Here is a 57671-nt window from a genome sequence, read left to right on the forward strand (position 1 = left end):
AACAGATAACCTTCAACATCCATACCTGCATCGCGCATTTGCGCCAGTTTGTAGCGCAACGTACGCGGACTGATACCCAGACGCTCTGCGGCTTCTTTTCGACGACCACGCTCGGCCCGCAGCGTGTCGATAATCATCTGGAATTCCCGACGACGCAGGTCATCACCCAAGGCCCCCGCTGAATCAGTGCCGGACATGTCCAGCGCGGCGCCCGTTGCTGCCGTCGCCGTCACGGGTGCCGAGCTCGCAACCGGCGCCGCATTCGAAACCAGCGAAGCTCCGGTCACTGGCCCCATCAGGCAAAAGTCTTCAGCCTGAATCACCCCGCCCTGCTGCAAGATCAGTGCACGCTGCACCGCATTGTCCAGCTCCCGCACATTGCCGGGCCAGGCGTAATCGATCAAACACTGTTGCGCCTGGGCAGACAGCCTGACCGCTGCGTGTTTCATTTTATTGACGTGTTTTGCCAGCAACCGCTCAGCCAGCGGCAGAATGTCGGCGGTCCGTTGACGCAACGGCTGCCAGGCAAGGGGAAACACCGAAAGCCGGTAGAACAGATCCTCCCGGAAACGCCCCGCCGCCACTTCGCCAGCCAGATCGCGGTTGGTGGTTGCCAGCACACGAATATCCAGATTGATCGGCTTCTTGCCACCGACCCGCTCTACTTCACGCTCCTGCAACACGCGCAATAATTTGGCCTGCAGGCCCATGGGCATTTCAGAAATTTCATCGAGCAGAATCGTACCGCCATCAGCCTGCTCGAACTTGCCTGCCTGTGCAGCAATTGCACCGGTAAACGAGCCCTTCTCATGACCGAATAAGGTCGCTTCAAGCATGTTGTCAGGGATGGCGGCACAGTTAATGGCAATAAACGGCTTATCGGCACGAGGTGAATGCTGATGGATGTAACGCGCCAGCACTTCCTTGCCGGTCCCGGACTCGCCGGAAATCAACACGGTTGAGTCGCTTTTCGCCACGCGGCTGGCCAGATTCAGCAACTGCGCACTGGCCGGCTCTACCGCCACAGGTCCGTCATGATCGATCGGCCCAAGGCGCCCCAGAGCATGCCGGGCAACCAGCGCCAGCAATGCTTTGGGCTCGAAAGGCTTGACCAGATAATCGGCGGCACCTTGACGCATGGCATCGACAGCACGATCAACCGCGCCGTGGGCGGTCATCAACAGCACCGGTAATTGCGGGTGACGATCACGCAACAGACCCAACAACTGATGTCCATCCATGCCCGGCATGTTGACATCACTGATGACCAGGCTGAAGGGCTCACTCGCAGCGGCGGCCAACGCCTCTTCCGCGCAGGTGACGGCATGGTAGTCATGACCGGCCAACTCAAGGGTATCGCCCAGCGCTTCACGCAGCGCCCGATCATCCTCGACCAGCAATACCTTGATCGACATCAGCTGATTTCCTGTTGGGTAGAGCAAGGGATCAACGGCAAGGTGACAATCGCACAGGTGCCACGGCCTGGCCGGGACCGGTAATGCACGCTGCCGCGATGGGCGCGGGTCACCGCGGTCACCACCGCAAGCCCCAGCCCGGTGCCGGTAGCCTTGGTGGTGAAGAATGGCTCGCCGATGCGTGCCAGCGCCGCTGCACTGATACCGCCGCCGTTATCGCTGACGCACAGGCGCAGGGAGTCGCCCCTGGCGTACGCGTGAATTTTAAGACGCGTCCGACCGGCACTGGCCTGGACCGCATTTTCAATCAGATTGAGCAACGCCCCGACCAACGTATCGCGATTGCACAGCAACTGGCCGTCAAAATCGTCGCACTGCCAGCGTACCGCCAGATCCTGAGTATGAGTGAGAGCCGCAGCCTGGAGGGCTTCGAACAACACATGAGGCGCGATCCGGTCGGTCAACGGCAATTCGCCCCGGGCGAAGACCAGCATGTCGCGCACCTGATGCTCAAGTTCGTGCAGCCGTTCTTTGAGCCGCCCTGCGAAACGTCGCTGGGTTTCCACTGGCAACTGCTGCTCGGTCAAATGGCTGGCGTAAATCAGCGCAGCGGACAGCGGCGTGCGGATCTGATGAGCCAGGGACGCAACCATGCGCCCCAACGATGACAGACGCTCATGCCGCGCCAGTTGATCCTGCAATCGCCGGGTTTCCGTTAAATCGTTGAGCAACACCAGTTGCCCCGGCTCTGCGTCCAGGGAACGGGTCGAGATGGAAAGACGTCGACCGTCCTTGAGTGAGATTTCATGGCCGTCGTCCTCGCGGGGCGCGAAACAACGGCTGATCACGTGCCGCCACAGCTCGCCAATCAACGGTTGACCGAGCAGGTCTACAGCTGCCGGGTTCGCCTCGCGCACAATGCCCATGGCATCAATAACGATGACGCCACCGGGCAGCAGATCGAGAAGATTTTGCAGACGGTTGGCGATGCGTTCTTTTTCCGCCAGTTCTTCCATGCGCTGGGCACTGACCACCGCCAGCTCGCCCTTGAGTTCAGAGACCCGCGTTTCAAGCAAGCTGTAGGAGTCTGTCAACTGCGCCGACATCTGATTGAACAGTTGAAACGCCTGCTCAAGCCCCTGACGGCTTTCCAGCTCCAGGGACGGCGGCACTTGAGGCAATGCACCAGAAGGGATTTGGGCGGCTTGAGGCATAAGTAATCTCTCGCATGGCGAACCGTCATTAAACGGTATGTTGCTAGAGACTTAGCAATCCCCGTGCCGAAAAAAAACCCCTGAAAATTCAGGGGTCTGGCTTTTTGGCAAATCAATAAGCGTCAATCATCTGCCTGTTCGTCACCTTCGCGACGACTCATGCCGTATTTGCGCATCTTTTCCACCAGGGTGGTACGGCGAATCCTCAACCGCTCGGCAGCCCGGGCAACAATGCCACTGGCATCGTCCAGAGCCTGTTGAATCAGGCCTTGCTCCAGACCACCCAGGTAGTCCTTCAAATCCAGGCCTTCAGGCGGCAGCATGGCGCCGGCCGAGAAGTTCGGCGTGTGGCCGTTGATTGCCACCCGCTCTTCCAGATCGATGCGCAGGCTGTCGACCATTTGCTCGTCTTCGTCATCGACGTAGCGGAATTTCTTCGGCAACTCGGCAACGCCTATGACGCCGTATGGGTGCATGATCGCCATGCGTTCCACCAGATTGGCCAACTCGCGGACGTTGCCCGGCCAGCCATGCCGACACAGCGACATGATGGCGGCCGAGTTGAAGCGGATTGAACCGCGCTTCTCGTGCTCCATGCGCGAGATCAGCTCGTTCATCAGCAACGGGATGTCTTCAACCCGCTCGCGCAACGGTGCCATTTCAATCGGGAACACATTCAAGCGGTAATAGAGATCTTCGCGGAAGCTGCCGATCTCGATCATCGACTCGAGATTTTTATGGGTAGCGGCAATGATGCGCACGTCGACACTTTGGGTCTTGTTGCTGCCGACCCGCTCGAACGTCCGCTCTTGCAGAACCCGCAGCAGTTTGACCTGCATCGGCAACGGCATATCGCCAATTTCATCAAGAAACAATGTACCGCCGTTGGCCAGCTCAAAGCGCCCGGCACGGCTGGTGATGGCACCGGTAAAGGCGCCCTTCTCATGACCGAACAATTCGCTTTCCAGCAACTCGGCCGGAATCGCGCCGCAGTTGACCGGCACAAACGGCGCATCGCGACGCTTGGAGTGATAGTGCAGGTTACGCGCAACGACTTCCTTGCCGGTGCCCGACTCACCCAGGATCAGAACACTGGCGTCGGTATCGGCGACCTGCTGCATCATCTGCCGCACATGCTGAATCGCTCGACTGGTCCCGACCAGACTGCGAAACAGATTCGGCTCACGATGGCGCCCGCGCTCACGAGCCTGATCGTACATTTCACGATAGACCTGGGCGCGGTGCAGGGAATCCAGCAGCTTGCTGTAGCTGGGCGGCATTTCGAGCGTAGAGAGCACGCGGCGACGAAGATCTTCCGGCAGCTCTGACGCAGAATTTATTTCGCCCATCATCAACACAGGAAGGAACTCATCCCATGCAGCGACGGTCTTAAGCAGTCCTTGGAGACTTCCGGGGGCGTTTACGCTGCCGACCAGCACGCAGAGCACTTCGCGGGTGGATGCCAGAGAGCCGACAATCTGCTGCCAATCCTGGCTTGAGCAGGACAAATTTTCTTCGCCGAGAAAATTCAGAATCACCGCTAAATCGCGGCGGCGCTGGCTATCGTCATCGATCAGTAGAATCTTGATTTCACGCCACATGCAATAGCAACTTCCCTAGTCAACTCAATGCCCGCTCAGGGGTGGGCAGCTTGCCTCCCCAGCCAATACGAATGCCAGGAAGCCAGAAAATAGTAAACATCGCTAGTTAAGTCAAAAAACCGTAAACAGTCAAATTTATGGCGTATTTTACTTTTTGACCAACCGGTCACGAATCGAACAGATGGTAAACCTTTGCAGCGTTCTTGGCTTGGGTGATTTGCGTCATTTCGTCGACAATCGCCTGACGCGCGCCTGTAGCACCCTCGATTAACTGGCGGTAAACCGTCATCAGTTCTTCGAGATTGCCACGCAGTTCCGGATCGTTGAGTACTTCCTGGCTGATAACGTCCTCAATGCACGCACGGCAGTCCAGATCCAGCTTGCCGATAGCCTCCCAGTCACGCTCGGCCAAAGCGCCTACCAGCGCCTCACGAGTCTCTTCGATACGCTTGAGTGCAACACTCATGTGAATCTCCTCGGCACAACAGCTTCTTATTGGTTTTGTTGATCCGCGATGGCGTCCCAGCCTTCTTTGACCGTGATCAGCAAGCCTGCGACTTCGTCGAGCATCTGTGGATCATTCTTAACGTTAGCCTCGGTCAGCCGCTTCATCATGAAGTGATAGAGGTTGTCCTGATTTCTCAGAGCGTCAGAAGGATCCTTTTCAAGATCCAGCCCTTCACGCAGGCCGCCGATAATGCCGATCGCCTTGCCAATGAAAATACCTTTGTTAGGCAGATCCTTGCGTGCCATTGCACCTTTGGCTTGAGCTATGCGATCAAGGCCGCCCTGCATCAACATCTGCACGAGACGATGAGGGCTGGCTTCAGAGGTTTGCGCCTGAGAGCCAATCTTCTGGTACTGACGCAACGCTAACATAGGATTCATAGATTACCTCGTAACAACTCCGGGACTCACATAACCAAGCTATCGACGCCCAGCCAAAAAACTTTAACCTGAAGCAGAAAACCCGACACGGGGTCGGGTTTCTGGAAGGCATCTTTTTTAAGAAGCATTCTTCTGAGCATTCATCGCTTCAAATATCGACGTAATGCTCGAAGCAGTTGCCTTGAGCTGGCCCACAACCAGATCCATCGCGTTGTATTTCTTGGTCAGCGCGGCAGTCAGCGTTTCAATTCGACGATCCAGCGCCTCCTGCTGCTCAGCCAACTGCGCGTTGGTTTTGTTCAGCTGAGTGGTCTTCTGCGCCAGGATGCCGCCGGTCTCGCTGAATGGCGTGATCGACTTTGTAACCCGAGCCAGCAAACCGGTGTCACCGCTGAACAACGCCTGAATTTGCCCGCCAAGTTTCTTGTCGTCCATCGCGGCGGTGAATTTGACATTATCCAGTAAAAGCGTGCCGTTACCCTGGGTGGTAATACCCAACTGCGCCAGCGAGCCAAGACCAGAGCTACTAGTCGACGTCGCGATCTCACTGCGAATCGCGGCGAGCATGTTGCGAGGAGCGGAGTCACCGGTGAGCTCTGCTGGCGTAAAAACCCCCTTGGCGTCTGTCGACCCCTTGGTCAGGGTCGTTACCAGGTTGACCAACGTGTTGTAGGAGCTGACAAAGGTCTGCAAGGACGTCCTTAAACCATCCGTGTTGGTTGCCACGGTGATGGTTGAGGACTTGAACGTTGACGCGTTGACACCGTCCCCGCCGGAGACCAGATCGAGAGTCAGGCCGGAAACAGCGCCCTCAACCTTGTTTTTGGCGCTGGTAAGCTCAAGACCATCAATGGTGAACTTTGCATCTTGAGCAAATCCGGCAATAGCACCCGCGCCAGGCACGCCACCCACTGCCGTACTGGCCATGGTCTTGGTGCCATCGATATCCAGCATGGTCCCAACACTGGCATCGCCGACAACCTTCAGGTCTTTACCAGCACCTGTCGTGGTAGACGTAAAAACCAGTCGCGCGCCATTCGCGTCATTGATGATGTTCGCGCTGATACCCTTGCCCTGAAGCGAGGTGTTGATCGCGTTACGGGTTTCCTCCAGCGTGCCACCTGTGAGGGCGACATCGTAATCAATGCCATTTTGAGTGATTTTCAGGTTACCACTCGGAATGGCACTTGCCGGATCGATTGAGGCAGTTGCAACCTTTGAACCTGTAGCCAATTGCTTGACAACCAGACTGTACGTACCGTTTACAGCAGTATTGGTGGCAGTTGCCTTGGCGGTTGTCTCGGCCGAAGAGTTAGCTGCAAACCCCAGAAAAGCGGGAGTTGTGGTGCTATTGAGGGACTTCATCGCGTCTTGAAATGCTGTCAAGGCGGATTGAAGCTTAGCCACAGCCGACAGAGATGCAGTCGTCTTGCTAGTTTGCTTGGAAATCTGGTTCTGCTTGGCCGCTTTGTCTGAATCGACCAGAACCTTAACAATGTCGCCAATGTTCAGACCTGAGCCCAGACCAGTACCTGCGGTGATTGGACTTGCCATATGCTTCTCCCATCATGAATGCTACCGGCTTTCTGACTTTTTAACGCTTCAGAAAACTCTAACAAGTTTCGTGCCACTGCTCAGGCTGTAACCCTGAACAACAAGCTACTGGCATCGCTAAGGCTTTCAGCCAGCTTCAAGACTTCTTCGTTGGGAATCTGTCGAATTACCACCCCTGAGTCACTGGCAATAACTTTGACTACCAGCTTGCCAGAGGATTCATCAGTAGAGAATTCAAGATTACGCTTAACTGACTGGAAGAACTTTTGAATATCCTCCGCGGCAGCTTTTACCTTGTCTTCACTCTGAGATTTATCCTGCTGTGAGTTTTTACTTTCACCCGAAGCGCTGACGCTTGGGACGGAAGGATTCTCTACCGGCTTATCCACGACCACCGAGGCGGGCGCCGGTTGAGCGGCAGGATAAGAAAGATTCAGCTTTACACTCATATCCATGACCATCACCTCCGAAAGTAAAAAAGCGAGAGAGTACGCAACGCACTCCCCCGCCAAAACTCATTCCGAAATTACTGAAGCAGCTTCAGCACAGCGGATGGCAGTTGGTTGGCCTGAGCCAGAATTGCGGTGGAAGCTTGTTGCAGAGTCTGCTGCTTGGTCAGCTGTGCAGTTTCAGCAGCGAAGTCGGTATCTTGTACGCGACCCAGTGCAGCACTGGCGTTTTCGTTGATGTTCTGCAGGTTGGAGATGGTGCTGGTCAGACGGTTTTGTGCAGCACCGAGGTCAGCACGCGTGGAGTTGATGGTCGCCAGAGCCGAGTCGATTGCAACCAGAGCAGCAGAGAACGAGGCTTCTGAAGCAGAGCTGGTGCCGCCGGAGATGCTGATTGCCGAACCGACACCCAGGCTGTTGGCGGTGAAGCTGCCGGTCAGGGACAGGGTGATCTGGTTAGTACTACCGCTGTTGGAACCAACCTGGAAGACCATGCTGCTTGCGCTGCCGTCGATCAGGTTCTTGCCGTTCAGGTTAGTACTTTGAGCGATACGAGTCAGCTCGTCACTCATCTGCGAGAATTCTTTGTTCAGCGCGTCACGGTCGGTGCTGCTGTTGCTGTCGTTACGGGACTGAACAGCCAGTTCACGCATACGCTGCAGGATGTTGGTCGATTCTTGCAGTGCGCCTTCAGCAGTCTGAGCGATCGAGATACCGTCGTTGGCGTTTTTGATTGCCATGGTCTGACCGCGAATTTGCGAGGTCATACGGGTAGCGATCTGCAGGCCAGCGGCGTCGTCCTTGGCGCTGTTGATTTTCAGGCCGGAAGACAAACGAGTCATCGACACGGAAAGAGCGTCGGAAGCCCTGCCCAGGTTCTTCTGAGTATTCAAGGATGCGACGTTAGTGTTTACTGTTAAAGCCATGATGAATTCCTCGTTGGTTGAGTACTGCGGGCTTCCGGCCCCTGCTAGCGCCGGGTGTGCCTAGAGAACCTTCGTAATAGTTATCGTCGCAATAGCAACTTGCTTGAGCGTTTTTTTGAAAAAAATTACTAGCAGACGGCCATCCCCTGCAAATCAAGGGTTTATCCAACAACCAACGGAGAAATGACGCCAGAAAAACCTCTGGCCGGCAGGCGGCCGAGGCAGCAATCAAAGGCAGAAGCCTTATATAAATCATCCAGAGGCGCCGTGGAGTTGCTCCGCAGGCGACTTTTTCGTAACCACCAATCCAGCATCACCCTACCCAACGACGCCGCGATTGTGACAAACGCAGTGCGCAGCGGCAAAACGACCAACCGCGCAGCATCCAAGTGCAGCTACCTGGCTCAGCCTTTATAGATGATTGCCGAGCCCCACGACAGCCCAACGCCGAAACCGCTAAGCGCTACCCGAGTCCATGCCGAATCCAGCACATGCCTCTCAAGCAAGAGGGGAATACTGGACGACACGGTATTACCCGTTTCGACCATATCCTTGAGGAATTTTTCAGGCTTGTCTTCAAAGCGACGCGCAACCGCGTCGACGATCGCCGCACTGCCTTGATGAATGCAGAAAGCGTCGATGTCATCAGGCTGCAAACCCGAATCGGCCAGCAACTCATGCAAATGCGCGGGCACTTTCAACAATGCAAAATTGAACACCTGGCGACCGTTCATGAAAAACACGCCATCACTGACCTTCAGATGCGCCGCACCGGAACCATCAGTACCGAATTTGGCTTTCCCCAGCTGCCAGACGGCATCTTCGCCCATCCAGGTCGCCGTGGCAGCATCGCCGAACAGCATGGTCGTGTTGCGATCTTCGGGATTAACGATCTTTGAGTACGGGTCCGCGGTTACCAGCAGGCCATTCTTCAGACCGGCAGCTTCCATGAAGCCTTTGATCGCGTAGATACCGTAGACATATCCAGAGCAACCCAGGGAAATATCGAACGCGGCAACATTGGTTGACAGACCAAGCTTGTCCTGGACGATAGCAGCGGTGTGCGGCAGGCCTTCTTCATCGCCGTTCTGAGTTACAACGATCAAGACATCAATGCTTTCACGGCTCAGCTGCGGGTTATTCGCCAACAGCGTATTGACTGCCTTCACACAAAGATCCGACGTCTCCTCCCCGGCGTCTTTGCGCGGCAGGAAGGTGGAGCCGATCTTGCCGAGGATAAATTCTTCATCCTTGTCGAACTTGGCACCTTGAGCGTAGTTATCAACACCCGCTGTGGGCACGTAACTCGCTATGCTTTTTATGCCAATCATCATGGCTTCCCGATTAGTAAACAGGTCAATATTCGTCCCACAAAAATTCAAGGAGCTACTGAAAGAGGTGATTTGCGAGACATTTTCAGGGCGATGGGCGCGTTAAGCAAGTCGGGCGCATGGCATTCCCTGCAACACACTACAGTGAAGATGCACTTTATGACTCACAGGTCACCAGATCTGCAGGTTTTGTATTTTTTTCGCCTTAACGAAAAAGCAGGCCATTTGGCCTGCTGATAGCTCCCCGATAAAGAGGAGCAGCAAGTGACGGGATCGGAGGCTAGATGCCCGGCGCAGTGCTACGAATTGATTGCGCCCAGCGTAAAACCCGGACCGTCGAGAGCAAGATTTGAGTTGTAAGCCTCATCGTGACCGAACGGACCAGGCCATTTGTCCTTCAATGCGTCAAGGGTCGACGTGCCAGCGCGAACTTCACCGGGGTGAATGACCTGCACATGTGGCGTCCATACCGTAAGTGAACCTGACTGAGCAACCTTGAGACACAGGTCGACATCACCCAGTTCTTCGGAGAACGGCCCTTCGTCCAGCCCGCCGACTGCATCGTAAAGCTCTTTACCAATCATTAGACACGCCGAGGACACAGCAGAATAATTCTGCTCTACCACCAGGCGCTGCATGTAACCGTGAGAGGTTTTAGGCTGGCCGACAAAGGCGGAACCGACACCTCCATTTAAACCCAGAATCAGCCCCGCCTGGTTAGCGGTGCCCTCAGAATCAATCAATTTGACGCCCACCACACCCACTTCAGGGCGCTGCGCCTGATTAAGCAGTGATTCGATCCAGCCAACGTTAACGATTTGACTTTCGGCATCCAGCAGAATCAGGTATTCACCCTTGGCTTGCTGACTGAGCGTGTTGAGCAAAGTGCCGGCACTCAGACGCTGATCGCTTTTGAACACTCTTACGCGATTTGAAGTCTGCTCCTGCTGATCAAGCCATGCCGTCAGCTCTGCGTCCTGGCTGTTGTTGTCACAGATCAACACTTCATAACGCTGATAGCGGGTACGCTGCAGGATGCTCCGCAGGCAATGCTGCAGCTGGGGAAGGTTGTCGCGGCTTTCGATCAGGATCGACACAACAGGCCGTTCTGCATGTCGATAATCGATTTTGTAGGTGCCTGGCAGCGCGGAGCTGACCTCAGCCCGATATCCACGGTTGGCCAGATGACGAGTCAGTGCCTTATGCTCGTCCTCGTTCACTACCAATTGTGGAGCTTCGCAAATCAGCAGCGGTTCGCTCAAATGCGCCAAACCACTCATCCCACCTTGTTCGATCAGGCGTAGCAGCAGGTCAAACTCGAGCGCCCCGACGACATCACGGGAATACCCCCCCAACCCGACCATGGAGTCCCGACGAACCAGCCAGTGACGAGCCATAAGCGCAGGCGTGCTCTGCAGCAGGTCAAGGTTGAAACTCGGTCGGAAAGCGTGAGCCAGAGTACCGTCGGCTGCCCGGTGAATTTCGTCCATGGCGACTGCACGGCATTGCGGAGCATCAGCCAACTCTATTGACGCCTGGAGCAGGCCAGACCTTGTCAGAACATCCCCAGCCTTTATGAGGGTGACCCAGTCACAGCTGGACTGCCTGACACTCTGATTGATCTTGTCGACGTAGTTACCTTCGGTCACCTTGACGAAATGCAGGGTATTTTCCGGCGTTGTCACTGCTGCAGGCTCGGCAGTTGTGAAGATGATCACCTTGAAGCTGCGGCTGAATCCATTGATCAAACTGTCAAAAGTATTCTGCAACTTGAACACATCAGCTTCAAGATCGAGCAGTAGAATCCCGATCTGCGAGCCCGCCGGCTTGCGCGCCAGCTTCGTCGTCATCTTTTTCAATGCATCCGGTTCAGGGTCGCGAGCATCAAGCCAGTTGAGCAAGCGGCCTGAAGGCATATCATCCAGCAGCTTGCCGTTATCAAAACCACCCGCCAGCTTCAGGCGCTCACTCCATTGCTCGAGGCTCTGACGCTCCTCGGCCTCTGTGCCAGAGATGCTAAGCTCTTGAATAAGACTCTTCACAATTCCGGCGTTGAACGAGTAAAGCTCATAGGCTTGCCAGAGTCTGCTTTTTAGCGTCTCAGCGTCGGGGTTGTTCTGCGCCCGCGAGAGTTCAACCTGTTTAAGCAGCGAGCTTTCCAGCGACGCCAGATGACTACGTCCGGCCGGGATCAAGTGGATTAGAAACTCGATATCGGCCAGCAAGCTAAAAAATGCCGAATTGTAGAATGGCAACTCCACGAACTGGCGCGGCTCGAACAGCGGCTCCGGCCGATTCACGCCGATGTTCCATTTGGAACTGAACAATTTCTCGCTGGCCAGAAAGCTTTGTGTCTCCAGAGTTTCGGCCAGGGCGGCGAACCCTTGCAGCACTTGATTCGATGAAAGGACACTACCAGGCATGGAACTCAGAGTCAGGGCGAATTCTTCACGCTCAGCTTTGGACTTGGGATCGGTGTATTTCAATGCAGCGCGGATGCTCTGGTCCCGCAACAGCTCCTGGCCAGCGTCGCGAGCCGCGTGCAAAGCATAAGGAACCGGCAAAATACGTACATTGCCAGCAGCCGCCAGGTAATGCATATAGCCGATTTCATGCCAGCGGGCAGTGGTATCGGCGGGAACTTGGGCACACCAGGCTTGCATGCAAGAAGTTCGGGTCACGGCATTATCGAGCGCGGCCCCCTGCGCCATGAACATCGCCACTCGCTCATTTGGACTTTGTTCGAGATAGTCCTCACACACCTTTCGGTCACGACGGAAATAATTAACATGATTGACGTCGGCGCTGTACGTCAGGCTGTAGCCTTGGCAAGCGACGTATTGGTCATGTCTATCAAGGAACTCCACAGCCTCAAGCAAAGCGCCTTCAATCAGGAAGCTGTCGACGCAAGTCATGACCACCAGAGGTGTCGCTACATGCGTGAGAGCCGCACAGTTTATGAAGCTTGCACCGGACTGTTCAGCCGCTGGCATGTGCAGGTAGCGTACGTTCGATCCCGACTCAGCGACTTGTGCGTCGAATTCAGTGGACGTATCGACGACCGTGACCGCAAACGGAAAATCAGCATAATACTTTATGGCGCGACGCAACGAATCCGGCTGTTCGTGGGCGATTAAAACGACGGTCAAACGCTCGTCAAACGGATTACCAGCCTTCTTCCCGACATTGCTCTGCATAATTCTTCCTATTGTGACCCAATGGCATGATCTGCTTCGTGAGCAGCCTGCGACGTATTTTCGGCGATTAGTCCAGCAGCCAGCCATTAACCCAGTATTGCAAATTTTCCCCGCGCAACATGAAGTCGCGCAGCACGGCCTCACGCAACTCATCACCCATACGATAACTGGCATCGGGATCGGACAAGTGCATTCGAATCGCCTGCAACCACTCCTGGGTACTGTTGGAATAGACGCGAGTACAAGGCAGATGCCCCCGGTATGCCTCTGTATCGGAACAGATCACCGGGTAACCGCAAGCGCCATACTCCAATAATCGCAGGTTACTCTTGCAGTCATTGAAGATGTGGAACTCCAGCGGCGCCAGCGCAAGGTCCAGATTCAGGCTTGCCAGCTTCGCCGGGTATGTCTCCAGGCTGATACCCGGGTGAAATTCATGAATGTAGGGTTTGAGTGAATCGGGACACATACCAAACAGCACCCACTCGACTTCGTCGGCCAGTTCGCGCACGACTTCGGCGATAACATCCAGGTCCCCCCGGTGACTGGTCCCCCCACCCCAGCCCACTCGCGGCTTGCTCGACGTACGACGTTTGCTGTGCAGGTTGCTCCACAGATGGGTTGCCAACATATTGGGCACGACTCGGATATCGCTGTGCATGCCTTTTAGTGCTTGAGCCAGGGGATAGGTAGACACGACAACCCGATCACACAAACCAATGCCAAGCCGCAAGTTCGCCTCGATATCCCGTGGCATTGTGCGGACATGATCATTCTTGGCTGGAACTTTGACGACGTAGTCATCCAGTTCAAAAATACGCATTGCCTGGGAATGGGCCTTTACAGTTCTAACGCTGGGAATCTTGACATCGGAATAGCAACCCTGGAAAACCACGACATCCGGTGATTGTCGCTGCAGCTCTACGATCGAAGGCGCGTCAAAGGCCGAGCGCCCCACTACACGGCCTGCTGCCTGCAACTCAAGGAACGGCTGGGTAACGCGGTAATGTCCCACGGCGCCAGTGTTTATCGCCAATGCCAGGATAGAAGGCTCACGCCGGCCACAAAACGGATCCCAACCAGAAATTCGCCCTGGATCCAGATTGAAACTCCGATCGCTGTCCAGTTTGAGGTTCTGATTGTAGGCAGGATCCTTGGCGATGACTGGCAGCCAGCGCTCATAAAAGCGTTGCTGCTCGCCTTCAACCCGGTCGGGAAAATTAACGGTGGCGGAACTCGCCAGTGGCTCGAGCCAGACAACGGTAGCATCAGGCGCCCATACCACCACATAACCGCTCTGACCGATCCTTAGACACAAATCGATGTCTTGAAGACCCTGACTGAAAGCGCCCGCATCCATCCCTTGCGCAGCGTCAAATATATTCTTGCGAACCATCATGCAATTACCGCTGACTGCACTCCAGTTTTGCGCTAATTGCAGCCTGTGCATGTAGCCCTGCTCATTGACGGGAGCATTCGAAAAAGGCTTACCGGCAAGCCCTTCCATACCCAGGACCATACCTGCATGGAGGATATGACCTCCCGCACTCAGTATTCTGCCCCCTACAACTCCGACCTCCGGACGTTGGGCATGATTGAGCAGGCTATTTAGCCAGGCCGGATCATGAATGATGATGTTCGGGCTGAGGAAGACCAGATAGTCGCCGCGGGCATGGCGGGCCGCATAGTTAAAAGTCGCAGCCTCATTGAGGCTGCCTTCGTATGCGAGCACTTGCAGCTTGTCACTTCCCAAAGCCCCCATCGCGGCAAGCCAATCTCTGGCTTCGCTGCTTTCGCTGGCCTTATCCACGATCAGAACTTCGTAATTCAAATACTCCGTCTTGCTCAACAGACTATCGACACAACGCTCGAGCGCTCTGAGCTGATCTTTGGTAGAAATTATGATTGAGACCAGTGGCTGCTCCGCGTGCAGGTACTGCACCTCGTTAAGCAGTTGCATTTGACTGTGATGAATCAAATGTTCAATGCCAATACGCTGCAGATGCGCTGAAAGCACTGGTTCGCTTTGCTCGATCACATCTGGCAAAGACAGCCAGTCGGCATAGGAAAAACTGGACTCAACCAGTATTTCCGCAATGTGTTCCACCCCTTGAGGCCCCTTACTCTCCACCAGACGCCAAAGTGCATCATGAGGGGAAAGCTCCCGGTATTCTGGGTTGAAGCCGTCTATTTCCAGCACCGACTGACGGTCAAACGCCAAAGCACGGCCAACGTAAGGATAACCACGCAACAAGTCGAGATTGAAATCGGGTTTGAAAACCGATTCCACCGACTCATCTTCATCCAGAGCGCCCTCATCGCTGTATACACAAACCAGCTGCGGCATGTGAACGATACGCTCGGCCAGAATCATCAACGCCGGTGACCTGAGCCGATCACCCGCACGCAGCAGATAAAACCAGTCTGCATTTTCCAGCGTCGGTAGGACGTCATTGAGCTGTCGCGCCCAGTTGGGCTCAAGTGGAAACTGCACAACGTCGATGCTTGCGCCATTGACGGCATTGCTCAGCAGCACGACAGCTTCGACGGCGTAGTCCTGGCTGGCAATGCTTTGCAGTGTCAGATCGAGCAGGTAAGCGTCGTTCTGGACATCAATGACCACCGTCACAATACGCGGGCGTCGGGTCCATGAGGCAGCCCGACGTTTATTGAGTTGTTTCTGCTGGGGGCTGAACTGCCTGCATGCGAGCCATTGAGCATACAGCTGAAGAAAACTTTCGCTTTCGGTGCCGACGCGGCTGTTCAACACACCCTGACGGTCGGCCATCACCGCGTAAAGGTGGAACTCCTCCCACTCAACCTCTTGGTCCTCTACGTTCACACCACGCTTTTTATGACGGACCCAACCAGCCAGAGGGGCGCTCTCGCAGATACGGGCGGCCAGCATCGACCGGATCCATCCCCATTCCTGGCTGGTTTTTGCATAGATACCGGGCTGATTGGTAAAACGCCCGGGATGCATGCGTTCAGTACTTTCTATGCTAATGAGTTCAATCAGATTGCCCCGGCGGAGCAAGCAGATAAATAAAGCAAAATCCAGCAGTGCGACAAACCCTTGGCCGTCCTGAGCCAGCGATGGCAAATACTCCAGAACATCGCTGCGGCGCATCAGAGCGCCACTGAAGCCACCGAGCAAATTACGCGGAGCCTTCTCGAACATCGCCAGTAAATCCGTACCTTTGTAGGCAGCGCTATATGGCGAAAAGCCAACGTTCGCCATGCGCAGGGGGAGTACATAGTCATTCATATCGACTATATGCCGCTTGGCAATTACCAGAGTTGCATCATCGTATTCCTGCAGCGTAATAGTCTGCTGGTTGATGCAGCTCGGCGCAATCCAGTCATCGTCACAGAGAAACTTGATGAACTCGCCCTGCGCCTCTTCCAGGCAGCGCAGGAAGTTGCGCTGCAGCCCTAGACGCTGAACATTGGCCACATAACGGCAATTAACCGGGGACGGTAGCAGTTCGTCGTAGATCGATTTGATCTCACCTGTTGCGCAGTCGTCGCAAACGATAATTTCGAGATTTTCATAGGTCTGATCGAGAGCGCTCTGCAACGCTACACGGAAGAAGAGCGGGTTTAAGGCAGGGATGACAATGCTGACAAGGGGAGATGAATTCACAGTGCGGACTCACGAGCGGAGAAGAACCAGCCAGTCGACTGGTTCTCCGCTCCGCTGAAAAAAAAACGGTCAATGCGCGTACGCTAGCGTTTTTACAGCTGGCTGAACAGATTCAACTTGGATAGCTGCGTAAAGACGGTCTGCGACGCCTGCAGCATAGTTTGCTGCAGCGTCAGACGCGTGGTGGCTTCAACCAGATCCGAGTTGACGATCTTGCCCGACTCCAATTCGTTGTTGCCCATAAGCAACTCGTTGGTAGTGCCTTGAGCGTCTGCAGCGACTAGATTCGCGCCACCAATGGATCGCGCCGTCGAAGCGGTCTCGATGTTATTGGTGATGTTGCCCAGAGCAGCGGTCAAGGCCGCATTGATCCCCTGCGCAACAGTCACATCCCCGTTGCTGGGGGTAGACATCGCTTTGATTGCTGCTGACAAGGTATTGAGTACGTTCTGAGTCTGATGATTGCCAGCTTGAACCGTATAAACGTCGCCGTCGGCAGGGGGGTTGCCGGCCATAGTGAACTCGACACCTGCAGCTTTCACTACCGCACCGGAGATAGTGCCGGTGCCGACCCTGGTGTCGCCCGTGTTATAGGGAGCATTGTAAAGCTCATAGCCATCGGTGGACGAATAACGCAGGGTCACTGCCGGGTTGGTCGGGTCATTAAATGTATCGCCGTCGGCTGGGGTACCTGGCACAGTGAATTTATTCGCGCCCGCACTTACCAAAGTGCTAGTCGCCACTGCTGCGCCTGTGGCAACTGGAGTATTACCTACAGCGTACGGTGAAGCATAAAGCTCATAACCATTGGTGCCGGAGTATCGAAGCGTCGCACCGCTATTGGGAAAGGTATTGTTGAAAGCGGTTTTATCAGCTGCGCTCGAGCCAATCTCCGACTTGCTGATGGTGGTCGATGAGACGTTACCCGGGCTACGCGAGGTAGTGATGCTATCCAGCGTGGACGCTACTGTGTAGGTGCGCGTCGGAACCGTCAGCGCCGCAGTCGCCGCCGCTGGCGAGGCCTTATCGGTCGCGGACAAATTGATGTTCAGGTTCATCTCGATGCCGCGGAACGTAAACGACTGGGTATCGCTTTTGCTGTAATCGAAGACCCCTGCGGTCGACGCCTGGGAAGTTACATCGTTACCACCTTTGTCAGTGATCTTGAACTGCGTACCACTGGTGAAGCTGATCGAATAAGGCTCGCCACCCTGGAAGGCGTCGTTGTAGGAATTGATCGACTTCAAAAACCCGCCGGAAAGCGCAACTTTGCCGTCGCTCGGCCCGCTGGTCAACGTCGAGGAAGTACGTACGGAACCCGCCGACTTCTCGAAAGCTTCAAACCCGGTAACATTACTCGGTAACTTCAGGCCGTCACCGACGGCGAGATCAATCGTGGTCTGGTCGCCGGCATAGCTGTAGGTTCCGTCGGAATTCAGCATGTAAGGCGGAGTCGATGATTTGCTTCCGGAAAAGATGTACTGCCCGTTGGAATCTTGGGTGTTCATCAACCCCAGAATCTGGCTCTGCAGCTGTTTGAGCTCACCAGCAGTGGAAATACGGTCAGCTTCGGTGTAGGAGCCATTACCCCCTTTGACGATCAACTCGCGGGCGGCCTGCATCGAAGAAATGATGCTGTCCAGCGCCGTCTCACTGTTCGAGGTGTTGGTGTTGATCACGCTGATGTTCGATTTGTACTGCGTCAGCATTGAGTTCTGCTGAGCCAGTTGCAGAACACGTGCAGCGCCAACAGGATCATCGCTCGATGTATTGAGCTTGATACCGCTGGAAACTTCCTCGCCAGTCTTGACCACGTTGGCGTAGCTACGCTGATAATTCTGGGTCGAAACTTCGTAAAACTGTGTAGTGGAAATACGCATGATTTACGACTCCTAAATACTGTTGATCAGCGTGCTGAAAATGGATTGAGCCGCCTTGATAATTTGCGAAGACGCGGTGTAGTACTGCTGATACTTGATCAGATTGGCAGCCTCTTCATCCAGCGACACGCCTGACACCGAATCGCGCGCAGACTTCGCCTGGGTCACCACGGCGGCAGTAGCCGTCACGTCGCTTTTGGCCTGGCTGGCAAGAGTGCCCACAGAAGAAACCAGATCGCCATACGCACCAGACAGGCTGGTGCCTACCCCGCCATTGGTGACGCCGACGGTCTTGGCGGTTTGTAAAGCAACGGCAGCCGTTGCATTTCGGTTGTCCGCAGAGCCTGCGCCGGTCATGCCGATGCTGAAGGTGTCGTTCGCTTGCGGGGTCCCGGAGATGGTCATCTCGACAGTCAATGCCGTTTGACTGTTCGGCGTCGTGCTTTTGTCCGTATAACCCACATTGAGCTTGATCGAGTTAGTCTGGCCCTGAATGATGGTGCCGGTGATGGCGTTACCACTCTGGTCCAACACAGGATCGCCCGAGGCATTGAGCAACGAATAGCTCTGGACACCACCGGTGGCAGCGCCCATGACCAGACGCATCGGCGTTGAACCTTTGATCGCATTCTGCCAATCGTTCAGTTTGGTCGTGTTGTAGATATCCGGTGCACTGGTAATCGTCGGCTGGGTGAACCCACCGGTGCCGCTGTTACCGGCGCCCGCAGTGGCAGTCAGGGGCGCTGCTGCAGCAATGTCTTTCGGGTCGGTCAAGGCCACCGCAATGCCAGACGCACCGTTACCTGCCGGTGAGACTTTGAACCTGTCACCGGCGGCTAACGTAGAGGGAAGAGGGTCATGAAGGCTCATCTTGAAGCCATCAAACTCTTTGGGCGGGTTATCACTCAACGCCCCCGTGCCCACGAGGTCACCATTAGGCAGACGACGCATGGTGTAACTGTCGCCGTCGGAACCGATAGTGACTTCGTAATCGTCGGCTGTCAGCGCGCTGGAATTGGAGATGGTCACGTCCAGGTTGCCGGAGCCTGGAGAGTTGGTGGATGCTCCAATACTGCGTTGACTGATCAACGCAGCGCTGTTGATGTTGTTGAACAGCGCCGAACCGGGATTGCCCTTGCTGTCGATGCCTTGGCTGAGCTGACTGTTGATCTTGTCGGCCAGCACGATGGCAACCCGCCCAAGCTCGTTGCCCGCCGGGGTCAATACTTCCGAACGATAACGCAGCAGCCCACCGATGGACCCGCCGGAAAGAACCGACGTCACGTCGGTGGTAGTGTGCCCATAGGCAATCTGCAGGCTGTACTGCAGCGGATCTGCCTTGCTTGGCGTCGCCGTCATTTGGTAAGAGGTTCCGGCGCTGACCAGCGACTGCCCTGTACCGGTATAAACGTCGTAATTGCCGTTGCTCTCAATGACCTTCACGCCTACCAGCTGATTGAGCTGGCGAACCGCTTCACCGCGCGAGTCGAGCAAGCTGTTGGGCGATGTATTGCCGGCAGAGGCCTGGGCAATCTGCTTGTTCAGGCTGGCAATCGTCGTCGTCAGCTCATTGACCTGAGACGTAAAGCTATCTAGCTGAGCATTGACGTTTTCGTTTTGCGAGGACAGCTGCCCAGCCACCGAATTAAATCGGGCAGCCAGGGCATTGGCTTGGGTCAGGAATGCGGAACGCTCGGCAGACTGCGTCGGGCTCCTCCCAATAGCCTGCAAGTCAGTGAAGAACTTCGACAGCTGCGCCGCCACGCCGGTCGTTGTGTCAGAGAGCAATGTATCGGTCTTGCCGGCTTGCCCGGAATAGGCGACCGCATCAGCGCTAAGCGCGGTGCTGGATTGCAACTGGGCATCGAGATAGCTGTTATAGATGCGGCGCACATCGGAGAGCGTCGTGCCCGTGCCGATGAAGCCAACACCCAGGCCGATATTGCGCTGTGCCGATGCAGTAGTCATCACCTGCTGACGAGAATAACCGGCGGTATCCACGTTGGCCGTGTTGTTACCGATGGTATTGATCGCAGCGCTGCTGGCGTTAATCCCGGACAACCCAATTGATAGCAGTGACATGATTAAAACCTTATAAAGTCGTGGAAGAGCCAGCGGCGGCGGCGTAGTTCTGGTAACTCTTCATCTGTTTTGCAATCTGCGAAATCTTGCTGGCATAGTCCGGGTCAGTGGCGTATCCGGCCTTCTGCAATTCTTTTACAAACTGCTCTGGGTTATCGGCCGAATTCACGACTTCTTTATAGCGATTGTTGTTCTGCAACAGGCTGACAAGGTCATGGAAGCTGTCGGCGTAGGAGTCGTATGAGCGGAAGTCCGCCGTCTCCTTGACCATTTTGCCCTCACGAAACTCGCTGGTAATCGCCCGTGCCTGACCGCCATTCCAATTACCGGTGGCCTTGATGCCAAACAGGTTGTGGCTGCTGCTGCCATCTTGCTGACGCATGATCGATTTGCCCCAGCCGGTTTCCAGCGCGGCCTGAGCCACCAGCACCGAAGGATCGACGCCGATACGGGCGGCCGCGTCCTTGGCCAGCGGCAACATGGTCGCCATGAACTCGTCGGAATTGCTGAACGCTTTCTTGCCTGGCGCCAGCGGCGGCTGCGCCATGCTGCGCACGTACTGCTGCGTGGCGGGCGCCAGGTTCGGGTCCATGGTCCAGTCGCCGTTGCTGCCATTGGTTGCCGTCGACGCTGTCGCGGCGGTGCGCGCGGTCGGCGACAGGACATTGGCGGCGGCCGGCACAATGCCCGCCAGCAAGCGATCGGTGAGTTTGCTTGGCAACGAAAGACGTCGCGAGTTAAGCGCTGCCATATCGTTGCGCCCTTCCACACCGGCATGAGCAGCCGCCGCAGCGTCGCCGGCAGCCGAACGCGTCGCCCACAGCGGACGCTGATAAACGCCGGTGGCGGTGGCAGTAGTAGCGGTTTTCGTATCAGTAACCGGCGTTTCAGTGCCAGCCGCTGCGGTTTGCATATTCTTAGTCTTGGACAGCTGACGCATCAGCACATCCTGCAGGCCGATACCGTTGCCCTTGCTGGACATGGTCACGGCCAGCTGCTGGTCGTACATTTCCTGATACTGCCGGGTTGCCGGCGTATTCATCGGGTTGTCTTTGGCCAGCACTTCGTTGGCCTGGCGCATCCCCTTGAGCATCTGGCTGACGAACAGCGACTCGAACTCCTGCGCGACCTTCTTCAGGTTGGCGTCGCTGTTCTTGTCGCCATTCTTCAAGGCGCTCAACCGATTGAGGTCAGTGTAAGCCCCCGAATCCATGCTTGAAGGAACCGCGCTCTTAGGCATATCCATGGACAACTTCCTCAGATCACGATCAGGTCGGCTTGCAACGCGCCGGCCTGTTTGAGTGCTTCAAGGATCGCCATCAAGTCGCCCGGGGCTGCGCCCACCTGGTTAACAGCGCGCACAATCTCATCCAGCGTGGTGCCAGGGCCGAACTTGAACATCGGGTGCAGTTCCTGGGCAGCGTTGACTCGGGAGCGAGGCACTACTGCCGTCTGCCCACCGGACAACGCACCCGGCTGGCTGACAATCGGGTCTTCGGTGATGGTCACGGTCAGGCTGCCGTGAGTCACAGCGGCAGGTGAAACCTTGACGTTCTGGCCGATCACGATGGTGCCGGTACGGGAGTTGATGATGACCTTTGCCGCAGTCTGGCCCGGATCGATTTCGAGGTTTTCCAGCACCGACAGATAGTCGACGCGCTGCCCCGGATCCAGTGGCGCGGTGACTCGCACCGAACCACCGTCCAGTGCCTGAGCCACGCCCGGGCCGAGCAGATCGTTGATCTTGTCCACTACGCGCTTGGCAGTGGTGAAGTCCGAGCGGTTGAGGTTCAACGTCAGCGTGTTGCCCTGGTTGAAACCGCTCGGCACGGCACGTTCCACCGACGCACCACCAGGGATACGACCGGAAGACGGAACGTTGACGGTGATCTTCGAACCGTCGCGACCTTCGGCGTCGAAACCGCCCACCACCAAGTTGCCCTGGGCGATGGCGTAGACGTTGCCGTCGACACCTTTCATGGGCGTCATGAGCAACGCGCCGCCACGCAGGCTCTTGGAGTTACCGATCGAGGACACGGTGATGTCCACGGTCTGACCTGGTTTTGCGAACGCTGGCAAGTCAGCGTACACCGCCACTGCCGCGACGTTTTTCAACTGAACAGTGCCGGAGCCGGTCGGCACCTTGATGCCGAACTGGGCCAGCATGTTGTTGAAGGTCTGCAAGGTAAACGGAGTCTGTGTGGTCTGGTCGCCCGTACCGTTGAGCCCCACCACCAGACCGTAGCCGATCAATTGGTTGGCCCGCACGCCGGAAATACTGGCGATGTCCTTCAGACGCTCGGCGTGTGCGCCAAACGCGGTGGACAACAGCAGTGCCGCCGCTATCAGTTGCTTGAGCTTGATCATGTCTATCCCGCTATCAGAAAGGGAACAACGGGCTGAGGAAGAACCGATCAAACCAGCCTGGCTGGCTGGAGTCGGCAAATGCACCAGTACCTGAATACGTAATGCGCGCATCGGCCACACGGGTGGACGAAACGGTGTTATCGGTAGCGATGTCATCGGCACGAACCAGACCCGCGATGCGCACCAGTTCGTCGCCGGTGTTAAGCGTCATCCACTTCTCGCCGCGGACCGCGAGAATGCCGTTGGGCATCACATCAGCAACCGTTACGGTGACCGAACCGGTCAAACTGTTGCTCTGCGCGGCCTTGCCGTCACCGGAGCTGTTGCGTGAGCCGTCGTAACCAGCGCCGAGACTCAGGTCATTGCCGCCGATCGGGTTGTTAGTGGTCAGACCCGAGCCGAACAGCGAGGTGAGGCCAATGTTCGCGGAGCTGTTCTTTTTGATCGCCGAAGTCGCCGCCTTGCTGGCTGCCATCCGCTCGGAAAGCGTGATGGTGATGATGTCACCGACCCGGAATGCCTTGCGATCGCCATACAGATTCTGTTCGAAACCCGCCTGATAGATCGAGCCGTTGTTCGCCGCTGCGGGCAACGGCGTGCGCGGCATCACCGGCGCGTAATAAGGGTCATTAGGCTTGGCGGAAGGCGCGACACAGCCAGTCAACAGCGCTGCCCCACACAGGGCAGTGACCAACACAGAAAACCGCAGAACAGGAAGCCGTTTCATGACACTTAAAACCTCGCGGTGTAGCAGGCGCTTATGAGGCGCCTCATCAGATTGAGCGGGTGCAGCAACAGATCAAACAGGACGATCAGCGTGTTACAGGTTCTGCGTCAGGTTTTGCAGCATCTGGTCAGCGGTGGAGATCACTTTGGAGTTCATCTCGTAGGCGCGCTGAGTGGTGATCATGTTGACCAGCTCTTCAACCGTGCTCACGTTGGAAGCTTCCAGGGTGTTCTGCAGCGTGGTACCCAGACCGTTCAGACCTGGCGTGCCGACCTGCGGAGCGCCGCTGGAAGCGGTTTCCAGGAACAGGTTGCCACCGATGGCCTGCAAGCCGGCCGGGTTGATGAAGTCGGAAGTCTGAATGTTGCCGATGATCTGCGGCGTGGCCGTGGCACCTGCCAGCGTGACCGACACCGTACCGTCCTGACCGACCGTGAAGGTCTGGGCATTCTGTGGCACGACAATGGCCGGCTCGAGGGCATAACCATTGGCCGTCACGATCTGACCGTTGGAATCCAGGTGGAAGGTACCGTCGCGAGAGTAAGCGATGGTGCCGTCCGGTTGCATGACCTGGAAGAAACCCCGACCGTTGACCGCGAGGTCGAGGGGGTTCGAGGTGGTTTCCAGGCTACCGGCAGTAAAGTTCTTCTGCGTGCCAACGATGCGCACACCGGTACCCAGTTGCAGACCGGACGGCAATTCGCTGTCCTGTGTCGACTGTGCACCCGGCTGACGCTTGATCTGATACAGCAAGTCCTGGAATTCGGCGCGATCACTTTTAAAGCCGGTGGTCGATACGTTGGCCAGGTTGTTGGAGATCGTCGTCAGGTTCATGTCCTGAGCGGCGAGACCGGTTTTGGCGACATATAGTGCAGGAATCATTGGTTCTCTCCTCGTGCGTCGAGTTACCGACGCAAGCTGTCAATAGTTAGCCCATCTGCAAGATGCGCGCCGCAGACTCATCATTGGTCTCGGCGGTTTTCATCATCTTGACGTGCAATTCAAATTGGCGGGACAGGGTCAGTACGGAAGTCATCTCTTCCACGGCGCTGACGTTGCTGGCCTGCAGGAAGCCGGACTCGACCTGAACCGTCGCATCTGCCGGGGCAGCGGCGCCGCTCTTGAGGTGAATCAAACCGTCAGGGCCTTTCTCCATGGACTTGATGTCCGGGTTGACCAGCTTGATGCGGTCTACCTGAGCCATGACCTGAGCGCTTTCACCCAGCGAACGAACGCTGATGGTTCCGTCGGCACCGATCTCGATCTGCTGCTGAGGCGGCACGGCAATCGGCCCACCATTGCCCATGACCGGCAAACCATTGCCAGCCCGCAACACACCCAGTGCATCGATATTCATGCCGGCACTGCGGGTATAAGCTTCACCGCCATCGGGGGTCTGGACCGCAATCCAGCCATCACCCTTGACGGAAATATCCAGATCGCGACCGGTCGCGACCATCGCGCCGCCACTGAAGTCAGTACCGGGACGCTCGCTCATGGCATAGGCACGCGAAGGCTGAACCTCGCCAAATACCGGCATCGAACGCGCCTGCTCCAGGTCACGCATGAACCCATTGGTCGTGACGTTCGCCAGGTTGTTGGCATGCGCCTTTTGCGCAACGGCGTTCTCAGATGCACCGCTCATGGCGACGTAAAGCAACTTATCCACAGTCATCCTCCTCTGACAGACGCTTGCCGCCTGTAGCTGTTCTGAGAGGGATAAAGCAATTTCCGGTCCAACTTGTCAGGTTTTATACAAAGCACTGATTTGGCAGTAAAAACGGGCACAGTCGGTTCACACAGGATGCCGCGCGAAAAGAATGTGGCGGCGGACTGCCACATTTCGCCGGACTGACGTGAACCACCGCCAAAAAAACTTCATTGCAAGAGAAATGAGCTCAGCGACTGAAATTGCCATTCATAAAACACAGGCCGGTGATAGTCTTGCAGGCAACGTGAACGCCCATGGAATCTAGCGGTGAAAGCACTTGCAAGCCTCCTGCCGATAGTGGCAGCGTCTGTGATCCTGGTTTCGGCAACCAGCCAGGCCGCACCCGCCCGCTATTACAAATGGCAAGGCGTGGATCGTATCGTCTGCGCCCAGACGAGCCCCGGAGAGGGGTGGAAACGTTTGAAGGGTTTTTTTGTTAAATCCGATTGTTCGATTTGAATCTACCAACGGTTGACACCGCGCTTTCGCGCAGCAAACTCAGGATCTGTAGGAGTGAGCTTGCTCGCGATAGCGTCAGCTCAGATGATAAATTCGTCGACCAAGAGACCGAATCGCGAGCAAGCTCACTCCTACAGATCAGCAGAAATCACGTCGACTGAATCAACGTCTGCATCAATGTCACCTCGGTAGAAATGGCCTTCGAATTGGCCTGATACGCCGTTTGCGCCTGGATCAGTTCAAGCAACTCATCCGCCAGCACGACGTTCGAGGCTTCCAACGTCCCACTCAGCACGCTACCCAACATCCCCGATCCGCCAGTACCGAAATTGGCGACTCCCGAGGCGAGGGTTTCTCCCCAGCGGGTATCGCTGCGAGGTTCCAGCCCTTGCTCGTTGGCAAAACTCGCCAGCATCAGTTGCCCGATATTCCGGTACAAACCGTTGTTGAATCCGGCACGCAACAAGCCATCGCGCCCCACGCTAAAGCTGCTCAACTCCCCCGCCGCATGTCCGTCGCCAAATTGCGAAGTGCGCGAGGTCGGCGCATTGAATTGCGCGACCTTGCTGAAGTCGATGGCGATGCCCTCATCACTGGCGTTGGTACCATTGGATATCCAGGTCTCCTGGCGCGTACCTTTGTCCCGGACCGTTGCCGGGACCCAGCTCGTCAATTGCAGGGAATTACCATCTTGGACCTCCAACCCAGGCGATCCCGTCAGAGACCTGAGCGATCCGTTGCCGTTGAAGACCAGACGCGCCGTCAAGGGCGCGGCGGATTCAGGCATGGAAGGATTTCGGTCGTTGACCAGCACGTGCATCTGCCAACTGTTGTTCCCCTCCTTGACGAAATAACGCTTCAACTCGTGCTGGTTACCCTGACTGTCAAACAACGCGTTGGAGAACACCACACTGTAGGTCGCCGGGTCCGCAGGGTTGAACGGGGGCAAAGAGCGCACCATGACCGGATCGGCGCTATCCAGCGCACTGCCCGCGCCATCTTCAAGGGATAACGAAACGTCACCGCCGCTGGCCGCACCATTGGCAACCCACTTGTTTCCAGACTGCATCGCGGGCACCCAACCACCTAGGCCCAATTCGGTATTGGACACCTTCTTCAGGTTCTGGCTGGTGGCGGAATAGCGCACGGTGCCATCAGCAGCTTTATCCAGCGTTACATGCAGCGGACTTGAGCTTCCGGGGTCAATCGGGTTTCGACCATCAATCAATACGTACATGGACCATTGATTATCGTCAGTCTTGACGAAGTACTGTTTCAGCTCATGATCCGTCGCGGCAACGGAGCCCACCGCCTGATCCTGGATGGTCCGGCTTGTCATGCGGGTATAGGTGGCAGGGTTATCCGGGTTGAATGAGGGCAACTGCGCAAGGGAGGCGCGGGAAGCATCCAGATTGAAAGTGTCCGAAATACGCGTGGTGGATTTCGGTGCCATATTGGAGGTATCAATTTTCATGTCCATTCGCACCCCGGCCATGACCTCGCCCTTGTCGTTCACCCCATAGCCCTGAAGGCGCCCGCCTTCACTGTCCACAACGAAGTCCTCGGCATCCTTCTGAAAGGCACCGGCCCGGGTGTACGCCAAAGAACCACGGTCACTGACAACAAAAAAACCACCGCCCTGGATACGCATATCCAGCGGTCTGCCATGCGTGGTGATGCTGGTGCCCTCATTGAAGTTCTGCGTCACATTGGCCAGGCGAACCCCGCTGCCGATTGTATGCCCACCCGTACCCAGATGATTGGCCGGATACAAGGCCGCAAAATCAGTACGCGAGGACTTGAAACCAACTGTTCCCACGTTGGCGATATTATTCCCTGCATTCTCCAGTCTTTTATTGGCGGCGTGAATCCCACTGATAGAAACATTGAACGACATCTAAAACTCCCTACCGAAAACGGTATTGGTTAAGGAGTTTTTATTCTCACACTATGTTGCGTAGGAAATTTCCAAGACGGTTGAGAGGCACTTCCGTAACTTCGAAAACCAAAAAGACATCGATAGTTTGTTAATCAAAAACCATAAAAAAAGCCCCTTCGAAAAGGGGCTTTTGTGCAGCCTGAACAGCAACCTTTATCAGGTCATCTGAATAGTGGTCTGCATGATGGTCGATTGCGTCGAGATCGTCTTCGCATTCGCCTGATAGTTGCTTTGTGCCTTGATCAGGTTAACCAGTTCACCGGTCAGATCAACGTTGGAATCTTCCAGTGCCTGACCCGTGATGTAGCCCAAGGTCCCAGACTCAGGAGCGCCACTTACCGGCACACCAGAGGCGAAGGTTTCGCGCCAGTTGGTGCCGCCCGCCGGGGCCAGGCCCTGGACGTTGGCGAAGTTAGTAAGCGACACCTGGCCAATCACCTGGGATTTACCGTTGGTGTAGGTGGCGAACAGGTTACCGGTGGCATCAACGCTCATGCTGCTGAGTTGGCCAGTGGCGTAACCATCCTGATCCTGAGCGATCAAGCCAGAAACCGAAGCGGTCTGAGTGGTCGACAGCATATTGAGCTTGATAGGAGAGCTGGTGGCGCCGTTCGATTCCCACTTCGCGGTAGTGCCAGTGCCTGTTTTCACGGCCGGTACCCAGCCGGTGATGTTGAAGGTGCCGCTAGCTGCATCAAACTTGATGTTGGCACCGTCGGTAGGTGGAGCACCGGTTGCTGGAGCAACAGGGGCGGTCACTATAAGGGAGCCATTGGAGTCAAAGGACAGATCAACCTTGTCTGCAGTTACATCGACCACGTCAGGCGTTTTGGTCGCAGGATCACTGATATTACGACCATCAACCAACGAATACATTGACCAGGTATTGGTGCCCGTCTTGACGAAATACTGATCCAGCGTATGCGCATTACCCTGAGTATCGTAGATAGGGGTGCTGTATTTCATGTTGTAGCTTTTAGTGTCGGTCGGATCAAAAGTCGCAACGGTCGGCAAAGCAGTCGTGGAGTTGAGGTTTGCCTTATTGGTGATCAGCGTTGTCGCCCTAGGCTCAAGGTTCGAAGAGTCGACCCGCAGGTTATTCAAAGCACCGGTTACTACAGCACCATTGGCATCAACGTTGTAACCCTGCAGATTCTGACCGGCACTGTTGACGACAAAGCCTTCTTTATCAGTGTGGAAAGCACCGGCACGGGTATAAAGCTTCTCGCCGTTGTTGCTGAGCATGAAGAAGCCATTGCCGTTGATTGCCAGATCCAGGCTGTTAGCCGTACCGGTGGTCAGCGTGCCTTGGGTAAACTGCTGGGAAACTGCAGCCGTGCTCACACCGCTGCCGACGTTGGTCTGCCCGGAAGTACCGCGAATAGACTGCGCATATTGGTCCGCGAACTCAGCACGAGAAGACTTAAAGCCGGTGGTCGCGACGTTGGCAATGTTGTTGCCGGTAACGTCCAGGCTTTTATTTGCAGCATAGAGCCCACTAAGACCGATATTGAATGACATGTAACACTCCTTCGCCGTCGAGTCGGCTCTAAATTCCGATAGTTTGTACTGCGGACAAGGCGATGGACTGACCGCCCGCCAGATTAAGCGTCATAGCCCCGCCATTCACCCCGGTCGTCACGCTGTTGACCGTTGCAGGCAGATAAGTCGCCAGGTTGGTGGGGGTGCCATCCAGCGTGCCACTGGCAACGAAGCTGTAATTGCCCGACGCCACGGCTTCACCTTCATCATTCTTGCCATCCCAGGTAAAGGCGGCGTTGCCGGCACTCTGGCGGCCCAGATCGACGGTTTTGACCACATTCATGGCCGAGTCGTAGATTTTCACCGTCGTTAGAGAGCTGGTAGACGGAACCACTACGGTACCCGCCATGCCCTTGGTGGTATCAATGGAGGTCGACCCTGCGTTGACGATCACCGAACGGCCAACCAGCGAGGAAGCCTGCAATGCCTGCGACGACTGGTAGCTGGCAGCGATGGTATCCACGGTGGAGGTCAGGTTCTGCATGCTCTCCAGACTGCTGAACTGCGCCAGTTGAGCCACGAACTCCGAGTTATCCTGTGGATCGAGCGGGTTCTGGTTTTTCATCTGTGTAACCAGAAGCTGCAGGAACGCGTCCTTGCCCAGCGCGTCATTAGACTTGGTAGCAGTCGGCGTAGGGTTTTGCAGTTTGTTGATAAAATTCGCCGATACGTCGTTTTCAACAGCCATTGTGTTCGCCCCTTATCACTGACCCAGGGTCAATACTTTCTGCATCATGGTTTTGGCGGTATTCATGATTTCCGCGTTAGTCTGGAAAGACCGACTGGCAGAAATCATGTCGGCCATTTCTTCGACGACGTTCACATTCGGGTAGTAGACGTACCCGTTCTTGTCGGCGGAAGGATGATTGGGTTCGAAGCGCGCTTCGAGGTTCGAAGTGTCTTCGATGATGCCGTTAACCTGCACGCCCTGCCCTGCCTCGCCCTGTTCCTGGAACAGCGAACCGCCGCCCGTCTGGCTCTGCTGGAACACGGTGGCGAACACCGGGTGCCGCGCGCGATAGGTCTGGTCCATGCTCGAAGAGACGGTTTCGGCGTTGGCGATGTTACTGGCGGTGGTGTTCAATCGAGTGGTTTGAGCACTCATGCCGCTGCCGGCAATATTGAAAACGTTGGCTAGAGACATGAATTACTCTCCGCGGAGGGCTGCAACCAGCCCTTTGAATTTGCTGTTGAGCAAGGTGAAGCTGGCCTGAAAGCCCACGGCGTTTTCCGCGTAGTTGGCGCTTTCGACTTGAGCATCAACGGTGTTCTGGTCCAGAGAAGGAGCCGACGGTGTGCGATACAGCAAGCTGCCATCGGTATTGCCCACGCCCTCAGCTTCGATATGGCGGCTGTTGGTCTTGTTCAGCGCGAAAGTGCCGTTCTTGACCTTGTCGCTTTCAGCAGCCAACACCGATGAGAACTCCAGATCACGAGCCTTGTAATTCGGCGTATCGGCGTTAGTGATGTTGTTGGCCAACACCTCGGCACGCTGGGCGCGAAAGCTCAGGGCTTTTTCATGGATGCCTAACGCTTTATCGAAGTTGATGCTCATGTCGGGAAACCTTTGCCGGATGACCAGATAGTCGTAACTGGTTTTGCTTAGCAGAGACATAGCAAACCGCGTGCCACTTCTTGAAAAGCCATGTTTCAGGGGCTTTCAGGCAGGGGTGGCAAGGCGAATGCCAGAAAAGCGGCAATGGATTTCCGCTCAGGAGTAGGCAAGCGGCAAGGGAGGTGCCGTAAAGTTGCCAGTGTTGCCTAGGTGGCTCTCTGATTACCTGTGGGAGCGAGCTTGCTCGCGAAAGCTTTCTGTCTAACGCAAAACATCAGTGGATGCCCCGCCCTCTTCGCAAGCAAGCTTGCTCCCACAGAAATGATTTCCCGCAAAACTCCGCGCGGGTCAATTAAAAAACAAAAAAGAGACCCGAAGGTCCCTTTTATCTGAATCACTCAGCTTCATTTAGCCTGGTAAATAATCCCCGGGCTGCATTGCACCATCTGGTAGTGATCCGGCAAACCATTGAGGGCTTCGGACGCCCCCAGAAACAGGTAGCCGCCCGGCTTCAGCGTGCTATGGATGCGCAACAGGATGTCTTTTTTCACTTCCGCCGAAAAATAGATCAACACGTTGCGGCAGAACACGATGTCGAACTTGCCCAGACTGGCGTAGCTGTCCAACAAGTTGAAGGCCCGAAACTCGACGCGACTCTTGATCGGTGCCTTGACCGCCCAACGCCCCGGCGCTTTAACGTCGAAGTAACGCTGCAGACGATCCGGGGACAGGCCACGACCGATTGCCAGGCTGTCGTACTCACCTGATTTGCAGTTGGTCAGCATCAACCCGGACAGATCGGTTGCCACAATCTGCGCGCCACTCTTGAGCTGGCTCGGATTGCTGCGCTCGAACTCATCAATTGTCATCGACAGCGAATAAGGTTCCTGACCCGAGGAGCAGGCCGCTGACCAGATGCGCAGGCGTTGATTCGGAGCGGCCTTGATGGCTTCCGGCAAAACCTTGTTTTTCATGACTTCGAACGGATACGTATCGCGAAACCACAAGGTTTCGTTAGTCGTCATGGCATCCACCACCTGCTCACGCAAACCACTGCGCGGCTGGGTCTGGATGCGCTGAATCAGCTCGCCCAGGGTCTTGATACCCTGCTGCTCCATCAGCTTGTTAAGACGACTGGATACCAGGTACTGCTTGTTTTCACCCAAGAGGATGCCACAGGCTTTTTCCAGAAAGACCCGGAACTGCTCGAAATCCAAATTACCCGTAGCCAAAGTGCCGCCTCTCAAATCATATAAAACCACCAGGAGCGAGACGCTCCTAGCTGTTATCTGCCGCCTTGATTCTGTCCACGACTCTTGCCGCCAGGTCATCAGGCCTGAACTTGGCAAGGAAATCATCCGCACCAACTTTCTTCACCATAGCCTGATTGAACACGCCCGACAGGGAAGTATGCAAAACGATGTGCAGCTTTTGCATCCTTGGATCGTTGCGAATCTCGGAGGTCAGCGTGTAACCGTCCATTTCCGGCATCTCGATGTCGGAAATCATCATCAAAAACTCTTCTTCCGGCTTCTTGCCGTCCGCGACCAATTTCTTCAGGTAGTCCAACGCCTGACGCCCGTCGTTGAGTGCAACCACTTCAACGCCGACAGTCTGCAGGCAACGGCTAACCTGTTTACGCGCCACCGACGAATCATCAACGGTCAGAACCCTCAGGGAAACCGCCTTGTGATGGGTTGCCTCATCAATGACCCCCACAGACACCGCTTCGGACATCGGCGCCACTTCGGAAAGAATCTTCTCGACGTCGATGATTTCCACCAGCTGATTATCGACCCGCGTCACCGCCGTCAGGTAGTGATCACGACCCGTGCCCTTGGGTGGTGGATGAATCTCTTCCCAGTTCATGTTCACGATGCGCTCGACCGAGTGCACCAGAAATCCCTGAACCTTCGTGTTGTATTCAGTAATGATCACAAAGGCATGATCCAGCGACGTCTGCCCCGGCAAGCCTGTCGCCATGGCCAGATCGAGGATCGGGATGGTTCCACCGCGAATATTCGCCACGCCGCGCACAATCCGATTGGATTTAGGCATCACGGTGAGTTTGGGGCATTGCAGCACCTCTTTCACCTTGAATACGTTGATCCCATACAGTTGCTTGCCGTCAAGACGGAACAACAAGAGCTCAAGGCGATTCTGCCCAACCAACTGCGTGCGCTGGTTCACCGAATCCATTACACCGGCCATGCTCCGACTCCCCATTTCAAAGCAACCGATCACCGCAGCCTGAATCAGGTATGCGGCACGGGCCTTGCTATTTATACGTTATGAATACCAAAACGACATTTTCCCGACACCCGACAACACACACGTTCAGCCTGTGGAGCGCACTGATGTTGCTGTGTCTTTCAAGCATCACGGGATACAGCCGCGCCGAGAGTTTCACATTGCCTGAACAGCTTATCGGCGTCACGCAGGGGTTTCTTGAATTCACAGTTGAAGAGTATTTAGCAACGAGCCAAATCGAAGGCCGTTATGAAATCGAAGTCCGCCAGCTAGACCCTCGTATGCGCATGGCCTATTGCGACAAGGAATTGACAGCCAGCCTGCAAAGCCCGCGCCCCGTTGGCCGCGTCAGCGTCCGTGTGCGCTGTGAAGGCTCGTCGCCCTGGACGGTGTTCGTGCCTGCCGAGGTGCGGCTTTTTCGCAATGTAGTGACCGCCATTCGCCCGCTCAAGCGCGATGCAATCGTCAGCGAAGACGATGTGGCCATGCGCGAGAGAGATATCGGGCAACTGGGGCAAGGCTTTCTCTCCGCCATGGATCAGGCTGTAGGACAGAAAGTTCTCCGACCAACGGTCATCGATCAGATCATCGCGCCGACCTTCCTTGAGCAGCCGCAGATGGTTCATAAGGGCGACCAGGTGGTGATTACCGCACGCAGCGGGAGTATTTCCGTTCGGATGCCGGGTGAGGCCCTGTCCGACGGGGCTTTCAACGAGCAAATACGCGTCCGCAACCTGAATTCCAAACGTGTCATCAAGGCTTATATCACTGGCGCTGGTCAGGTGGAGGCGCCGATGTGAGCTGACAATCCACTGGCGGCAAACGCTTGTTTTTCCTAGACTGCGAAACAAGTCCATATAAGTGAGGTCAATTCTCCGGGCTCGTCACGTGGTTTTCACATTTATGGCTAAAGTTTCCCCGGATCTGGTCGAAACCATGGCAAGCGTCCAACTACCCAGAGGATTTTTATCATGGTCATTGATTTCAACAGGCTGAACAGCGCAACACCGGTGAGCGGTACAAACCGCACCGTTGGCGCCAAAGAAGCAGGAAAGACAGAGTCGTCGGCTGCGACCGACGCATTGGAAAAGACCGGTAGTGCGGGCGAGTCCGTTCACCTGAGCGGTGAGGCTCAACAGTTGCAAAAGATCACTGACAAGCTGAAAGACTTGCCAACCGTCAATAGCGCTCGTGTAGCCGAGTTGAAACAGGCAATTGCCGACGGCAGCTATCAAGTAGACAGCAACCGTGTCGCCAGCAAGATGCTTAATTTCGAAGCCCAACGCTAGCCCACTGCTCGCGCTGGAACTTCTGGACGCTTAAAAACCAGAGCATGCGATGCAAGATACTAATCTGCTGCAATTGATCACTGACGACATGGCCCCGGCCCAGCAATTGCTGGAGCTGCTCCGTGCCGAATCTCTCGCCCTTCACGGTCGCGACATGATCGAGATGGAACACATCCTGGCGCAGAAACAGGCGCTGGTGATTCTGCTTGAGCAGCATGGTCGCAAGCGCAGCCAGATACTCAGTGGCCTTGGCTTGAGTCCCGACCGCAAAGGTCTGCTGGAACTCGCCAAAAATTCGTCCCTGGGTGAGACACTGATCACCGCTGGTGATGAGCTGAGCGCGCTGATCGTTGAATGCCAGGCATTGAATGAGCAAAATGGCAGCTCGATCAAGATGCAGCAGATGGCTACCACCCATCAATTACAGATACTCACGGGTGACAGTCCGACGCTGTATGACAGCCGGGGTTCGACCTCTGGCCGGGCAAGACCACGTCCGTTAAGCCAAGCGTAACTTTCTGTATCAAGGCGCCTTGCATGCTGGCAAAATGCCTGCCATCGCGTTGCTGTCGTATTTTGCCTGGAGATGGAAAAAGTGAATGGCTCAAGCGCGGAAGATGCTCCGCAGCCCCCAAAGGTTCTCAATACTCCTTTGGAAATTGCCGCCAGCTTGCGGCTGCTTCTTGAAAGTCATGATCCCCTGATCATTACCTTTCATGAGCGTACCCAACGCTTTCAGAGCTACTTGATCGAAGTTGATCGCGATAGCAATGTCATTGCCTTGGACGAAATGATCCCGCGTGACGGCGAGAAATACCTGTCGAACGGCGAGGCCTACCGTGTCGAAGGTTTTCACGACGGCGTGCGTATCGCCTGGGAAAACAGCGGCGAAATGACCATCGTCGACGAGGACGGACAGCGCCTGTATCGCGGCGCAATGCCAGACGAGGTCATCTACCACCAGCGCCGCAATGCGTTTCGCGCCGCACTCAAGCTCGCCCAGCTGGTAAGCGTCGAGATGGGTGGCGATAAACTCAAATATCCCCTGGCCGGCAAACTGCTGGATATCTCCGCGACCGGCTGCAAGCTGCGTTTTGAGGGTGATCTGTCAGAGCGTATGCAGCTGGGCCAAGTGTATGAACGCTTCGTCGCCCAGCTGCCATTCGGCACCATGACCGCTCCGGTGGAACTGCGCTACCTGCACTTCGAAGAAAGGGTCAATACCACCTTCGCTGGCGTGCGCTTTCACAACATGAGCGGACTGGTCCAGCGTCAGGTTGAGCGCTTCGTCTACCAACTGCAGCGCGAAGCCCGTCGCTTTGACAAAGACGATGACTTCTGACAGTTGGCTGATGTGAAAAAGGCGATAACGCAGAAATGCGTGATCGCCTTTTTTGTTGGGCCCGGCCCTGTAAGGGCGCGCTTGCCCGCAAGCCGGTAGTCTAGCCAGCCATTTGCCGCATACGCTGATGTTTTTTGTGGGAGCGAGCTTGCTCGCGAAAGGGCCGGAATTGCCAGGAATCTCTTTAAACCTGCACACCGCCTTCGCGAGCAAGCTCGCTCCGACTCACCAGCGCCTGCCGTGCACCGCTGCGATGCTTCGGCGACGGGGCAGCACCTGCGTAGTAGCCCCGGTCAACGCAGCCTCTGGTTCTTGATATAAGCACCCGCTAGGGCGATGATTGCACCCATGCATAAAACTATCGATAAAATATTGGCAGAACTGATGGCGCGTGAGGGCTTGAGCCAGGTCCAGTTGTCGGCGCGGGCTAATGTCGGCCAGTCCACGATCTCCCGAATCCTCAAACCCAACGGCCCTAAAGGAATCAAGGAGCCGACGGATAAACAAGTTAGGCCCCTTGCTGACTTCTTTGGAATGACCACTGATCAATTGCGCGGTTTTGAGCCTTTTGAGGTCCAGGACGGCTCGCTCCGCGAGGAAAGGCCCTCTTCGACCACCGATGTAGTCAGGGACATGCTCGCCCGTGCCTCCAAGGTGCCCGAAAGTCTGAAGCAGAAAATCCTTGAAGTCGCTCAGCAGCCCGATGATGGAAAGACCAATGTCATAGTCGCCGACTTCTCGCGCCCTGGTAAGGTCGGCGATGAAGTGTGGATCGCTCACTACGACATCCGTGGCGCAATGGGTGGTGGCGAGGTCACTCACGATTACCCTGAAATGCTTCAAGACGTTCGCGTCAGCCCCTCACAACTCAGATCGATGGGTGTTGAGTTCGCCGAGCATTACCACCTGAAAATGATCACTGGCTGGGGGCAATCGATGTCCCCCACCATCAAGCATGGCGACCCTTTGCTGGTGAATATCAATATCCGCGAGTTCGTGGGCGATGGCATCTACCTGTTCTCTTACCAGGGGTTTGAGTACATCAAGCGCCTGCAAAAGAAAGGTAAGGACATGTACAAAATGCTGTCTGACAACACCCTGCATCCCCCGGAGGATATCTGGGCGGAAGAAACCTATATCCAGGCCAAGGTGCTGCTGGTGTGGAATTCGCAGTTGGTTTGAGTTAACGAATACCCTGCCCTCGAAAGCCCGGCCAAGCGCCGGGCTTTTTCATAGATCTCAGAAAGGCACCTCATCTTCTGAATCATCGACAGCTTCGGCATGCCGACCTTCCAACGCGACGGGCTCCCACCGCACGGTCACCGCACCATCATCCTCGAATGTCATCTCCAGCTCATCATTGGCTGACAAGACGCCCATCACCTCTTCCCACTCTCTATCGCCGTCCGTATCCAGTCGATGAATCGTCACCCAGCGCTGCACCTGCGCAACCGGATGATTGATCATTGACGACACCCGCAGCGCCAAACGCTCTACCCCGGACATCTCAACGCGTACTGCTGATTTAGCACTACTCATGCTTTTCCTCCTGATAACTGTATATCCATCCAGTAAAGGAGAATATCGGAGCTCGTAGGAAAAGTTAACCCTTGATGGCGGGAAGACTCGCTTATGCACCAAAGAAAAATAAATGCACCAATGCATTGACATATAAATTGCACTGATGCATATTTGATCCATCGCAGCGACACGCGCCGCTGCAACACACGACTGGTGAAGCCGCCAGATAGTCCGGGATCAACGACAGTGATACCCCAGCCCCGACAAGGGACCGACTGGAACTCACTCTTCTTCAAAACAGATCAAATTCAGCCGCCAACGCCAGTAGCGGGCAGCTGAGAACAAACAGACGCTTCGCTGACGCAGCCTGGCGACCGGCTGACTTGGCGCAAATCACACAAGGCATATGCAGATGTTGAAAGATTGCAGATGTGGACAGTGCAAAAGACTTCTTGCCCGAATGGGCGAGTACACCGAACTCCAGATCAAATGTTCCCGATGCGGGACGTTGAATCATGTGAGGGCCAAGAGCCCCGAGGTATCGCCTTTGAGCGATAAATCAATCCCGGCCAGATTGGCCGCGAACATTCCCTCATTTCAGGAGATTCACCATGGTTCATAAAATCATCGCTGTCAGCGCGGCATTTCTCGCCATTTCCGCAGGAGCAGCTCAATCGGCCTCCGCAGCAAACCTGCTAACAAACGGTAGCTTTGAGTCGCCTGGCTGCGCATCTAGTTGCGTTTTGAACACGCCGGCTCAAGCGAACGCCATCACTGGCTGGACAACATTCTTATCCGGTGCTGAATATTTCAATTTGCCAGCGCAAATTTCTGGCTCCTCTGCAGCTGACGGAGTCGATATCGTCGACCTGGCAAACAATATTTATAGAAACGGTGGTGGCCTTCAGCAGAATTTCGCGACAACGGTCGGGGCGCGCTACCGCCTAACCTTCAGCGCTGGGAACTCGAAGTACGCTGGTCGTGCCGGCACTGGCATCATTCAGGTCAAAGTCGCCGGCCAGTCCACCTCTTTCGAAACTCCAGTCGCGACCAGCTCAACCGTTGTCTGGGGCACAGTGACCTATGATTTCACCGCCAAGTCTGACCAGACGACCCTTTCCTTTTGGAATGAGCAAGATCCCTACAACTACTTTGCATTCATAGACAAGGTAAGCGTTGAGCGCTTGTAAGTCCCAGGCGGAGAGCAGCATTTGTCGCTCTTTTTTAAGGTTATGTCGACCTACAATCGGGTTCGGGGAATATCCGGGCGGAGATAAAACAGCGATGTAGTTCTAGAAACAAACGCTGGCAGCCGACGACCATTAAAATGGTGACTTTGCAGCCACCACTGATGAGGTTCTGAAGTTGGTTTACGCCGGTACTACTGGAGCGAAGTGTCGCGCTCGTCAAACTGACCAGCACGGGCCATGGATGACCTAGAGAGTAATTCTGACAGAGGCCTAGTGCCTAAATAGATCGCCTTTGAGCGACATGAAAGCGGAATCCTCCGCTACTAATCATTCGACTTAATAGGTGAACTTATGTCTGAAGTTAAAATTGGTAAAAACTTTCGCAACGTAGTGCCGCAAGGCATCGCGCAAATCGTTTCTCCTGCCGAAAACGGAAACGGACTCACTATCCGCACGTGCGCGAGCAACCCGCGAAACGGATTTGTGGGGCTGTACTGTTCCGAGACGGCTCCACTGGCAGCTGCTCCTGGCAACGCCAATCGCTTGATTTTTGCTGCTAACGGCAACACTCTGGAAGGATCGAGCTCAAGCGTATTCATGCCTTACCCTCTCTTCATTCCTGCCGGGCTGGGGCTTTGGGTTACGAGCGGGCCATTCAGTGGCTCGACCCCTACTGGGGGCGGAATCGCGCTCACGTGGGATTTCGTCGGCTAAGCCCTTAGTGAACGCTGGCCCTGCTGAAATGCAGGGCCTTCTTTAACCAATACTCGCTCCACCAATCCCTCGGAACCTCTGATCGTCACGCTCAACGAGGGCCTCTGCAGCGACTCGATATCGCATTGCCCGCTAACGTGGCGGGCGTTTTTATCCCTGTAGCTCAATGATCCCTGCCCAGCATTTTTTCTGGTTCACCACCGCATCGCTCTCGTAATGAGTGGCCCTTTTTTCTCCTGACTGACACCACCCCTTTTATTTCTGGAGCACCCAATGGAACCAGCGACTACCGCCGCAGGCGTACTGTTGGTGAAATACGGCGTAGCAACCGCTGGATTCGCCGGAGCAATTCTTTCCCTTACTTTTCTTCGAGGCCTCACACCTAAGCAGGCAACGGCCGCAGTGCTGACCGGCTTTTTGTCTGCACTGTTTACCACCTCACTGGTGGTGCAGTATTTCAAACTGCCGACTGATACCGATTCGCAAAATGGGGTGGCCTTTCTGATCGGCTTACTCGCGATGAATATCATCCCGGGGCTGAAAGCGATTGCAGCCTCGATCAGCTCGGTTCGAGGTTCTTAAATAACCGCCTGAATTGAAATGCCCTTCCAAGGAGCGCACGAGCATCGCGAGGCCGCGATGGCAGTGTGTCAGACAACCCGCTATCGCGTTGCTCGTGCACTCCTACAGAGGCAGCATCGCAGCCGGACGCCCCCACAGCCCGCCATCGTGCGGGCTTTTTCTGCCTGGAGAAACACATGCCGGTTACCGAAAAAGACCGCGATGTATTGGCCCGAACGCTGTGGGGCGAAGCTCGTGGTGAGGGATCAGCGGGTCAGATCGCCGTCGCCTGGGCGATCCGTAACCGTGTGGAGATGGATCTGCACAATGACGGCAAACCTGACTGGTGGGGCGAGGGTTATGCCGCCGTCTGCCAGACAGCCTGGCAGTTCAGCTGCTGGAACAGGAACGACCAGAACTATCAGTACCTCAGCGGCGCAACGCCGATCCCGTTTCGCGAGTTAGCCCAGGCACGCATCACTGCTGACCAAGTGATCGACGGCAAACAGCCGGACCCTACCGGCGGGGCGACTCACTATTACGCGATCACACTGCCCAAGGCACCTGCATGGGCGGCGCAGGCCCGGCAGACATTGATGCTTGGGCATCACGTATTTTTCAAGGATGTGCCATGAAGGCCTTCTATACGCGGACCGGTGTGGCGCTGGCTTCAATTGCGACAGTACTGGGCATCCTGTATGCCGCTTATAGCCACGGCGTTGCGGTCACGGACGCCAAGTGGAACGCCAAGTGGGCCGATCAGCACCTTTTACAGGCCAGGAATGCTGCAGCTGCCACGACACTCAATCGAAACGAAGAACAACGCCGACAGACTGCGGCCAATCAGGTGGGAAGTGATGCACGAGACCAGATCAAGATGGCTACGGATGCCGGGACTGCTGCCGATGCTGCTGGTGACCGGGTGCGCAATAAAGCAGGAAAGCTGGCCGCCGGAGCCCGTTGCAGCCCCAGCGATCCCGGCATTGCAGAGCGAGGCCAGGCAGCCACCCGCGCCGCCATGGTGCTCTCCGAGCTGTTCCAGCGGGCTGATAAACGAGCGGGAGAGCTGGCAAAAGCTTATGACGCAGCCCGAATAGCGGGGAAGACATGTGAGGAAGCTTATGATTCGCTGCGTATTAACACAGCCGGTTAGGGGGGTGGGATCTCTGTAGGAGCGCGCTTGCCCGCGATGACATTCGCCCAGGCAAAAAATCTGTGAGGGCTAAAAGCGCATCGCGGGCAAGCGCGCTCCTACGGTTGGATTGCGATTCCTGTAGGAGCTGCCGCAGGCTGCGGCAGCTCCTACACCATGAGTCTACGGCCGGTTGATCTCTTCATCCTCGACGACCGGCGCTGCAACCACCTCTTCAGGCTCAGGTTCAACCACTGGCTCGACCGCTGTCTGCATCTGATCCTGAACCACCTGCTCGTCAACACGCGGATCCAGCGCCACCACCAGAGGTGAGCTGGACATGCTGTCTGGCATTGCGATGTGGTGCAGCGGTGCGTCGTCGACCTGGTGCAGGTGCGTGACGGCTTTGGGACGAATCAGCAGCACCAGCACGAACGCCGTGAAGCTGACGAATGCATAAAGCATGTTACTGCCCAGCATTTGCATCAATGCGCCAGCTGCCAGCGGGCCGATGCTCGCGCCGATGCCGAAGGTCATCAGCAACATGGCTGTCAGTGACACTCGGCGTTCGGCTTCGACGTGGTCATTGGCAAACGCCACGGCCAGCGGGTAAAGGCTGAACTGGATCATCGATGCGATGAAACCCACAACGAACAGCGCTTCCAGCGGCATGTTCGGCAGCACTGCCAGGGGCAACGCTGCCACCGCCAACATACCGGCGAAAGCACGCATCAGCTTGGCACGGTCATAACGATCCGACAGCAATCCCAATGGCCACTGCACCAGCAGGCCGGCCAGGATGCAGGTACCCATGAACATACCGACATGCTCGGTGGATAAGCCCTGCTGCGCGGCATACAAAGGCGCCAGACCATAAAACGACCCGATCATCAACCCGGCACCCAGGATGGTGGTCAGGGACTGTGGCACCCTGCTGATAAAGAACCGCGGCTCCAGAGGCGCTGGATGCAATGGCGCAGGGTGAATGCTGCGGGTCATGGCCACTGGCACCAGACACAGGGCGAAACACAGTGCCACCAGCATCAGCAGTTCTGGACCCAAACCCGGATGGAGCACGAGAATCAGCTGCCCCAGCACCAAGCCCAGATATGACGCGATCATGTAGCCGCTGAACACCATACCGCGCTGCTTGGCTGCCGCCTGCTCGTTGAGCCAGCTCTCGATGACCATGTACTGACACATCATCCCCAGGCCGACGATCATCCGCAGAAACAGCCAGGCCGGCAGCCAGTTGATCAACCCCAGGCCCAACACCGCCGCGCCCACCACACCGGCGCACGTCGCATAAGCGCGGATATGCCCTACCCGGCCGATCAGCCGGTGCCCCACTTTGCCGCCCAGCACCAGCCCGAAATAGTTCGCCGCCATCAAGGCACCGATCCACAGACCATCCACCTGATCGGCAGACAAACGCAACGCAAGGTAAGTGCTCAACAGACCCGAGCCGATCAACATCATCAGCGAGGCGAAATAGAGACCTTGAAAAGACTTCCAGATTTGACGCATCGACTTTCCAAAAATTGGGCATCACCAGAATGGGTGACGCCGAAACAGCGTTTTAAGCCTGGGCGGTCAGAATTCTCCGCTCCCAGGGGGTAATTTCATCGAGGAAACTGGTCAGTTCCATGCTCTTCGAGGCGATGTAGCCTTCGATGAATTCGTGACCAAACAGTTCCTTGGCCAACTGACTGCGTTTCAGACGCTCCAGAGCGGCATGCAAGGTACATGGCAGTGACAAATGATCCGGCACCTCTATTTCGCCTTGAATCGGCGCGCTCGGCTCAAGCTCACGCTCCATGCCGTAAAGCCCCGCCGCAAGGCTGGCGGCAATGGCCAGATAAGGATTGGCGTCAGCCCCCGGCAAGCGGTTTTCCACCCGTCGCGCCACTGGCGCACTGGCGGGAATGCGCAAGCCAGCGGCGCGATTGTCATGGGACCAGCAGGCGTTGTTGGGCGACGCGAACGGATGGCACAGACGCTGATAGGAGTTCACATTCGGCGCAAACAGCGCCGTGAAGTCGGCCATGCACGCCTGCTGCCCGGCAATGAAGTGCATGAACGCCGAGGTCGCCTGGCCGGCTTCGTCACTGAATACGTTCACGCCCGTGGCAGCGTCAACCACACTTTGATGGATATGCATGGAGCTGCCCGCCGTGTGCGCCAGGGGCTTGGCCATGCACACGGCAATCAGACCGTGCTTGAGCGCGACTTCCTTGAGCAGGTGTTTGAACAGAAACGTTTGATCCGCCAGCAGCAACGGGTCGCCGTGCCACAGGTTGATTTCAAACTGGCTAACGCCCATTTCGTGCATGAACGTGTCGCGAGGTAAACCCAGCGCCGCCATGCACCGATAAACCTCGCTGAAAAACGGCCGCAGACCGTTGTTCGAACTGATACTGAAAGCAGAGTGGCCGTCCTCGCGTCGACCATCCAGCCCCAGGGGTGGCATGAACGCCTGAGCAGGATCTGGATTGGGCGCAAACACGAAGAACTCAAGTTCAGTAGCGACCACCGGTGCAAGGCCGCGCTCGGCGTAGCGAGCGATCACGTTTTTCAGCTGCTGACGGGTGGACAGGCTGCAACCCCCGCCGCCCAGCTCCTCGACATCACAAATAACCAACGCACGGGGCTCAGCACTCCAGGGCAAGGGATGCACTTGCCTCGGATCGGGGCTCATTGCCACGTCGCCGTCGTCGCAGCCATAGAAACGCGATGGTGGGTAACCACCCATGATGCATTGCAGCAACACACCCCGCGCCATTTGCAGACGCCGCCCTTCCAGGAAGCCCTGGCCGGTCATGACCTTGCCCCGGGGCACGCCGTTCAGGTCTGGCGTGACGCATTCAATTTCATCAATGCCCGCCAGCTGCTTCGCTAGAGGGGCGTCATGGGCAGTCATCGTACAGTCCTTGATCATCAGGTTGCCAGGGGGCGAGCTGGACAAAATACGCGCCGGGTGATCGAAACTTGAACTCCCGTAGCGCAGCTCTACCCGCTCGGAAGGTCATCGAGCTTCTAGCCAGGTCGGCGAGCCCAGCTTGCCATGCTGTCGATCGAGTGATCCAGCGATGTCCACACATTAAGCCCTAGCGTGCGTGCTTTTTGAATGTTAGGGACATAGTACGAACGTAGTCCGTTTGGCACTGGCTTGCCCAGAATACTGACTTTTTTTCCCGGGGCGATGCGCGCAACGACCTTATGCGCCAGCTCGGCGATAGTCAGTCCTGCATCAGAGCCCACGTTGTAAGCGTTGCCAGTAACACCACGGGTCAGCAGTGTCAGCAACCAGCCGGCCAGATCGGCACCATGTAGGTAGCTACGTACGGCCTGCCCATCGGATCTGATGATCAACTCATCTCCCCACATGGAGTCCTTCACGAAATTGCCGATGGCAAAGTGTGCATCCAGCGCAATACCGGGCCCCGAGAATGCAAAGCATCGAGCCAGAACAATTTCAAGGCCGTGCCGCTGAGCATACAAAGCTGCCAATGTTTCCTGGGCGCGCTTGCCTTCGGCATAAGCACTGCTGGCCAATACACTGTCGCACGCATATGCAGCGTTTTCCAGGACGGGAATACCCGCGTGGAGGGCTCCATACTGCGCGCCACTCCCAGTAAACAATATTTTTCGGACGCCGCTCGCCACCGCCAGATCAAGTACGTTGCGTGCGCCGCATACGATGGTGTCGAAGATCCGCAACGGATCCTCATGGGCGCCGGCCAGCGTATCGGTCGCGGCATGTAATATCAGATCAATCACACGAGCAGAGGGCAACAAGATAGGCGACTGAACATCGCCCTCGACCCAGTCAAGCCAATCAAGCCTGGCATATTCCGGGTATTGAGCGAGAAATCGCTGCGGTGAACGAGAAAGCGCTGTCACCTCGATCCCCGCACCGCTCTGGTTCAAAGCCGCGAGGGTTGCAAGCAGCCATTTGCCAAAAAAACCGGTAATGCCGGTTATCAGCAAATGCTTGCCAGTAAGCTCCTCCGAAACCTTCAGCTTGCTGAGCACCCGTTGAACATCATTCGCTACTACCGGCGATTTGAGCGTAACCCTCATTGATCTGGCAGCCAGATTCTGCGTCGAGCCTCTAGAACCTCCATGCCGTCCAACATCCAGTCACGCTGCACGCGGGCCTGCAATGCATCTCCAAGAGCCGCAGCGGCATCAGGATCCGACAAATGTTCCCGGATAGCTGCAACCCAGGCCACATAAGTGTTCTGAACCCGGGTCACAGGCAAATCGCCGCGATAAGGCTCAAGGTCACTGCAGATGACTGGAATGCCACACATGCCGAACTCAAGCAGCGGCAGATTGTTCTTGCAGCGATTCAGAAAATTGTCCGCGAGTGGTGCCAACACCAGATCAAGGTTCAGCGAAGCAAGCAGGGCCGGATAGGACTGCGGATCCTGTAGTTTATAAAACTCATGCGCAAGAGGCCGCAAATGAGTAGGACATGCACCGACGAAGATCCATTCGACTTCACCTATAAAAGCCTTCAAAACATTTTCAATCATCTCCAGGTCGTGAGTGCGTCCTGCTTCCCCGATCCACCCCAAACGGGGCCTGTTCGAACAAACGCGCTTGCTGTTCAGGCCACCCCACCAATGCGGATCCAGACGACTCTCGATGACTCGCGTATCAGCGCAGAAACCCTCCATGACTGAAGCCAGCATATTGCTGGAAACCACCAGGCGGTCCACTTGCGAAACTGCCCGCCCCAGATGCTGCAATACATCCCGATTTGGCTGCGCAAAATGGACAAGATCCGGAAGATACTCGTCCAGATCATAGATCCTGAACGCCCGGGAGAATGCCTTCATGCGGCGCATGGCCTGGCACTGTTGATCACTGATCTGTCGCTGCAGAAGAATCACATCAGGGTCATAGCGCTCCAGATCCTCCACAGAGAGCAACGCCGGCGAGACCACACCCTCAATCAGTCCCGCTTCGCGCAAGGCATTGAACGGTTGAACGATCCTCGGCCAGGCGCACGACAATCTGCTAGCCGGGTGCGCAAGAACCGTCGGCAAAGGCTTGAACGCAGCCATTGGACGCCAGGATAGTGATGGACTGGCACGTTGAAACGCACTGTCCGCCGCCAGAGAAAAGTTGCGATTGTAGGACGGGTCGCGAGCCAGGACAGACAGCCAGCGCTCGTACATCCGATCTTCGAGCTCTTGCGTAATCTGGACCGCACGGGGCTCGCTGGTGAGCAGTCGAACTCTGGGCGTCCAAATATTCAAATAGCCTGCCTTGTGTAGCTTCAGACATAAATCAACATCGTCCCAAGGGGCAACAGTCTCATCAAAACCGCCGGCAGCACAGAACAATTCCTGACGCACCAGCAGGCACCTGCCACTCAAAGCAGTAAGACTCTGATCAATCTCCAGACGCTGCATGTAGCCAGGCGCGTCCGCATTCATCCCCTTATAGGAAGATCCCACCGGGCCGCCCAGTCCGAGGGTAAATCCTGCATGAATTATCTCGCCGCGAGCTCCCACCAGCTTGGCCCCCACGGAGCCGACCTCCGGGCGCATCCCGTGATTGAGTAATTGCTGCAGCCAGTCTTTGCCAATAATGCCAATTCCACAATCCAGGAACAGCAGGAATTCGCCTGAACACTCGGTGACAGCATGATTACGAATGGCCTGAGGGGAATCATCAGCCTGATATCGCATCACGAGAATATGCTGAACGCCCAATTGTTCAATACCTGACAGCCAACTACAGATCACGGGATCTTTATTGCCCCGATCAAGAAGAAGCAATTCGTAGTCGGCGTAGGTCGTGTTCTCGAGCAGGCTTTCCACACAGTGTTGCGCTTCTGGAAGTTGCCCGTCGATGAGAACAACAATGCTGACCCGTGGCAAATTCTGGTGACCGTAGTCGACTTCATAACGACCAGTCTGCCGTGACTCGACTCGTGCGTGGATAAACCCGCGCGCCTGCAAGTGGCGCTCAATGACCTGACGTTCCTGCGGGTTGTCCTGCAAGTTCAGGACATCGGCAACTATCAGCGGTTCGCTGATATGACCAAGCCCATCGAAGCCAGAGGTTTCCAGCAGACGCAGAATATACTCGAGCTCAAAAGCCTGCGGGTACGCGCTAGCGAAGCCCCCCATGTCCTTCCAGGTATCGCGACGGAATAGCCAGTGGCGCGCCAGGCCGGCTGGAAAACTCAACAACAGATCGAGATTCACATCAGGACGCAACAACAACCCGAGAGTTCCACCCTCATGGCGCATGACCTCATCGGTCTGAATGGCGCGACTGCCAGGTTCGTTCATCAATTGCAGCGACGCAATCAGCAATCCACTACGAGTAAATGTCTCACCCGACTCCACAACGACGAACCAGTCGCACTCGTGCTGCGCAATTGCCTCGTTGATTGCGCTTGCCAGGTCCCCTCCGCTGAAAGCGAAACCAGGCACGTCAATATAAGCGGCTTGAGTAGTGCTCATTACCAGCGGACGTAACGAAAGTCGCGGTGTCTCAGAGTGAGCAAGACTGGCAATTGTCATGTGCACTTTTTCCACGGCGCCAGCGGAATCGACAATCACTACGCCCAACACCGGAACTTTGTTGCGCAGAAGATATTGATCGGTGATCCGCTTCTGAGCATCGCTGAGCACCCGGGCGTCCAGCCAGTCGGTGACCTCGCAACCACTTCTACTGCCCTTGTAATCGAACGCTGCCTGCTGAGTAACTTCAATGAAGTGATCAAGCGCAGGCCAAAAATCTTCTGCGTGCTTCTCTAGATTGGCTCGCAATAATGGAAGAGTATCTCGCGCACGCCGGATTTCCTCAGGAGCGAGGCCCCAAGCGACTCCATAGTTTCCATTTTCTTCTAGAGAGAAATTCTGTGGCGCGGACTCCCCCGGTATAACCACACCTATACAGCCACAAACGGCCGCTTCGGCAGACAGTGCAGAGGTGCTCGACGAATAAAAAAACTCACAGGTTTGAAAGATATCCGCCAACTCTGCCCACGTCGCAGGAAAGACACTAGTAATCTCAATGGCGTCCGTCGGTAATATGGACTTATCCAGCCCGTGCCCTTTACGCCCTTGGTAGTAACAAACCTTGCCCGGCACTCGCTTGGCGGGATCATGATGAGGCTTGAATACATTCAAATCGACGGGTTGCAAAAATAAAATGTTGTCTTCGGACATGCCGGGTAGCAGCAGCCCTTTGGTAAAAGAAAATAAGATATCGTCAGCGCCATATTCGCCATCGCCACCGATAAAACCCGGCGTGTTCAGCAGATAACGCACCACCAGGTTTGCCTTGAGCGGATTACCGTGTACCACTTCCGGATAAACCACGATGGGTTCAATGTTCTGCGAACGATGTAACTCACTCACATCCGTCGTGAGCCGAGGGGTGATCAATGCGGGATTCACTACAGCGGTTGTAACATAAGCTTCATGGCCAGACCGAATCAATGCATCGCACAGCATGTGCATGACCCGAATACCAGCTGAGTTAGTCCGATAGGCGGGTGCGACAATGTAATAAGGCGTGGGACGAGCCGCGTAAAGTGAACGTTTCATGAGTCACCTGAAAAAATTATCAAACAGCTGTTGCGCTCAAGGATCGCCGCGCAGCACGGGCCGCTGGACAAGCTTGTCCGGCGGCCCGTGCAAACTCAATCAATAGAAGTACAGCGTAATATCGTGCAGGATGTCTGCGTAATGCCTGATCGCTACACGATAATCAGGTCGAATCGCAGTCACGGCATCGATCAGCTTCCAGTAGTCATCGGCACGGTGGTAGGCGCACACCGCCAAGACGGGCTTTTCCCGTTGAATAACGCCAGCTGCGCCAACCAGGGCATTCTCTTCCATGCCCTCGATATCCAGTTTGAACAACCCGACCTTGCCTTGAATCAAGGAATCCAGAGGGACGCCCTGAATATAAGAAACAATAGAGGACGCAATAGGCCCGTTGATTTCGCCCAACACGTTGCACGACAGAACAGGGTTGTACTCAAAGCGCGACGGGCGTGCGTCCAACCCCATATTGAACAGCAAAACATTTTCCCGATCTGAAAAACGCTTCAAGGCTTCATAGTAAGGAGGGAGTTCAGGCTCAAACAGATAAGCCTGCTTGACCGGTCCGAAGTGTTTTTCCAGGCTGACCAGGGTATCGCCCGTAAAAGCACCCGCGTCCACGAAATAATGTGCCTGTTCGGCGGACACGAAGTCCTTGTCGAAGTACTCGTCCTGAGAAGGTGACTTGGTCTCCACAGCGGAGGAAATTGATAGCGTTGTACGCATTCCGATCAAGCCGTTGAATACCTCCCGGGAGCGTTCATCACGTAGCCTCAGGAACGTCGAAATATAACGATAGGCCTCATCAATAGGCTGATGAGCAACGCTGGAGAAAAACTGTTCCGGGCCGTGACCGCCATCGATGGCGTAAGAAAACTCACACATATTCAATAATTTATCGCAGACACCGACCAGCGAAGCATGGATTTCATTACTGTATTGGCCGCTGGCAATAACAATGGTCGAATGCTTCAGATCCACATCAGCGGGTGCAAATACTTGAGCGCCATCAAGAACAGTGCCTTTCTTCGAGGCATCTCTATCAAGGAAGCCATTGATCTTCACACCCGCCCGCTGGGCCTGCCCTGCGATGTAAGAACCTACCTTATAAGCACCGTAGATATAAATGCCGTCGGCAAGCCATTCATTGAATGTCGCCTTGCGCTGCGCCAGCGTGGTTTTCAAACGCTCGCCGTCCAGTAGGTTGTAAACATGTGGATAGTCGGCCAGACGGGCCAGCACATCCAGCTCCTCGGCGGAGCTGATAAACACGGTATCGGTAATGGCCGACAACGGCGAATTAGTCAAACGAACTGGAATTGAGTGTTTTTCACACAACACCAACGTGTCCGTCACATTTTCTTGCAGTTCGGTTTTCCCGGAAATCAATCTCAAAAGCATGTTAGCGATCCTTTACCCGTTCAGGGATAACTGCATACAGGACAGTGTCGAAGGTGATGCGTGCATGGCAACGCAGGTAAAACGTATAGCCCAATTGGTAAGCATCCAATTGTTCGAGAATGCTCCAAAGATGTTCAGCCCGATGATAGGCGCTGATAGCCAGATGGGGCCTGTGCCGACGTAACATCTGCTCGGCACCCAGCAGTGCCGCAGGCTCCTCACCTTCGATATCCATCTTGATCAAATTGGGGGCAAATCCCGGCAAGGCGTCATCCAAACGGACACAAGTGACTTGTTCGCCGCCAGACACCACCAGATGGCCGCCCGCACCTAGCGCACCGTCAAAACCAACCTGTTTGTTGGCATCAGAAACACCGCAGGGGAAGTTCACCGCATTCATATCGCTGAGGTTCTGAACCATCACCTGAAAATTTTTGAGGTTGGGTTCGAACGTTGCCACCGCCTCGAACACCAGTCCGGCCGCGCGCATCTCCTGCACGGTATCGCCGGTGTAAGCACCACAGTCTATGAACCGCAAAGGCTGCGGCCACTCAGGCACGTCGGCAGGGAAGTATTGTTGAGCCGACGGTTCGGGAAGCTTGAGGTAATCCCCTTCGGTCCTGAATGCGACAATCTGATCCAGCAACTGGCGACTGGCTTCATCCGCCAACCGCCCTCTGAGGCTGGCAATCTTGTCAGCATTGGCCTCGTAGTACCGCGGGTCTACGAGCCAATATCGAAATGGCTGGTCTTGCGGGAAAAGACGAACGAACTCAACCAGGCTGACCACTCGGCCATAGCCGAGCTGCTGCAAATTCCTGACAATTTCGGCGACGTTCACGTAATTATTGAACAGACCAATCACTACGCAGCTTTTCGTCGCATCCTGCTGACCCGCCCACTCCGAAGCGGTATGCACCGGCAGGCCGCAGACCTCACCCAACGAGGTGTCGCGGTCAAGGAAGCTACTGACTGTCAGGCCCTTTTTCGCCATAAAACTCTGCACTTCCTGACCCGCAAGACGCGCGCCATAAATCAGCAGATGATCAAAATGATGGTCGTCAAACATGGCTCGCTTCCACTGCAACACGCACCAATACCGCATGGCCGTTGAGGTTATGCAGGAAGCGGAAGTTCTGATTGCCCACCATGAACTCGTTAACCAGCCGGGTAACGCCTTCACAGCCGAAGAAGCCGTAGTCGTCGAAAACCACTATCGAACCGATACCCAGCTTCGGCAATGCCCACTCCAGAACGCTACGTGCGGATTCGTACACATCCACGTCGATGTGCAGCAGCGCGAGTCGCTCGCCAACACGCTCGGCGTTGAACTCAGGGAACATGCCCTGCAAGGCTTCGACCCGGTCACTGACCCCGCAACGGGCAATCAGTGCTTTGACCAGTTCGATATCGGTATCACTATGCTCACCACCGCTGTAGCGGGTATCCAGCTCACCGGCCTTGACCACACCTTCAAAAGTGTCAGCAAGCCAGACCCGACGCCCAGGACGCTGACTGGCCAAAGCCAATAAACACCCCGAACCGCCTTGCCACACGCCAACTTCAAGGAAGTCACCTTCCAGGCCGTCCAGTTGACGAGCCAATGACCACAATTCGTACAGTCGATACGAATCTACCAGCGTATTTTTCGCGACCCGCTCATAGGCCGAGCGAAACGCTTGGTCGTTTGCCCAGGGGGCATAGCTGCAGAATGGCAAGACGCGTTCATGGCGGATTTCCGGCGACTTCGGATGCGACCAGGAAGCCGTTTTGCGCAGGTAGCCATAACTCAGGCCTGTCAGTTTCCTCTTCAACCAGGCGGCCATATCAGTCGCGCTCCGACACAGACATCTGCATATGGAACTCGTCACGTGACAGGAACGGATACAGGTCTTCCAGAGCACCGGTCTCAGGTTTGCCCTGCTCGTTAATCCGAGTCATGACCCGAGGTACTCGGGCCTCTTCGATCTGCACCACCACCTCACAGATCACCGGGCCGCTGCGCTGCAGAACATCCTGCAACTTCTCGTCCAGGCCTTGATGCGAGTCAATGCGCGCAAAATCCACACCATAAGCGGCAGCCAGTTTTTCCAGATCGGGCAGTTGCAGGCCGCTGGTGGAGTCGGCGCCGACAAGCAATTTAAAGTGCGCGTTCTGCGAGGTACGAATCGAGGCATAACCCTGATTGTTGATCACGAAGCATTTGATCGGCAGGTTGTTGGCCGCCAGGGTGGCGAACTCTTGGACGTTCATTTGCAGACCACCATCGCCTTCCACGCAGATCGTCTGCTTGCGGCCGGAAGCCAGGCAGGCACCCACCGCCGATGGAATGCCAAAGCCCATGGAGCCAGTGCCACGGTTATGGAAACAACGCTGGCCTTTTTTCAGTCGCAGGTTGAGCAGGAACAACTCGGAGGCAAAACCGGAGCTCCCGGGAGCGATCACATCGCCCTCGTTGAGCAGCTCCGAGACACGGTCAGAAAAGTGATACATGCTCACACCCTGACTGTCATCGGCGTGCTCAGGCTGCAACAGCGGATAACGTTGGCGCCAGTCAGCAATCTGCGCGAGCCATGCCGAGTACTTCGGCAATGGATTGGCAGCAATACCAGCCACCAGGGCTTCGATGAATGGCTTTACGTCAGCCACCACCGCTATTTCGATGGGCATCTGCAATTTAGCGATTTCGGCAGCATCGATGTCCACCACCACTTTCTTCGCGTGGGGAGCAAAATGGGCGTGGTTGTAGGCCGTCAGCGCCATATCCAGACGCGAGCCCAGCACTATCAGCAGATCGCAGTTCTGCAAGGTGAAGTTGGCCCAGCGCGGCGCGATGGAGCCTGGACGCCCACCGTACAGTGGGTGCTCGTCTTCGATCACGTCCATGGCCAGCCAGGTCGGCATGACTGGCACGCCAGCGGTTTCAACCAGCGTATTGAAAGCGTCGATCGCGCCCGCCATGCGGATGCCGCTACCGGCGATGATGCCTGGTCGCTTGGCGGTCTTGAGCAATTCCAGCGTGCGCGTCACTGCCTCGCTGACATCCGGTGCCGACAGAGGCGCAGGCAGTTTCGCCCGACGCAGAGTCTGCGGATCAATCTGGGCAGCCTGCACGTCCAGAGGCACGTCGAGCCAGACCGGCCCACGACGACCATTGAAAGCAGCGTATTCCAACTCGTCGAACACTTCTGCGACGGCTTCCGGGTCGGTAAGGGTCACAGCGCGCTTGGTGATCGAGGACACGATGGAAACGATATCGGCTTCCTGGACACCCAGCATGCGTAAGCCAGTACCCGCTTTCAGATCCGCCGTTTTGACCTGCCCGGAAATGAAGAACACTGGCGTGGAGTCCAGCCACGCACCCAAGGTTGCCGTAACAGCATTGGTCGCACCCGGTCCGCAGGTCGTCATGCAAGCGCTCGGCCCGCCGGACAATTTGCCTGCCGACTCGGCAGCGACACCGCAAGCCTGTTCATGAAGGCAGAGAATCGGTTCCAGATCAGGATGACGGCCCAGCGCATCATTCAAATGCATCGCACCGCCACCAGGCAGGAAAAACACCTGCTTGATGCCCAGTTCCGCCAGCCGGTTCATGATGTAGTCAGCTACACGCATCTTGTTACCCATCGTTAAAACTCCATCTCGTTCGCGGAGAACCAGGCTCAATTCAATTCGTTGAGAAATTCCAGCGCCGACCAGAAACCGGCACCATGATCCTTGTGACCCTGCCAGACCTCAGGGATAAAACTGACATTCGGATAGCCCTTGAGCTGCGCCCAGGTCGCTGGCCAATCCACGTCACCGGTGCCCATGATGACGCCTTCGCCATTGGCGCCTTTGGCGTCGGCCACATGCAAGTGCGCGGAGTAAGGCAGCAGCAGTTTCAGCGCAGCCTGGAAGTCGAGCTCAAAGTGGAAGCAAGTCATTTGCAGGTGCGAGAGGTCCAGGCACAGGCGCATGTTCAGACGCTTGGCCTGCTCGGCCAATTCATCGGGCATCATGAAAATGTTCTGATGGCGCTGGCCACCGAAGTGCCAGGGGAACGGTGCCATGTTCTGCGGAATCAGTTCGGTACGGCCGAAGTCGATCTGCGCGCAGGACTCGCGGAAGCGTTCGTACAGCTCGGCACGGTGACTGAACGGCAGAGGTTCGTCAGCAGAGAAGCCGCCAATGTTGGCGACGATCAGCAGCGAGTCGGCTTTCGGGAAAAACTCGGCCATCTGCAACGTGGCATCGACCACCCGTTGCAGGTTATCGATCGAGCGCTGGCGATATTCCAGATCATCGGAAACCAGATCCAGAAGCTCGCTGTTCTCGAACAATTCCGGCGCGTGCACCACTAGGCGCGAGCATTCGACGGTCCGCAGGAAAGGTTGCGGAGCAACACTCAGGTCGCGGTAAGACAAGTGAAATTCGAAGAGGTCGGGCTTGATCCACTCGTTGTACTGCAAGAAATCGTGATAACGCACCGGCACGCCCCAGAGGATTGGCATGTCGTAATCGCGGCGCACTTCCTGTTGCTCGCTCAAGTCGCTGTCAAACAGAAAATCGCCCTGCTCGATCTTGCGGCCGGCTGGTTTGCCCAGCAGATCGCTCAGGCGGTACGGCGGCAAGCCCTGACCCGGACTGGCCACGCGCAGCATGCTTTGCACGAACACTTCACCCTTATCGATAGCCCGGGCGGCGATCACGCTCTTGCCCAGATTTTCGCGATTGAGTAATTCGCCCTGACTGGCGTGACGTCCCGGTCCCGCCCATGGCAGCGCTTTCTGGACCTGACGAATGCCGTCCACCAGTTGACGGAACTCCAACGGCTCAAGGCTGGCAAGATGGTCAGGACCTTCCATGCCCCGATCCAGGGTGATATGCCGTTCAACAAGCTTGGCGCCCAAGGCAACGGCTGCGATGGTGATCGCCGTGCCGCGCTCATGCCCGGAGTAGCCGATCAGGCCGTGCAGCTCTTTCAAACGGGCGATATAGCCCAGTTGAATATCACTCTCCGGCGCTGGATAGGTACTGTTGCAGTGCAGCAGAGCGAACGGCACGCCGAGGTCCTGGAGCTGTTCGATGGTACGAACGATTTCATGCTCAAGGGACATGCCGGTGGACAGAATCAGCGGCTTGCCCAGGGACGCCGCCTTGGCAATCAGATACGGATTGCACAGGTCGGCCGAGGCAATCTTGAACGCCGGTACGTCGAAGCCGGCCAGTACATCCACGCTGGGTTCGTCCCACGGCGTGCAGATGTAACTAATGCCTTGTTGCTTGCAGTAGTCCCGGATCTGTCGATGCTCCTCGACGGTCAGTTCGACCTTGTCGAGCAAGTCCTGAATGTATTCAACGCCCAAGTCTTCGGCGCGCGAACCATCGGCTTTGGTGCGATACAGCGCTTCACGATTGCGCAATTGAAATTTCACGCAGTCGGCGCCGGACTCAATGGATGCATCGACCAACTGCTTGGCCAGCTCAACAGAACCGTTGTGATTGTTTCCCACCTCGGCGATGACGTAGACGTGGTCGCCGCCGATGACAGCGCCATCGATGGTAAAAACTTGCTTATTCATTGGATTTTGGTCCGCCAGGAGGTGACACCATTGGTTTCGAAACGGAAGTCGGTGATACGGCAGCCCAGTTCCCGGACCTTGTCGGTCACGGCACTTCGGTGCTGGGGTTGCACGAAGAACAGGAAGAAACCACCGCCACCGGCACCCAACAGCTTGCCCCCGAGGGCACCTGCAGCCAGGGCCGAATCATAGATCTGGTCAAGCACGCCATCGCTGACAGCGTGGGAAAATTGTCTTTTGAGCATCCAGCCCTGATGCAGGCAGCGCCCGAAGTCATGCAGCTCGCCACGAATCAGGTGGTGATGCATATGCCGGCACAGCTCGACGCTTTCAGTGATAAGTGCAGCTTTGGAATCCTTGTTGACCATCTCCTCACGCTGGCGCTCATGGAGCTTGCCCGAGTCATGGGCGATCTGTGTATCGCAAAGCACCAGGCATTCTTCCAGCTCGTTCCAAATCGACTCGGTCAGGCGAATCGGATGGACCAGATTGCGACCTTCCTTGAACTCGATCAGGTTGAAGCCACCGAAGGCCGATGCATACTGGTCCTGCCAGCCACCGGCAATGCCAAAGCACAGACGCTCGGCCTGGAACGCCAACTCGGCCACTTCATAGGTGCTCCATCGGTCACGGCGCAATTCGTTGAATGCGGCAATCACCGCAGTGGCCACGGCAGAAGACCCACCTAGCCCGGACCCTACCGGGAAATCGGAACGGATATACAGGTCCAGGCCGTAGTTGGGCTGGATCACCGAAACGATAGTAGCCAACAATCCCTTGTCCGCATGTCGCGCCAAGTCATACAGAGACTCGTAATACTCGTGAGTGCCCAGGTCCTCGGAAAAAATCTGGATAACGTCGTCGGGACGCGGAATCAGCGTCGCATGGGAATATAGGCCCAAGGTGCAACTGAGCACTGCGGCAGGATTGTCGACGAAGTAATACGTCAGGTCAGAACCACCGCCACTGAAGCTCATCCGAACGGGTGCCCGCGCCCGCGCGAGCACTGGCACTTCAGAGTTGGCCGCTAGCAGGGCAGGTGTTACTACATCGACCAGGCAGCCCGCAACGTCCACTACAGGAATGGCATTAAAGCTCAAGTCGAAAATTTTCAGCAGCTCTTCGCGAGAAGCGCCGACCTGCACCGAGCGGTAATGGGTGTTCATGCAGGCGGTGACCGGCACATCTGTCTCTCCGCCTTCCTGCAGCAGATAGCGACGCAAATCACCGTTGGTGATCACGCCGACAAGGCGCTCCTGGTCATCGACCACAAACACGATCTGCAGGTCGCCCGACTCAATACACTCAACGGCATCAAGGATGGTCTGGTCGGTGTAAACGGTTTGTTTTTTTACTAGTCGATTCATTGGCCAGCCCCTTGAAGCCCTGACTTGAAGGCGTTCAGCGAGTCTGGAGTGCCGATATCAATAAACGGACCTGAGTACTCGCAAGCGAACAACTGCCGACGCTCGATCAGGCGCGGCAAAATCTCTTTCTCCATGGAGCACGGCTGGACCGCGAACTCATTCAAAGAGTCAGCGGCGAAGGCATACACACCCGCATTCACCCGGCCTGGGCCTGAAGCGCCCTTCTCGTTGAGCGCCAGCAATTCCAGGTCCTCCGAGCAATCGAGGCTGCCATAACGGGCGCGATCCTCGACCAGGACTGCGACGATGGCATCCTTTGCCGCACTAGACGCCAGGCGGTAGGCCTGCTGATCCAGCCAAGTGTCGGCGTTGAGCACCAAAAAGCGTCCGCCCGGTGGCACTTCCTGCAAGGCATGCAATACCGCACCGCCGGTGCCCAGGGGTTGCGTCTCGACCACCAGGTGCAGGTTCAAACCTGACTCCGTAGCCAGCGCCGGCAGCAAATCGGCGAGTTGATCGGCGCGGTAGTGAGCGCACAGCACTGCGTCCTTGACGCCTGCCAGCTTGAGTTGCGCTAGCACCAATGCCAAAAATGGCCGGCCATGAACATCGACCACTGCCTTTTGTCCACCCTGAAGCACGGCACTCAAACGAGTCCCAAAGCCACCGCAGAGGATGTAGGCCCGCATTACTGACGAAGCCCGAAAAAGGTTTCCATGCAGCGCACAATGTGTTCCAGATGCTCTTCGCCCAGGCCCGGCCAGACGCCCACCCAGAAGGTGTCATTCATGATTTTATCGGTGACAGTAAGGTCACCGGATACGCGGTAATTACGGTTCAGCATGTAGGGCTGACGGGTAAGGTTCCCGGCGAACAACAAGCGTGTGCCGACCGCTTGACTGTCCAGGTAACGCACCAGGTCAAGCCGATTGATGCCACAGCCATCGCGCAGTGTCAGCGGAAACCCAAACCAGGACGGATCGCTGTTAGGGGTGGCTTCAGGAAGGATCAGGAAATCGGTGCAACTTGCCAGACGTTCGGTAAGCCAGTTGAAGTTGCGACGGCGGGCTGCAATGAAATCATCCAGACGATCCATTTGCGCCAAGGCGCAGGCAGCCTGCATGTCAGTAATTTTCAGGTTATAGCCCAAGTGCGAATAGGTGTACTTGTGGTCATAGCCTTCCGGCAAAGTGCCCAGCTTCTGACAGAAACGCTGCTTGCAGGTGTTATCCTGACCTGGCTCGCAGTAGCAATCGCGCCCCCAGTCACGGAATGAT

The 57671-nt window shown here is 56.0% G+C and carries 50 protein-coding genes (2 of these 50 cut by a window edge); 11 read left to right on the plus strand and 39 right to left on the minus strand.

The window, feature by feature from the left end; genetic code table 11:
- The 25 genes from IV01_RS22835 to IV01_RS22715 form a co-directional block, all read right to left on the minus strand.
- A protein-coding gene (locus IV01_RS22835; protein WP_032625414.1) for a sigma-54-dependent transcriptional regulator crosses the window boundary here: on the minus strand, positions 1-1415 show its 5' portion. It extends 10 nt beyond the left edge of the window; only the first 1415 of its 1425 coding nucleotides appear in the window; the start codon lies at positions 1413-1415; its stop codon lies beyond the left edge, outside the window.
- Positions 1415-2629 carry a sensor histidine kinase gene (locus IV01_RS22830; protein ID WP_032625415.1) on the minus strand — a complete coding sequence of 405 codons (1215 nt, stop codon included), beginning with the start codon at positions 2627-2629 and terminating at the stop codon, positions 1415-1417. Before IV01_RS22830 ends, IV01_RS22835 begins: the two co-directional genes overlap by 1 nt.
- A 122-nt stretch (positions 2630-2751) precedes the next feature.
- A complete protein-coding gene (gene fleQ / locus IV01_RS22825; protein WP_032625417.1) occupies positions 2752-4230 on the minus strand; it encodes a transcriptional regulator FleQ in 1479 nt (492 codons plus the stop codon).
- 166 nt (positions 4231-4396) lie between these two features.
- Positions 4397-4696 (minus strand): flagellar assembly protein FliT, encoded by a 300-nt coding sequence (locus tag IV01_RS22820; RefSeq protein WP_032625420.1) that lies wholly within the window; start codon positions 4694-4696, stop codon positions 4397-4399.
- A 26-nt stretch (positions 4697-4722) separates the two neighbouring features.
- The gene (gene fliS, locus IV01_RS22815) at positions 4723-5118 is read right to left on the minus strand and encodes a flagellar export chaperone FliS (protein WP_032625421.1); all 396 of its coding nucleotides are present in this window, start codon (positions 5116-5118) and stop codon (positions 4723-4725) included.
- 117 nt (positions 5119-5235) lie between these two features.
- Positions 5236-6672, minus strand: a complete 1437-nt coding sequence (gene fliD / locus IV01_RS22810; RefSeq protein ID WP_032625423.1) for a flagellar filament capping protein FliD — start codon at positions 6670-6672, stop codon at positions 5236-5238.
- 80 nt (positions 6673-6752) lie between these two features.
- Entirely contained in the window at positions 6753-7127 is a 375-nt protein-coding gene (locus tag IV01_RS22805; protein WP_032625559.1) for a flagellar protein FlaG, read from the minus strand.
- Positions 7128-7198: 71 nt separating this feature from the next.
- On the minus strand, positions 7199-8047 hold the full coding sequence (locus IV01_RS22800; RefSeq protein WP_032625425.1) for a flagellin domain-containing protein: 849 nt from the start codon (positions 8045-8047) through the stop codon (positions 7199-7201).
- A 404-nt stretch (positions 8048-8451) separates the two neighbouring features.
- Positions 8452-9378 carry a ketoacyl-ACP synthase III gene (locus tag IV01_RS22795; RefSeq protein ID WP_032625427.1) on the minus strand — a complete coding sequence of 309 codons (927 nt, stop codon included), beginning with the start codon at positions 9376-9378 and terminating at the stop codon, positions 8452-8454.
- Positions 9379-9677: 299 nt separating this feature from the next.
- Positions 9678-12575 (minus strand): TIGR00180 family glycosyltransferase, encoded by a 2898-nt coding sequence (locus IV01_RS22790; RefSeq protein WP_032625428.1) that lies wholly within the window; start codon positions 12573-12575, stop codon positions 9678-9680.
- Between the two features lie 67 nt (positions 12576-12642).
- Positions 12643-16221 carry a glycosyltransferase gene (locus IV01_RS22785; protein ID WP_032625431.1) on the minus strand — a complete coding sequence of 1193 codons (3579 nt, stop codon included), beginning with the start codon at positions 16219-16221 and terminating at the stop codon, positions 12643-12645.
- Positions 16222-16313: 92 nt separating this feature from the next.
- Positions 16314-18101, minus strand: coding sequence for a flagellar hook-associated protein 3 (locus tag IV01_RS22780; protein ID WP_032625433.1), 1788 nt, complete (start codon positions 18099-18101; stop codon positions 16314-16316).
- 12 nt (positions 18102-18113) lie between these two features.
- Positions 18114-20183, minus strand: a complete 2070-nt coding sequence (flgK, locus tag IV01_RS22775) for a flagellar hook-associated protein FlgK (RefSeq protein ID WP_032625435.1) — start codon at positions 20181-20183, stop codon at positions 18114-18116.
- Positions 20184-20193: 10 nt separating this feature from the next.
- A complete protein-coding gene (flgJ, locus tag IV01_RS22770) occupies positions 20194-21429 on the minus strand; it encodes a flagellar assembly peptidoglycan hydrolase FlgJ (RefSeq protein WP_032625436.1) in 1236 nt (411 codons plus the stop codon).
- Positions 21430-21440: 11 nt separating this feature from the next.
- Positions 21441-22550: a flagellar basal body P-ring protein FlgI gene (locus IV01_RS22765; RefSeq protein WP_032625438.1), complete on the minus strand. Its 1110-nt coding sequence runs from the start codon at positions 22548-22550 to the stop codon at positions 21441-21443.
- A gap of 13 nt (positions 22551-22563) precedes the next feature.
- Positions 22564-23277, minus strand: a complete 714-nt coding sequence (flgH, locus tag IV01_RS22760; RefSeq protein WP_032625440.1) for a flagellar basal body L-ring protein FlgH — start codon at positions 23275-23277, stop codon at positions 22564-22566.
- Between the two features lie 93 nt (positions 23278-23370).
- Entirely contained in the window at positions 23371-24159 is a 789-nt protein-coding gene (flgG, locus tag IV01_RS22755; RefSeq protein WP_032625441.1) for a flagellar basal-body rod protein FlgG, read from the minus strand.
- Between the two features lie 46 nt (positions 24160-24205).
- The gene (locus tag IV01_RS22750; protein ID WP_032625561.1) at positions 24206-24946 is read right to left on the minus strand and encodes a flagellar basal body rod protein FlgF; all 741 of its coding nucleotides are present in this window, start codon (positions 24944-24946) and stop codon (positions 24206-24208) included.
- Between the two features lie 649 nt (positions 24947-25595).
- Entirely contained in the window at positions 25596-27344 is a 1749-nt protein-coding gene (locus IV01_RS22745) for a flagellar hook-basal body complex protein (RefSeq protein WP_032625444.1), read from the minus strand.
- Positions 27345-27542: 198 nt separating this feature from the next.
- Complete coding sequence (gene flgE, locus IV01_RS22740; protein ID WP_032625446.1) at positions 27543-28907, minus strand: flagellar hook protein FlgE; 1365 nt, start codon at positions 28905-28907, stop codon at positions 27543-27545.
- Positions 28908-28935: 28 nt separating this feature from the next.
- Positions 28936-29616 carry a flagellar hook assembly protein FlgD gene (locus IV01_RS22735; RefSeq protein ID WP_032625448.1) on the minus strand — a complete coding sequence of 227 codons (681 nt, stop codon included), beginning with the start codon at positions 29614-29616 and terminating at the stop codon, positions 28936-28938.
- Positions 29617-29631: 15 nt separating this feature from the next.
- Entirely contained in the window at positions 29632-30072 is a 441-nt protein-coding gene (gene flgC, locus IV01_RS22730; protein ID WP_032625450.1) for a flagellar basal body rod protein FlgC, read from the minus strand.
- A gap of 3 nt (positions 30073-30075) precedes the next feature.
- Entirely contained in the window at positions 30076-30483 is a 408-nt protein-coding gene (flgB, locus tag IV01_RS22725) for a flagellar basal body rod protein FlgB (RefSeq protein ID WP_032625563.1), read from the minus strand.
- Between the two features lie 404 nt (positions 30484-30887).
- Positions 30888-31715 (minus strand): protein-glutamate O-methyltransferase CheR, encoded by an 828-nt coding sequence (gene cheR / locus IV01_RS22720; protein ID WP_032625452.1) that lies wholly within the window; start codon positions 31713-31715, stop codon positions 30888-30890.
- Positions 31716-31761: 46 nt separating this feature from the next.
- Positions 31762-32694 (minus strand): chemotaxis protein CheV, encoded by a 933-nt coding sequence (locus IV01_RS22715; RefSeq protein ID WP_032625454.1) that lies wholly within the window; start codon positions 32692-32694, stop codon positions 31762-31764.
- Between the two features lie 80 nt (positions 32695-32774).
- On the opposite strand from IV01_RS22715, the gene flgA reads away from it, so the two are divergent.
- The 5 genes from flgA to IV01_RS22690 all read left to right on the plus strand — a co-directional run bounded on the left by flgA (position 32775) and on the right by IV01_RS22690 (position 36546).
- Positions 32775-33533 (plus strand): flagellar basal body P-ring formation chaperone FlgA, encoded by a 759-nt coding sequence (gene flgA / locus IV01_RS22710; protein ID WP_032625456.1) that lies wholly within the window; start codon positions 32775-32777, stop codon positions 33531-33533.
- A gap of 171 nt (positions 33534-33704) precedes the next feature.
- Complete coding sequence (flgM, locus tag IV01_RS22705) at positions 33705-34022, plus strand: flagellar biosynthesis anti-sigma factor FlgM (protein WP_032625457.1); 318 nt, start codon at positions 33705-33707, stop codon at positions 34020-34022.
- A gap of 49 nt (positions 34023-34071) precedes the next feature.
- Positions 34072-34536, plus strand: a complete 465-nt coding sequence (locus tag IV01_RS22700; RefSeq protein ID WP_032625460.1) for a flagella synthesis protein FlgN — start codon at positions 34072-34074, stop codon at positions 34534-34536.
- A gap of 81 nt (positions 34537-34617) precedes the next feature.
- Positions 34618-35364, plus strand: coding sequence for a flagellar brake protein (locus IV01_RS22695; RefSeq protein WP_080290193.1), 747 nt, complete (start codon positions 34618-34620; stop codon positions 35362-35364).
- A gap of 348 nt (positions 35365-35712) precedes the next feature.
- Positions 35713-36546: an XRE family transcriptional regulator gene (locus IV01_RS22690; RefSeq protein WP_032625464.1), complete on the plus strand. Its 834-nt coding sequence runs from the start codon at positions 35713-35715 to the stop codon at positions 36544-36546.
- Positions 36547-36603: 57 nt separating this feature from the next.
- Here the strand turns inward: IV01_RS22690 and IV01_RS22685 are convergent, their stop codons facing one another.
- A complete protein-coding gene (locus tag IV01_RS22685) occupies positions 36604-36903 on the minus strand; it encodes a DUF1654 domain-containing protein (protein ID WP_032625467.1) in 300 nt (99 codons plus the stop codon).
- A 274-nt stretch (positions 36904-37177) separates the two neighbouring features.
- Positions 37178-37402, minus strand: coding sequence for a hypothetical protein (locus tag IV01_RS26810; RefSeq protein ID WP_032625469.1), 225 nt, complete (start codon positions 37400-37402; stop codon positions 37178-37180).
- Between IV01_RS26810 and IV01_RS26100 the strand changes: the two genes are divergently transcribed.
- The 6 genes from IV01_RS26100 (at position 37298) to IV01_RS22665 (ending at position 40503) form a co-directional block, all read left to right on the plus strand.
- A complete protein-coding gene (locus tag IV01_RS26100; RefSeq protein ID WP_080290186.1) occupies positions 37298-37507 on the plus strand; it encodes a Com family DNA-binding transcriptional regulator in 210 nt (69 codons plus the stop codon). The two genes, IV01_RS26810 and IV01_RS26100, sit on opposite strands and share 105 nt — an antisense overlap.
- A complete protein-coding gene (locus tag IV01_RS22680) occupies positions 37497-38075 on the plus strand; it encodes a DUF642 domain-containing protein (protein WP_032625471.1) in 579 nt (192 codons plus the stop codon). Before IV01_RS26100 ends, IV01_RS22680 begins: the two co-directional genes overlap by 11 nt.
- Before the next feature lie 351 nt (positions 38076-38426).
- Positions 38427-38789 carry a hypothetical protein gene (locus IV01_RS26105; RefSeq protein WP_154232170.1) on the plus strand — a complete coding sequence of 121 codons (363 nt, stop codon included), beginning with the start codon at positions 38427-38429 and terminating at the stop codon, positions 38787-38789.
- A gap of 273 nt (positions 38790-39062) precedes the next feature.
- Positions 39063-39371, plus strand: a complete 309-nt coding sequence (locus IV01_RS22675; protein WP_032625474.1) for a hypothetical protein — start codon at positions 39063-39065, stop codon at positions 39369-39371.
- Positions 39372-39547: 176 nt separating this feature from the next.
- Positions 39548-39985 carry a cell wall hydrolase gene (locus IV01_RS22670; RefSeq protein ID WP_032625476.1) on the plus strand — a complete coding sequence of 146 codons (438 nt, stop codon included), beginning with the start codon at positions 39548-39550 and terminating at the stop codon, positions 39983-39985.
- Entirely contained in the window at positions 39982-40503 is a 522-nt protein-coding gene (locus IV01_RS22665) for a DUF2514 domain-containing protein (RefSeq protein WP_032625478.1), read from the plus strand. The genes IV01_RS22670 and IV01_RS22665 overlap by 4 nt, the downstream gene beginning before the upstream one ends.
- A 162-nt stretch (positions 40504-40665) precedes the next feature.
- Here the strand turns inward: IV01_RS22665 and IV01_RS22660 are convergent, their stop codons facing one another.
- From IV01_RS22660 to rfbH, 12 genes are all read right to left on the minus strand, one after another.
- Complete coding sequence (locus IV01_RS22660; protein ID WP_032625480.1) at positions 40666-42009, minus strand: MFS transporter; 1344 nt, start codon at positions 42007-42009, stop codon at positions 40666-40668.
- Positions 42010-42061: 52 nt separating this feature from the next.
- On the minus strand, positions 42062-43303 hold the full coding sequence (locus IV01_RS22655) for a glutamine synthetase family protein (protein WP_195758739.1): 1242 nt from the start codon (positions 43301-43303) through the stop codon (positions 42062-42064).
- Between the two features lie 215 nt (positions 43304-43518).
- Positions 43519-44517: an NAD-dependent epimerase/dehydratase family protein gene (locus tag IV01_RS22650; protein ID WP_229636074.1), complete on the minus strand. Its 999-nt coding sequence runs from the start codon at positions 44515-44517 to the stop codon at positions 43519-43521.
- A gap of 44 nt (positions 44518-44561) precedes the next feature.
- Positions 44562-48062, minus strand: coding sequence for a glycosyltransferase (locus tag IV01_RS0124515; RefSeq protein ID WP_080290188.1), 3501 nt, complete (start codon positions 48060-48062; stop codon positions 44562-44564).
- Positions 48063-48161: 99 nt separating this feature from the next.
- Positions 48162-49463 (minus strand): hypothetical protein, encoded by a 1302-nt coding sequence (locus IV01_RS0124520; protein WP_050507263.1) that lies wholly within the window; start codon positions 49461-49463, stop codon positions 48162-48164.
- A gap of 1 nt (position 49464) precedes the next feature.
- Positions 49465-50532: an FkbM family methyltransferase gene (locus IV01_RS22645; RefSeq protein WP_032625485.1), complete on the minus strand. Its 1068-nt coding sequence runs from the start codon at positions 50530-50532 to the stop codon at positions 49465-49467.
- Positions 50525-51289: a TylF/MycF/NovP-related O-methyltransferase gene (locus IV01_RS22640; RefSeq protein ID WP_032625487.1), complete on the minus strand. Its 765-nt coding sequence runs from the start codon at positions 51287-51289 to the stop codon at positions 50525-50527. Before IV01_RS22640 ends, IV01_RS22645 begins: the two co-directional genes overlap by 8 nt.
- Position 51290: 1 nt before the next feature.
- Positions 51291-53090: a thiamine pyrophosphate-binding protein gene (locus tag IV01_RS22635; protein ID WP_229636075.1), complete on the minus strand. Its 1800-nt coding sequence runs from the start codon at positions 53088-53090 to the stop codon at positions 51291-51293.
- A 35-nt stretch (positions 53091-53125) separates the two neighbouring features.
- Entirely contained in the window at positions 53126-55027 is a 1902-nt protein-coding gene (locus tag IV01_RS22630) for an N-acetylneuraminate synthase family protein (RefSeq protein WP_032625489.1), read from the minus strand.
- On the minus strand, positions 55024-56394 hold the full coding sequence (locus IV01_RS22625; RefSeq protein ID WP_032625490.1) for a CBS domain-containing protein: 1371 nt from the start codon (positions 56392-56394) through the stop codon (positions 55024-55026). The genes IV01_RS22630 and IV01_RS22625 overlap by 4 nt, the downstream gene beginning before the upstream one ends.
- Positions 56391-57083, minus strand: coding sequence for a sugar phosphate nucleotidyltransferase (locus IV01_RS22620; RefSeq protein ID WP_032625492.1), 693 nt, complete (start codon positions 57081-57083; stop codon positions 56391-56393). The genes IV01_RS22625 and IV01_RS22620 overlap by 4 nt, the downstream gene beginning before the upstream one ends.
- Positions 57083-57671: the end of a lipopolysaccharide biosynthesis protein RfbH gene (rfbH, locus tag IV01_RS22615; RefSeq protein WP_032625495.1), read on the minus strand. Its footprint extends 734 nt past the window's final position; the window shows 589 of its 1323 coding nt (coding positions 735-1323); the start codon falls outside the window, past its right edge; it ends in the stop codon at positions 57083-57085. Before rfbH ends, IV01_RS22620 begins: the two co-directional genes overlap by 1 nt.

This window comes from Pseudomonas syringae, from assembly GCF_000737245.1.
Taxonomy (GTDB): Bacteria; Pseudomonadota; Gammaproteobacteria; order Pseudomonadales; family Pseudomonadaceae; genus Aquipseudomonas; species Aquipseudomonas syringae_J.

What these genes read in the sequence shown, in the direction of transcription:
- IV01_RS22685 (WP_032625467.1), bottom strand. Translation starts at nt 36,903, where the DNA reads ATGAGTAGTGCTAAATCAGCAGTACGCGTTGAGATGTCCGGGGTAGAG.
- IV01_RS22670 (WP_032625476.1), top strand. Translation starts at nt 39,548, where the DNA reads ATGCCGGTTACCGAAAAAGACCGCGATGTATTGGCCCGAACGCTGTGG.
- IV01_RS22780 (WP_032625433.1), bottom strand. Translation starts at nt 18,101, where the DNA reads ATGCGTATTTCCACTACACAGTTTTACGAAGTTTCGACCCAGAATTAT.
- flgM (WP_032625457.1), top strand. Translation starts at nt 33,705, where the DNA reads ATGGTCATTGATTTCAACAGGCTGAACAGCGCAACACCGGTGAGCGGT.
- IV01_RS0124515 (WP_080290188.1), bottom strand. Translation starts at nt 48,062, where the DNA reads ATGAAACGTTCACTTTACGCGGCTCGTCCCACGCCTTATTACATTGTC.
- flgG (WP_032625441.1), bottom strand. Translation starts at nt 24,159, where the DNA reads ATGATTCCTGCACTATATGTCGCCAAAACCGGTCTCGCCGCTCAGGAC.
- IV01_RS26105 (WP_154232170.1), top strand. Translation starts at nt 38,427, where the DNA reads ATGTCTGAAGTTAAAATTGGTAAAAACTTTCGCAACGTAGTGCCGCAA.
- IV01_RS22745 (WP_032625444.1), bottom strand. Translation starts at nt 27,344, where the DNA reads ATGTCGTTCAATGTTTCTATCAGTGGGATTCACGCCGCCAATAAAAGA.
- IV01_RS22660 (WP_032625480.1), bottom strand. Translation starts at nt 42,009, where the DNA reads ATGCGTCAAATCTGGAAGTCTTTTCAAGGTCTCTATTTCGCCTCGCTG.
- IV01_RS22630 (WP_032625489.1), bottom strand. Translation starts at nt 55,027, where the DNA reads ATGAATAAGCAAGTTTTTACCATCGATGGCGCTGTCATCGGCGGCGAC.
- IV01_RS22830 (WP_032625415.1), bottom strand. Translation starts at nt 2,629, where the DNA reads ATGCCTCAAGCCGCCCAAATCCCTTCTGGTGCATTGCCTCAAGTGCCG.
- IV01_RS0124520 (WP_050507263.1), bottom strand. Translation starts at nt 49,463, where the DNA reads ATGCTTTTGAGATTGATTTCCGGGAAAACCGAACTGCAAGAAAATGTG.
- IV01_RS22800 (WP_032625425.1), bottom strand. Translation starts at nt 8,047, where the DNA reads ATGGCTTTAACAGTAAACACTAACGTCGCATCCTTGAATACTCAGAAG.
- IV01_RS22790 (WP_032625428.1), bottom strand. Translation starts at nt 12,575, where the DNA reads ATGCAGAGCAATGTCGGGAAGAAGGCTGGTAATCCGTTTGACGAGCGT.
- IV01_RS22680 (WP_032625471.1), top strand. Translation starts at nt 37,497, where the DNA reads ATGGTTCATAAAATCATCGCTGTCAGCGCGGCATTTCTCGCCATTTCC.
- fleQ (WP_032625417.1), bottom strand. Translation starts at nt 4,230, where the DNA reads ATGTGGCGTGAAATCAAGATTCTACTGATCGATGACGATAGCCAGCGC.
- IV01_RS26810 (WP_032625469.1), bottom strand. Translation starts at nt 37,402, where the DNA reads ATGATTCAACGTCCCGCATCGGGAACATTTGATCTGGAGTTCGGTGTA.
- IV01_RS22645 (WP_032625485.1), bottom strand. Translation starts at nt 50,532, where the DNA reads ATGTTTGACGACCATCATTTTGATCATCTGCTGATTTATGGCGCGCGT.
- IV01_RS22625 (WP_032625490.1), bottom strand. Translation starts at nt 56,394, where the DNA reads ATGAATCGACTAGTAAAAAAACAAACCGTTTACACCGACCAGACCATC.
- IV01_RS22820 (WP_032625420.1), bottom strand. Translation starts at nt 4,696, where the DNA reads ATGAGTGTTGCACTCAAGCGTATCGAAGAGACTCGTGAGGCGCTGGTA.
- IV01_RS22640 (WP_032625487.1), bottom strand. Translation starts at nt 51,289, where the DNA reads ATGGCCGCCTGGTTGAAGAGGAAACTGACAGGCCTGAGTTATGGCTAC.
- IV01_RS22675 (WP_032625474.1), top strand. Translation starts at nt 39,063, where the DNA reads ATGGAACCAGCGACTACCGCCGCAGGCGTACTGTTGGTGAAATACGGC.
- IV01_RS22795 (WP_032625427.1), bottom strand. Translation starts at nt 9,378, where the DNA reads ATGATTGGCATAAAAAGCATAGCGAGTTACGTGCCCACAGCGGGTGTT.
- flgH (WP_032625440.1), bottom strand. Translation starts at nt 23,277, where the DNA reads ATGAAACGGCTTCCTGTTCTGCGGTTTTCTGTGTTGGTCACTGCCCTG.
- IV01_RS22700 (WP_032625460.1), top strand. Translation starts at nt 34,072, where the DNA reads ATGCAAGATACTAATCTGCTGCAATTGATCACTGACGACATGGCCCCG.
- fliS (WP_032625421.1), bottom strand. Translation starts at nt 5,118, where the DNA reads ATGAATCCTATGTTAGCGTTGCGTCAGTACCAGAAGATTGGCTCTCAG.
- flgE (WP_032625446.1), bottom strand. Translation starts at nt 28,907, where the DNA reads ATGTCATTCAATATCGGTCTTAGTGGGCTCTATGCTGCAAATAAAAGC.
- IV01_RS22765 (WP_032625438.1), bottom strand. Translation starts at nt 22,550, where the DNA reads ATGATCAAGCTCAAGCAACTGATAGCGGCGGCACTGCTGTTGTCCACC.
- IV01_RS22635 (WP_229636075.1), bottom strand. Translation starts at nt 53,090, where the DNA reads ATGGGTAACAAGATGCGTGTAGCTGACTACATCATGAACCGGCTGGCG.
- IV01_RS22735 (WP_032625448.1), bottom strand. Translation starts at nt 29,616, where the DNA reads ATGGCTGTTGAAAACGACGTATCGGCGAATTTTATCAACAAACTGCAA.
- IV01_RS22690 (WP_032625464.1), top strand. Translation starts at nt 35,713, where the DNA reads ATGCATAAAACTATCGATAAAATATTGGCAGAACTGATGGCGCGTGAG.
- flgK (WP_032625435.1), bottom strand. Translation starts at nt 20,183, where the DNA reads ATGTCACTGCTATCAATTGGGTTGTCCGGGATTAACGCCAGCAGCGCT.
- flgB (WP_032625563.1), bottom strand. Translation starts at nt 30,483, where the DNA reads ATGAGCATCAACTTCGATAAAGCGTTAGGCATCCATGAAAAAGCCCTG.
- IV01_RS22665 (WP_032625478.1), top strand. Translation starts at nt 39,982, where the DNA reads ATGAAGGCCTTCTATACGCGGACCGGTGTGGCGCTGGCTTCAATTGCG.
- flgA (WP_032625456.1), top strand. Translation starts at nt 32,775, where the DNA reads ATGAATACCAAAACGACATTTTCCCGACACCCGACAACACACACGTTC.
- fliD (WP_032625423.1), bottom strand. Translation starts at nt 6,672, where the DNA reads ATGGCAAGTCCAATCACCGCAGGTACTGGTCTGGGCTCAGGTCTGAAC.
- flgC (WP_032625450.1), bottom strand. Translation starts at nt 30,072, where the DNA reads ATGTCTCTAGCCAACGTTTTCAATATTGCCGGCAGCGGCATGAGTGCT.
- IV01_RS26100 (WP_080290186.1), top strand. Translation starts at nt 37,298, where the DNA reads ATGTTGAAAGATTGCAGATGTGGACAGTGCAAAAGACTTCTTGCCCGA.
- IV01_RS22805 (WP_032625559.1), bottom strand. Translation starts at nt 7,127, where the DNA reads ATGGATATGAGTGTAAAGCTGAATCTTTCTTATCCTGCCGCTCAACCG.
- IV01_RS22620 (WP_032625492.1), bottom strand. Translation starts at nt 57,083, where the DNA reads ATGCGGGCCTACATCCTCTGCGGTGGCTTTGGGACTCGTTTGAGTGCC.
- IV01_RS22715 (WP_032625454.1), bottom strand. Translation starts at nt 32,694, where the DNA reads ATGGCCGGTGTAATGGATTCGGTGAACCAGCGCACGCAGTTGGTTGGG.
- flgJ (WP_032625436.1), bottom strand. Translation starts at nt 21,429, where the DNA reads ATGGATATGCCTAAGAGCGCGGTTCCTTCAAGCATGGATTCGGGGGCT.
- IV01_RS22655 (WP_195758739.1), bottom strand. Translation starts at nt 43,303, where the DNA reads ATGACCGGCCAGGGCTTCCTGGAAGGGCGGCGTCTGCAAATGGCGCGG.